The organism is Arthrobacter sp. NPDC058130 (assembly GCF_042884475.1).
Lineage (GTDB): Bacteria > Actinomycetota > Actinomycetes > Actinomycetales > Micrococcaceae > Arthrobacter.
This window is the reverse complement of the sequence record NZ_JBHVTV010000002.1, coordinates 1-57,671: the sequence shown is the minus strand read 5'-3', so window position 1 is coordinate 57,671 and position 57,671 is coordinate 1. Positions and strand designations below refer to the sequence as shown.

47 protein-coding genes and 4 pseudogenes (1 of these 51 running past the window's edge) are annotated in these 57,671 nt (G+C 65.4%); 24 read left to right on the top strand and 27 right to left on the bottom strand.

The genetic code is table 11. The features are described 5' to 3' along the window. Positions 1–251 carry the 5' portion of a hypothetical protein gene (locus tag ACFVTM_RS04350; RefSeq protein ID WP_390202166.1) on the bottom strand. 157 nt of this gene lie to the left of the window's left edge, so the window shows 251 of its 408 coding nt (coding positions 1–251); the start codon lies at positions 249–251; its stop codon lies off the left edge, out of view. Between the two features lie 333 nt (positions 252–584). On the opposite strand from ACFVTM_RS04350, the gene ACFVTM_RS04345 reads away from it, so the two are divergent. Beyond that, positions 585–1,241 carry a hypothetical protein gene (locus ACFVTM_RS04345; RefSeq protein ID WP_390202165.1) on the top strand — a complete coding sequence of 219 codons (657 nt, stop codon included), beginning with the start codon at positions 585–587 and terminating at the stop codon, positions 1,239–1,241. 211 nt (positions 1,242–1,452) lie between these two features. On the opposite strand, the gene ACFVTM_RS04340 is transcribed toward ACFVTM_RS04345, so the two are convergent. Together ACFVTM_RS04340 and ACFVTM_RS04335 are read right to left on the bottom strand one after the other, a co-directional pair. Then, positions 1,453–2,814, bottom strand: a complete 1,362-nt coding sequence (locus ACFVTM_RS04340) for an MFS transporter (RefSeq protein ID WP_390202164.1) — start codon at positions 2,812–2,814, stop codon at positions 1,453–1,455. A 76-nt stretch (positions 2,815–2,890) separates the two neighbouring features. Continuing rightward, a pseudogene (locus ACFVTM_RS04335) lies at positions 2,891–3,004 on the bottom strand (Clp protease N-terminal domain-containing protein); the annotation flags it as partial. Positions 3,005–3,226: 222 nt separating this feature from the next. Here ACFVTM_RS04335 and ACFVTM_RS04330 point away from each other — a divergent pair. Then, positions 3,227–3,474 (top strand): annotated as a pseudogene (locus ACFVTM_RS04330) (LexA family protein); the annotation flags it as partial. Positions 3,475–3,641: 167 nt separating this feature from the next. On the opposite strand, the gene ACFVTM_RS04325 reads toward ACFVTM_RS04330, so the two are convergent. Then, positions 3,642–4,610: a hypothetical protein gene (locus tag ACFVTM_RS04325; RefSeq protein WP_390202163.1), complete on the bottom strand. Its 969-nt coding sequence runs from the start codon at positions 4,608–4,610 to the stop codon at positions 3,642–3,644. 218 nt (positions 4,611–4,828) lie between these two features. Between ACFVTM_RS04325 and ACFVTM_RS04320 the strand changes: the two genes are divergently transcribed. Beyond that, positions 4,829–5,098: a hypothetical protein gene (locus ACFVTM_RS04320; RefSeq protein WP_390202162.1), complete on the top strand. Its 270-nt coding sequence runs from the start codon at positions 4,829–4,831 to the stop codon at positions 5,096–5,098. Positions 5,099–5,241: 143 nt separating this feature from the next. Then, the gene (locus ACFVTM_RS04315) at positions 5,242–5,814 is read left to right on the top strand and encodes a hypothetical protein (RefSeq protein WP_390202161.1); all 573 of its coding nucleotides are present in this window, start codon (positions 5,242–5,244) and stop codon (positions 5,812–5,814) included. Here ACFVTM_RS04315 and ACFVTM_RS04310 read toward each other — a convergent pair. The 3 genes and pseudogenes from ACFVTM_RS04310 to ACFVTM_RS04300 all read right to left on the bottom strand — a co-directional run. Then, on the bottom strand, positions 5,705–6,328 hold the full coding sequence (locus ACFVTM_RS04310) for an NAD(P)-dependent oxidoreductase (protein ID WP_390202796.1): 624 nt from the start codon (positions 6,326–6,328) through the stop codon (positions 5,705–5,707). The genes ACFVTM_RS04315 and ACFVTM_RS04310 overlap by 110 nt on opposite strands. A gap of 89 nt (positions 6,329–6,417) precedes the next feature. Further along, positions 6,418–6,795 (bottom strand): annotated as a pseudogene (locus ACFVTM_RS04305) (C-terminal binding protein); the annotation flags it as partial. A gap of 97 nt (positions 6,796–6,892) precedes the next feature. Then, a pseudogene (locus ACFVTM_RS04300) lies at positions 6,893–7,249 on the bottom strand (sodium:solute symporter); the annotation flags it as partial. A gap of 63 nt (positions 7,250–7,312) precedes the next feature. Between ACFVTM_RS04300 and ACFVTM_RS04295 the strand changes: the two are divergent. The 3 genes from ACFVTM_RS04295 to ACFVTM_RS04285 all read left to right on the top strand — a co-directional run bounded on the left by ACFVTM_RS04295 (position 7,313) and on the right by ACFVTM_RS04285 (position 12,766). Further along, complete coding sequence (locus ACFVTM_RS04295) at positions 7,313–7,870, top strand: putative immunity protein (protein WP_390202160.1); 558 nt, start codon at positions 7,313–7,315, stop codon at positions 7,868–7,870. A gap of 147 nt (positions 7,871–8,017) precedes the next feature. After that, positions 8,018–11,284 (top strand): ATP-binding protein, encoded by a 3,267-nt coding sequence (locus ACFVTM_RS04290; RefSeq protein WP_390202159.1) that lies wholly within the window; start codon positions 8,018–8,020, stop codon positions 11,282–11,284. A gap of 75 nt (positions 11,285–11,359) precedes the next feature. Then, positions 11,360–12,766 (top strand): FAD-binding oxidoreductase, encoded by a 1,407-nt coding sequence (locus ACFVTM_RS04285; RefSeq protein ID WP_390202158.1) that lies wholly within the window; start codon positions 11,360–11,362, stop codon positions 12,764–12,766. A 1,007-nt stretch (positions 12,767–13,773) separates the two neighbouring features. Here ACFVTM_RS04285 and ACFVTM_RS04280 read toward each other — a convergent pair. From ACFVTM_RS04280 to ACFVTM_RS04270, 3 genes are read right to left on the bottom strand one after another with little or no spacing between them, the layout of a single operon-like run. After that, the gene (locus tag ACFVTM_RS04280) at positions 13,774–15,120 is read right to left on the bottom strand and encodes a dipeptidase (protein ID WP_390202157.1); all 1,347 of its coding nucleotides are present in this window, start codon (positions 15,118–15,120) and stop codon (positions 13,774–13,776) included. A 3-nt stretch (positions 15,121–15,123) separates the two neighbouring features. After that, positions 15,124–15,570 carry a hypothetical protein gene (locus ACFVTM_RS04275; RefSeq protein WP_390202156.1) on the bottom strand — a complete coding sequence of 149 codons (447 nt, stop codon included), beginning with the start codon at positions 15,568–15,570 and terminating at the stop codon, positions 15,124–15,126. Beyond that, positions 15,567–17,009, bottom strand: coding sequence for an APC family permease (locus ACFVTM_RS04270; protein WP_390202155.1), 1,443 nt, complete (start codon positions 17,007–17,009; stop codon positions 15,567–15,569). The genes ACFVTM_RS04275 and ACFVTM_RS04270 overlap by 4 nt, the downstream gene beginning before the upstream one ends. 585 nt (positions 17,010–17,594) lie before the next feature. On the opposite strand from ACFVTM_RS04270, the gene ACFVTM_RS04265 reads away from it, so the two are divergent. Beyond that, positions 17,595–18,767: a glutamate--cysteine ligase gene (locus ACFVTM_RS04265; protein WP_390202154.1), complete on the top strand. Its 1,173-nt coding sequence runs from the start codon at positions 17,595–17,597 to the stop codon at positions 18,765–18,767. Between the two features lie 91 nt (positions 18,768–18,858). Here ACFVTM_RS04265 and ACFVTM_RS04260 read toward each other — a convergent pair whose 3' ends face one another. The 6 genes from ACFVTM_RS04260 to ACFVTM_RS04235 all read right to left on the bottom strand — a co-directional run bounded on the left by ACFVTM_RS04260 (position 18,859) and on the right by ACFVTM_RS04235 (position 26,836). Further along, positions 18,859–19,998 (bottom strand): aminopeptidase P family protein, encoded by a 1,140-nt coding sequence (locus ACFVTM_RS04260; protein WP_390202153.1) that lies wholly within the window; start codon positions 19,996–19,998, stop codon positions 18,859–18,861. 47 nt (positions 19,999–20,045) lie between these two features. Continuing rightward, a complete protein-coding gene (locus ACFVTM_RS04255; RefSeq protein WP_390202152.1) occupies positions 20,046–21,584 on the bottom strand; it encodes an APC family permease in 1,539 nt (512 codons plus the stop codon). Positions 21,585–21,613: 29 nt separating this feature from the next. Beyond that, the gene (locus ACFVTM_RS04250; protein ID WP_390202151.1) at positions 21,614–23,287 is read right to left on the bottom strand and encodes an amidohydrolase; all 1,674 of its coding nucleotides are present in this window, start codon (positions 23,285–23,287) and stop codon (positions 21,614–21,616) included. Positions 23,288–23,291: 4 nt separating this feature from the next. Continuing rightward, positions 23,292–24,713, bottom strand: coding sequence for a purine-cytosine permease family protein (locus tag ACFVTM_RS04245; RefSeq protein WP_390202150.1), 1,422 nt, complete (start codon positions 24,711–24,713; stop codon positions 23,292–23,294). A gap of 110 nt (positions 24,714–24,823) precedes the next feature. Continuing rightward, positions 24,824–26,320, bottom strand: coding sequence for an aldehyde dehydrogenase family protein (locus ACFVTM_RS04240; protein ID WP_390202149.1), 1,497 nt, complete (start codon positions 26,318–26,320; stop codon positions 24,824–24,826). A 48-nt stretch (positions 26,321–26,368) separates the two neighbouring features. Further along, entirely contained in the window at positions 26,369–26,836 is a 468-nt protein-coding gene (locus ACFVTM_RS04235; protein ID WP_390202148.1) for a hypothetical protein, read from the bottom strand. 120 nt (positions 26,837–26,956) lie between these two features. On the opposite strand from ACFVTM_RS04235, the gene ACFVTM_RS04230 reads away from it, so the two are divergent. Further along, positions 26,957–28,969: a primary-amine oxidase gene (locus tag ACFVTM_RS04230; RefSeq protein ID WP_390202147.1), complete on the top strand. Its 2,013-nt coding sequence runs from the start codon at positions 26,957–26,959 to the stop codon at positions 28,967–28,969. 82 nt (positions 28,970–29,051) lie between these two features. Further along, positions 29,052–29,687: a TetR/AcrR family transcriptional regulator gene (locus ACFVTM_RS04225; protein ID WP_390202146.1), complete on the top strand. Its 636-nt coding sequence runs from the start codon at positions 29,052–29,054 to the stop codon at positions 29,685–29,687. 69 nt (positions 29,688–29,756) lie between these two features. On the opposite strand, the gene ACFVTM_RS04220 is transcribed toward ACFVTM_RS04225, so the two are convergent. Further along, positions 29,757–31,118: an MFS transporter gene (locus tag ACFVTM_RS04220; protein ID WP_390202145.1), complete on the bottom strand. Its 1,362-nt coding sequence runs from the start codon at positions 31,116–31,118 to the stop codon at positions 29,757–29,759. A gap of 217 nt (positions 31,119–31,335) precedes the next feature. Further along, positions 31,336–32,250, bottom strand: a complete 915-nt coding sequence (locus ACFVTM_RS04215; RefSeq protein WP_390202144.1) for a LysR substrate-binding domain-containing protein — start codon at positions 32,248–32,250, stop codon at positions 31,336–31,338. Between the two features lie 134 nt (positions 32,251–32,384). Here ACFVTM_RS04215 and ACFVTM_RS04210 point away from each other — a divergent pair, with 134 nt between their 5' ends. The 4 genes from ACFVTM_RS04210 to ACFVTM_RS04195 are packed head-to-tail and all read left to right on the top strand — an operon-like array spanning position 32,385 to position 36,079. Next, on the top strand, positions 32,385–32,807 hold the full coding sequence (locus tag ACFVTM_RS04210) for a RidA family protein (protein WP_390202143.1): 423 nt from the start codon (positions 32,385–32,387) through the stop codon (positions 32,805–32,807). Next, positions 32,804–33,475: a DUF1028 domain-containing protein gene (locus ACFVTM_RS04205; protein WP_390202142.1), complete on the top strand. Its 672-nt coding sequence runs from the start codon at positions 32,804–32,806 to the stop codon at positions 33,473–33,475. Before ACFVTM_RS04210 ends, ACFVTM_RS04205 begins: the two co-directional genes overlap by 4 nt. Then, positions 33,465–34,622 carry a M20 family metallopeptidase gene (locus ACFVTM_RS04200; RefSeq protein WP_390202141.1) on the top strand — a complete coding sequence of 386 codons (1,158 nt, stop codon included), beginning with the start codon at positions 33,465–33,467 and terminating at the stop codon, positions 34,620–34,622. The genes ACFVTM_RS04205 and ACFVTM_RS04200 overlap by 11 nt, the downstream gene beginning before the upstream one ends. A 38-nt stretch (positions 34,623–34,660) precedes the next feature. Next, positions 34,661–36,079 carry an aspartate ammonia-lyase gene (locus ACFVTM_RS04195; RefSeq protein ID WP_390202140.1) on the top strand — a complete coding sequence of 473 codons (1,419 nt, stop codon included), beginning with the start codon at positions 34,661–34,663 and terminating at the stop codon, positions 36,077–36,079. Positions 36,080–36,364: 285 nt separating this feature from the next. Here ACFVTM_RS04195 and ACFVTM_RS04190 read toward each other — a convergent pair whose 3' ends face one another. Next, positions 36,365–37,642: a flavin-containing monooxygenase gene (locus ACFVTM_RS04190; protein WP_390202139.1), complete on the bottom strand. Its 1,278-nt coding sequence runs from the start codon at positions 37,640–37,642 to the stop codon at positions 36,365–36,367. 481 nt (positions 37,643–38,123) lie between these two features. Then, complete coding sequence (locus tag ACFVTM_RS04185) at positions 38,124–40,055, bottom strand: glycoside hydrolase family 15 protein (protein WP_390202138.1); 1,932 nt, start codon at positions 40,053–40,055, stop codon at positions 38,124–38,126. Positions 40,056–40,309: 254 nt separating this feature from the next. On the opposite strand from ACFVTM_RS04185, the gene ACFVTM_RS04180 reads away from it, so the two are divergent. Further along, the gene (locus tag ACFVTM_RS04180; RefSeq protein ID WP_390202137.1) at positions 40,310–41,005 is read left to right on the top strand and encodes an alpha/beta fold hydrolase; all 696 of its coding nucleotides are present in this window, start codon (positions 40,310–40,312) and stop codon (positions 41,003–41,005) included. Here ACFVTM_RS04180 and ACFVTM_RS04175 read toward each other — a convergent pair. Beyond that, positions 40,945–42,381 carry a DUF2252 domain-containing protein gene (locus tag ACFVTM_RS04175; protein ID WP_390202136.1) on the bottom strand — a complete coding sequence of 479 codons (1,437 nt, stop codon included), beginning with the start codon at positions 42,379–42,381 and terminating at the stop codon, positions 40,945–40,947. The two genes, ACFVTM_RS04180 and ACFVTM_RS04175, sit on opposite strands and share 61 nt — an antisense overlap. A gap of 276 nt (positions 42,382–42,657) precedes the next feature. Further along, complete coding sequence (locus tag ACFVTM_RS04170; protein WP_390202135.1) at positions 42,658–44,301, bottom strand: MFS transporter; 1,644 nt, start codon at positions 44,299–44,301, stop codon at positions 42,658–42,660. A 225-nt stretch (positions 44,302–44,526) separates the two neighbouring features. Here ACFVTM_RS04170 and ACFVTM_RS04165 point away from each other — a divergent pair, with 225 nt between their 5' ends. Then, positions 44,527–45,009, top strand: coding sequence for a sensor histidine kinase (locus tag ACFVTM_RS04165; protein WP_390202134.1), 483 nt, complete (start codon positions 44,527–44,529; stop codon positions 45,007–45,009). 210 nt (positions 45,010–45,219) lie between these two features. On the opposite strand, the gene ACFVTM_RS04160 is transcribed toward ACFVTM_RS04165, so the two are convergent. Beyond that, on the bottom strand, positions 45,220–46,251 hold the full coding sequence (locus tag ACFVTM_RS04160) for an NADPH:quinone reductase (RefSeq protein WP_390202133.1): 1,032 nt from the start codon (positions 46,249–46,251) through the stop codon (positions 45,220–45,222). Between the two features lie 329 nt (positions 46,252–46,580). Here ACFVTM_RS04160 and ACFVTM_RS04155 point away from each other — a divergent pair, with 329 nt between their 5' ends. The 5 genes from ACFVTM_RS04155 to ACFVTM_RS04135 all read left to right on the top strand — a co-directional run bounded on the left by ACFVTM_RS04155 (position 46,581) and on the right by ACFVTM_RS04135 (position 51,816). Further along, on the top strand, positions 46,581–47,798 hold the full coding sequence (locus tag ACFVTM_RS04155) for a multidrug effflux MFS transporter (RefSeq protein WP_390202132.1): 1,218 nt from the start codon (positions 46,581–46,583) through the stop codon (positions 47,796–47,798). Positions 47,799–47,931: 133 nt separating this feature from the next. Continuing rightward, entirely contained in the window at positions 47,932–48,411 is a 480-nt protein-coding gene (locus tag ACFVTM_RS04150; RefSeq protein ID WP_390202131.1) for a Dps family protein, read from the top strand. A 41-nt stretch (positions 48,412–48,452) separates the two neighbouring features. Next, complete coding sequence (locus ACFVTM_RS04145; RefSeq protein ID WP_390202795.1) at positions 48,453–49,565, top strand: acyl-CoA dehydrogenase family protein; 1,113 nt, start codon at positions 48,453–48,455, stop codon at positions 49,563–49,565. Then, entirely contained in the window at positions 49,559–51,004 is a 1,446-nt protein-coding gene (locus tag ACFVTM_RS04140; RefSeq protein ID WP_390202130.1) for a PIG-L family deacetylase, read from the top strand. The genes ACFVTM_RS04145 and ACFVTM_RS04140 overlap by 7 nt, the downstream gene beginning before the upstream one ends. A gap of 74 nt (positions 51,005–51,078) precedes the next feature. Next, complete coding sequence (locus ACFVTM_RS04135; RefSeq protein WP_390202129.1) at positions 51,079–51,816, top strand: glycosyltransferase; 738 nt, start codon at positions 51,079–51,081, stop codon at positions 51,814–51,816. A gap of 149 nt (positions 51,817–51,965) precedes the next feature. On the opposite strand, the gene ACFVTM_RS04130 is transcribed toward ACFVTM_RS04135, so the two are convergent. The 4 genes from ACFVTM_RS04130 to ACFVTM_RS04115 all read right to left on the bottom strand — a co-directional run bounded on the left by ACFVTM_RS04130 (position 51,966) and on the right by ACFVTM_RS04115 (position 54,947). After that, on the bottom strand, positions 51,966–53,120 hold the full coding sequence (locus tag ACFVTM_RS04130) for a YihY/virulence factor BrkB family protein (protein WP_390202128.1): 1,155 nt from the start codon (positions 53,118–53,120) through the stop codon (positions 51,966–51,968). 82 nt (positions 53,121–53,202) lie between these two features. After that, positions 53,203–53,811 carry a DUF3618 domain-containing protein gene (locus tag ACFVTM_RS04125; RefSeq protein ID WP_390202127.1) on the bottom strand — a complete coding sequence of 203 codons (609 nt, stop codon included), beginning with the start codon at positions 53,809–53,811 and terminating at the stop codon, positions 53,203–53,205. An 18-nt stretch (positions 53,812–53,829) separates the two neighbouring features. After that, positions 53,830–54,231, bottom strand: coding sequence for a phage holin family protein (locus ACFVTM_RS04120; RefSeq protein WP_390202126.1), 402 nt, complete (start codon positions 54,229–54,231; stop codon positions 53,830–53,832). An 8-nt stretch (positions 54,232–54,239) separates the two neighbouring features. Beyond that, positions 54,240–54,947, bottom strand: coding sequence for a hypothetical protein (locus ACFVTM_RS04115; RefSeq protein WP_390202125.1), 708 nt, complete (start codon positions 54,945–54,947; stop codon positions 54,240–54,242). 434 nt (positions 54,948–55,381) lie between these two features. On the opposite strand from ACFVTM_RS04115, the gene ACFVTM_RS04110 reads away from it, so the two are divergent. The 3 genes from ACFVTM_RS04110 to ACFVTM_RS04100 all read left to right on the top strand — a co-directional run bounded on the left by ACFVTM_RS04110 (position 55,382) and on the right by ACFVTM_RS04100 (position 57,387). Then, positions 55,382–55,870, top strand: a complete 489-nt coding sequence (locus ACFVTM_RS04110; RefSeq protein ID WP_390202124.1) for a MarR family winged helix-turn-helix transcriptional regulator — start codon at positions 55,382–55,384, stop codon at positions 55,868–55,870. Between the two features lie 632 nt (positions 55,871–56,502). After that, entirely contained in the window at positions 56,503–56,826 is a 324-nt protein-coding gene (locus ACFVTM_RS04105) for a hypothetical protein (protein WP_390202123.1), read from the top strand. Between the two features lie 414 nt (positions 56,827–57,240). Then, complete coding sequence (locus ACFVTM_RS04100; RefSeq protein WP_390202122.1) at positions 57,241–57,387, top strand: lmo0937 family membrane protein; 147 nt, start codon at positions 57,241–57,243, stop codon at positions 57,385–57,387. The last annotated feature ends 284 nt before the right edge of the window (positions 57,388–57,671 follow it).

The following is a 57,671-nucleotide window of genomic DNA, read 5'->3' as shown; positions in this document are numbered from 1 at the left end:
CTCCCCGGCAGCACCAGCAACAGGGTGACCGCGCCGACGATTCGAACCCGCCGAGTATCAGCCGACCGGATCCCCGCAACGATTTTCTTCTTCGCCCACAGCACGACTTCAAGGACGACCTTCAACAGGATCGCCGTCAAGAGCGCCAACAGGAACGTTTCGGATATGACGTCGGGAAACAGCTGGATGAACACCCCCAGCACCACGAGATAGACCAGCACATCGACGAGATCTATCGGGCGGATCCGCATCCAGCGAGTATATCGCTAGCACCCGGACAGCCCTCAGTCTGCGCAAGCCACGCTGCACCGCGGCTGGACGATCCCGCAGATCAGCTATTAATCAAATCCTTTGAACGAGCCCGCCGGATTTTAACGGAAACGGTCTCATTTAATACATATTTTCAGCCCGGTGTCCCTGCAGCCTTTCGCGGACGCACAAGGCGTCGTAGCTGCTGCCGACGTAGGACACCCGCCGCCTGCCCAGTCCGAACGCGGTTGCCGCGGTAAACGCCGGTTCAACTTTCGACAAGTCTTGGATTTTCCCTGCACCTATCCTTGACGGCGGATTCCTACGGTTAAGCCATGAAAACAAAAACAGCCATCGCACTATCAGTCACCGGCGTCCTCCTGAGCGGAACCGCCGCATTCGCCGCCAACACCACCCAAACCCCGAACTCCCCCACAAGCAACGACGACACGCGGAACGTCATCGTCATCGACGACTCCTCCGCTAAAAGCCCTGTCCCGGCCGTCACGCCGGCCAACCTCACGCCGAAGCCGGGCACCAAGGCCTCTGCCACGACGGGAGACGTTACTAACGCGGACGACAACCCAGCCGTCGCGACCAATAACGCGGTACTCCCCGCCGCAACTGGCGACGACCGGGGAGGTCAGCGGAACGCCCCCGAGGTCGGCGACCACAACGGCCGAGCCACAACAGCACCCGCTCAGACCGCCGTTGGCAACGGCGCCGCCATCTCGGCCGGACCGGGCAAGGACAGGGGAACCACTCGGAGCTCTGCGGAGACCGGCGACGACAAGGGCGGAACCCGCACGGCCCCCGAAGCCGGCGACGACAAGGGCGGAACCCGCACGGCCCCCGAAGCCGGCGACGACAAAGGCGGAACCCGCACGGCCCCCGAAGCCGGCGACGACAAAGGCGGAACCCGCACGGCCCCCGAAGCCGGCGACGACAGCGGTGGCCATGGTGGCCATGGCAGCCACGGGCGCGACGACTAAATCTGGCCGTCCAGGCCCAGATGCAGTTCAACATCCGTACTCTCTAGGCGGTCCTCCTGCTCCGCGGTGCAGGAGGACCGCGCTCGTGTCTAAGGGCAACTGGCCGGAGGCGGGTGGCGGCCGCGGTGATTGCCCGGCGCGATCGGCCTCATCCTGCAGTCGTGGCTTGTCATCGCCTACGCGGTCCTGGGCCCGCTGCCCGCGGGGCTGATCAGACGGTGGCGTCCTGCACGATGCCCTTGGCCGGGATCGGCTCGAGCTTGCCCATGAGGAACACGTAGGAGGCCAGCCCGCCGACCAGGGCGATGCCGCCGATGATGAAGGCGTAGGTGAAACTGCCGGTGAGGTCCACGACCAGCCCGGTCACGATCGGTGCGGCCACGCCGGCGAGCAGGTTCACGCAGTTGACGATTGCGGCCAGCGACCCGGCGCTTCCCGCCGGGGCAATCAGGGCCGGGAGCGAGTTGCTGGTGACGTAGACCAGCGCGATCCCTGCACTGCCGGCAGCGATCCAGATGATGGCCGTAGTCGGGGTGTGGCTGAATGCCGCACCTACCGTCAGCAATGCCACGAGCATGCCGACGATGATGACGCCTTTGCGGACTTTGTCGGCGTTGGCGCCGCTGCCGATCACGTGGTCCACCCACCAGCCGCCGATGGCCAGCTCGGAAACAAACATGGCCAGGGCGGGTATGGCGGCGTAGAGACCGCTTTGCAGGATGCTTTGGTTCATGCTGGTTTGCATGTAGCCCGGCAGCCAGGTCAGCAGCATCCAGAGTACATACCCGGCACCGGCCAGGCCGAGTGAGAGGCCCCAGACTTTGCGTTGACGCAACAGGTAGCCCACCGTGCCCAAATCGCTCTCGGGACGGACGGATTCGGAGGTGGCGCCCCCGTCAACGATGTAGTCGTACTCCTCCTGTGTCATCCGGCCCTTGCGGAGCCGCGACTGAGGTCCGCTGTACTTCCACACGAAGGCCGCCAAGAAGACCAGGGACAGGACTGCCTGCACCCAGAAAGCCTCGCGCCAGCCCCACGTGGCCACCGTGAAGGCGATCAACGGCAGCCCGAGGACGTTCGCCAGTCGGGTGCCGCTGTCGAAGATGGCCGTGCACAGTCCGCGTTCGGTGCGCGGGAACCACAAGCCCGTGGCTTTCATGGCCCCGGGGAAGGCCGGCGCCTCCGCGACACCGAGCAACACGCGCGCCACAATGATGATCCAGGCGCCGGAGGCAACGGCCGTCAGCACCGAGGCGATGAACCACAAGATGGCGCTGGCCCCCCAGATTTTCTTGACCCCGAAGCGGTCCAGCAGCATGCCGGAAGGGATCTGCATGATCGCATACGACCAAAGGAAGGCGGAGGACAGCACACCAAACTCGGTGGATGTCAGGCCGAATTCATGCGAGAGCGGAGCCTGCGTGACCGATATGGACAGCCGGTCTACGTAGTTGATGAGAATGCCGAAGCCCATCAACAGGGCTATGCTCCAGCGGGCCTTTCCGCGTGGCTTGACCACTACCGTTGAACCGGATGCGGTCGTGTTGGAAGGGTGCATTGATTGTTTGGACATGGGATGCTCCCGGAGGTGTTCCTGTAGCCGGTCCGCGGCTCGGGAATCGGTGCCTGGCGTGGCGGAGCGGAATCTGGATAAGGCCGAGGAGTATGTGTTCGGTACCAATGAAATTGTGGTTCAGCATGCGTGCCTCTTCTTGGGCGAGCACAACTACGCGACGGGCATGGTCCGTAGATCGCTCAAACATTTCGCCACACTCGCGGCTGCCCCTACCTTGATGCTACGTCGCCGCAAGCCCGCGTAGGGCGTTCGCCGGAGGCGGATATTTGAGAGCCGGAGTCATCTCACGTCCCCGGGTGAGTGGTGATGATCAGAGGCTTGTCCGTTGTGCCCGTAGAATGCCGACTGCCTCGAGGGCGGATCCAGCGGCGGTCCCAGAATAATGAACCAAAAATTGCCCAGTCCGCCAAGCATGGAAAACGCGGGAATCAGCGACGGCGACGAACTGATCGTCAGCGGCGCTGGAACCCAAGGACGGATCCGTCGTCGCCGTCTTTGACGGCGAGCTGACCATCAAGCGGCTGCGGATCACCGCCGCAGGCGTGGTGCTACAGGCCTGGAAACCCCTGCCCGGACATCCGCATCCCCGCCCTGGCCGACCTCGTCATTTGGGGCGTCGCCGCACGGTCCCCCACAGACTTTAGTGCGCGCTTTTAGATGCGAACTTTGGGGCTTTACTGGACGCTTTATTGCCTCCTTGCGACGTGTCAGCGCCTCCCGGTTACGCCCGCGTCTGCACATCGGTAACTGCCTGTCCCCGGGCGCTGAGCCCCCAGTCTCCCACCGGGCACGGCGCTCGGGCCCCTTCACATGCGGGGATGGCTTCAGATCCAGTCGTCTGAGACGCCCGGGACTGTGCCGTCCCGGTGCACCGCGACCATCTGGGCTGCGCTCATCCCCCTCAGGTACCCCTCGGCTGCCTGCGCGGCGGTGATCCCCGCGTCGACGAGCCTCATCAGGTCGTGCTCGTCCGGCAAGGCTGACAGCCCCGCCGCGCGCGAGACCCCGGCCAAAACCTGCGCCCCAAACAGGATCAGGCGACGCTCGACGTCGAGACCGCGCCTCTCGCCGTCGGCGGCACGCGAGAGGCCGTTGGCAAGCCTCATGGTGCGGGCATCCCGTGGGACCTGCGCGGCGAAGTCGCCGCCGTGCCGTACAGCGAGCCGGTAGACGCCTGTCTTGACCTCGCTCGGCGTCGCCGGGCCGATCCCGAAATACTCGATCCAGCCGCTGATGTCCTCGGCCCGGACTGGCTGGCCTGCACCGGACTTCAGGCTGGCCAGCAGCCCACTCAGGGTACCCTCGTCGTCCTCGGCGTCGAGGAACCGTGAGATGCCGATCTGGAGGATGTCTCGCAGATCGATCCTGCGCTCCTGCACGGCGGCCCAGACCGTCTTGTTCCTCCGGAGCTTGCCGAGCAGGTCTTCCCCCAGCTTCTCCCCGAAGCCCTCCGGGTCCTCATAGAAGGACAGCGGGGAGTGCTGGAAGCGGTCGAGCACCTCCGAAGGCATCGCCGCACAGCGTAGCGCGGCCTCCGCGGCGTCGTGGTTGTCCTCAACGAGATCATCGAGCCCTTGCTCTTCGAGGAAAGCGACGGCCTCGTCCGCCGTCGTGATCCCCGCGTCGAGCAGGGCCACAGTAGTCTCCGGGGACGCCACGCAGAGGACCTCACAGAAGTTGTAGGGAGTGGCCGTGAACTCGAACTCGGCCTTGCGCCCGCCGTGGCTCGTCCGCTTGGCGAGGGCGTCCAGCAGGCTGTTGCCACTCGGGAGGTCGCGAGCGCACGTCTCCACGACGCGGCGGTGCACATCGTACGACGGAGCGTCCGGGAACCTCCTCCCCGGCACGGGATCGCTGCCCATACATCCGAGACTAGACCCTTCCCGCACAGTCAGTGGTCCTCGGGACGGGAACCGCAGATGCCTTGAGAGGCATGGCCGACCGATTTCGTCTCGTCCCGGTGGGCCAACGGCCGATTCTCATTTGGCCTCTCTTGGCTTTAAAATTGGGCATGGTTTACCTTGTCGTTTTCGCCCTCGTCGTGATGGCAGCCGTGCTCTGGCTTATCTTCATCATCGGCCGCGGCATTTTCAGACTCTTATCCTCAGCCATCGACTTCTTAGGAACCGAGTGGCCGAAAAAAGGACGCCCGTCCGCACCAGCCCTCAGCCCCGGGATCTGTGTCCGCTGGACGCCCGCTCGCCGCTATGAGGCGGCCCGCGACTTGGCTGACTGGCAGATCCGTTTCGACGCCACGCTTTCGGGTGTCAGCGCAGCCTGATGTGGCTGCGGTCTTCCCTGCCGACGTCGGACGGCCGGCGGCCGGCGTGCATCTCCGTCCAGGAACAGCTCCCCCACCGTCCGGGAATGGACGACGGCTTACCGGCTGGGCCCGTCCAGCCAGGAGTGGACACCGGTGAAAATGTGGGAACGAAGGACAGGCACCTGCTTACGTTTGCCCTATGCCTGCTGATCCCTCTAATCGGCACTGCGGGGTGCGCCTACGAATACTCCGAATCCGCGCGCACCCCGACAGCTGGCTCCGGACCCGTCTACACACCAACAGCTGACCCGGTGCCGGCAACAGGTGCCCCGAAGCCATACAGCAATCCGCAGGTCCTGGCCCGGGAAGCCAAGAACTACGCTGAGCTGGACCGGCTCCTCGGGGCATTGCCGGAGCAATTCCTCCTTTCCGATGTGGGGCCACTGGACGGCCCTCTCCGGGGCTTTGGCAGTACCGAGAAGGTGTCTGCGGCCGGGCAGTACACCGTCACCGCCGCCTGTGTTGGCGCTTCCGGCGCGAAGGTTGCCGTCGGACAGGAACATCCCGGCGCACCCTTCCGGCCGGCGGAGCTCTCGCTGGATTGCGCCGGGGCCACCTCACAGGTCATCGCACTTCAGCAGGGGTACGTTTTCGCACATCTTTTGCTGCCCGGCCCGGGCGATACGCCCTGGACGGGGGCGGTGGGCGGTGTACGTGTGACCGGGCCAAGCTGAAGCACATCACTCCCGCACGTCGCCAGGCTCCCCGTAGTCCTTGAGCTCGCCGGCGGCGATCCGCGCCGCCGTCCGCCGGCAGGCCGCGGCATCCCTCTTTCGTCCGCCCGTTCGTTTGTGCGGACAGGAACGCGATGTGAGGGGTCAGCATAACCCCGGGGTGTTCCAGCAGGGGGTGGTCCGGGGCCGGTGGTTCATGGTCCAGGACGTCAAGGCCTGCGCTGGCGATGTGGCCGGCATCGAGCGCCTCTTTGAGGGCTTGGCTGTCGATCAGGCCGCCGCGGCTGACGTTAATGATGAATGACCCGGCTTTCATGCTGGCCAGCATCGTGGCATCGAACAACTGCGTGGTGTCTGGTGTCAGAGGTAAGTGCAGGGAGATGAGGTCGCTGCTGAGCACCATTTCTTCCAGGGAACACCGTTCCACGCCGAGTTCGGCAAGGCCGGGGTCCCCATCCGGGATGAAAGTATCGTAGCCGGCAATGCTGCCGAAGACGGGCCGGGCCAATTCGATGAAGTGGCGCCCGATCCTGCCCAGGCCAAGAACCCCCAGACGGGCCTGGCTAAGCCGGATCGGCGATGTTCCACCCAGTAGTCCGTTGTGGCCGCGTGCTGGAAGAAGTTGATGTTCCGTACGGTCGCCAGTGCCAAAGTCAGGGCGTGGGTGGCGACTTCCTCGGTTGCCACAGATGGGAGATTGCTGACCCAGATCCCTGCCCGGGTGGCTGCCCCAACGTCAACATGGTCCGAGCCGGCGGAGAGCAGGGAGATGAGCTGCAGGCGTGGCAGCGCGGCTATGGTCGCGGCATCCACCGGAGCATAGCCGACGAGCAGCACATCGGCGTCGGCCGCCTGTTCCCTGATGCTCACAGGATCGACGATGTCCAGGAACCGGACTTCGAAGCCTGCTTCTTGGAGGGAACGGATACCGGGTTGGGGGTCCAGGTCGTCTGCGTCCGTATACACGGCAATCGGGCGCATGGGGCTCCTTGGGTAGTGACGTTGATGGGTTGCTGGTTGGGGTGACGCCCCGCCATGCTGTCGTGGCCAGCGGGAGGTCACCGGGTCAAGGCTTCTGCTAGAGGTGCGTGGCAGGGGTGCGGGTGGGTACGGAGGCCGGGTATTCGTCGCTTCCGGCGAGCCGGCGTTCCCAGGTGCGCATCACGGTTGGGTCGGTGCGCGGGGTGGCGAGTGAGACGGCGATGTAGGCCTCGGCGGCGGCGATGAGTCCGCAGTAGATCGGTTCGTTGGCGTAAATGCCGTCCAGCGGTACGGCGGCGTTCGCTTCGAGGCAGATCATGGTGCCCAGCGTGACGACGGTGCCCACGGCCATGGATGCTGCCGCGCCCAGTCCTGTTCCGCGTTTCCAGAGGAGGCCGCCCAGTATGGCCACAAGCAGGCCGCCGACGAGGATGTCGTAGGCAATGGTCAGGGATGTGTCCGAGAGTGCTGCCGCCCGATAGGTGATCGGTCTGCGAGCCGTGTGTACGGTACTGGTATGGCTTCTCCGCAGACGCTAAGCGAGGCCGAGCGCCGTGTCGTCGCGGCTTGGGCCGCGGACTGCGCTGAGCGGGTGGTGGCCTTATTTGAGGCCGAGGCGCCAGCAGATGGTGGCCCCCGCGACGCCATCGCCCGGGCCCGGGCCTTCGCTCGCGGTGAGCTCAGTGCCGCCGAAGAGATCCGCCGGCGGTTTGTGGCCGGCCGTGCCGCACGTGAGGTCTACGGCCCTGCTGCCGTGGCGGCCGCCCGGTCCGCCGCGCAGGCCGCAGCCGTCGCCCACATGGGAGCGCACGCCTTGGGGGCAGCCGCGTATGCCGCGAATTCGGCCGGGCTCGCGGCGCCCGATCGGCCCCGGGCGGTCGACGAGGAGGTCCGCTGGCAACTTGAGCACATGAGCGCCCAAGCCCGGTCCGCGCTCCGGCACCTGCCACCGCTGGGTGCGAATTCCGCCGGTCCGCTGGGGCCAGGACTTCTCGCGTCCGGAATCCTCGCCTCGATCATCCGCGCGATCCAGACCGACCTGGCCCGCCCCGACCAGACTGCATCCTCCAGCTGAATCGAGCCGGATGGGGGCGATCAGCTGCTGTGGTTCTGCTGGTTTGCTTGCTAGTGATGGGCCGCTCACAGAGTGCGCCAAGGCAGCGAGCGTGTGGGAAATTTCGTTGTTCGACAACGCCGGTTGGCGAGCGGATACTGAAGAACCATGAAGCCTACCCAAAGCGGGTTGCGCATCCAGCTTCTCGGCTCGTTCATCGTGTACGTCAACGGGAACGCCGTCGAGAACAGCCGCTGGCGGCTGCAGAAGGCAAAGGCCGTGGTGGCGATGCTGGCGTTGGCGCATGGTCAGCGTGGCCGTCGCGAGCAGGTACTGGACCGCCTGTGGCCTGACATGGAGCCGGTCGCCGCCGCACGGAATCTGCATCAGACCCTGTATGTCGCTCGCCGTACGCTCGCTGGCGCTGGAGCCGGCAGCGACGGGCTGCTCGCCATCCGCGGTGAAGTGCTCGTGCTGGATGACACCGGCCCGGTCGACGTCGATGCCCTGCAGTTCGAGCGTTCGGCCGTGGCAGCGTTGGCTGCAGGTGTCGAGGCAAGCCTGCGCGATGCGGCCGACTTGTACAGTGGTGATCTTCTGCCGGAGCTGCCGGATGCGGATTGGCTAACGACACGCCGCGATGAGCTCCGGGAAATCCATCGCGAAGTACTGGTGAAACTGGCGTCCATGGTGGCGCAGCGCGCACCGGAGGAAGCGTTGGTCATCCTCACCCATGCGCTCGAATCCGATCCCGTCCACGAGGGAGCCGTGCGCGCGCAGATGGAGGTGCTGGCTGGAATGGGCCGGCGGTCTGAAGCATTGGCACGATATGAGCGGCTGGTCGACGACCTCCTCGACGCGTTCGGGACCGACCCGGACACCCGGACGATGGGGCTGTTTCGCGAGTTGTTGACCGGTTCGCCGCCCGAGGAGCGCCTCCACCAGCCCGCCGGCGTGACCGGCAAAGACGATGCCATCGGTTATCTGCCATCCCCGTTGACAAGCTTCATCGGGCGCGAGCGTGAGCTCGTTGACGTCGAGCGGCTGATGGGCCATGCTCGCCTGCTCACCCTCACCGGGGCTGGCGGCAGCGGCAAGACCAGACTGGCATTGGAGGCCGCGAAGACAGTTCGTCCTGAGTACGTGGACGGAGTCTGGTTCGTCGACCTCGCGGCCGTCGGGGAGTCGCTGCTGGTGGCCGATGCCGTAGCCGAGGTCCTCGGGTTGGATTCCGGCGCGGCACCCAGCCGCGTGCAAGCGCTGGTCGACCAACTGCGGCGACGCTCGCTGCTCCTCGTGCTGGACAACTGCGAACACCTGCTCGCGGCCTGTGCACAACTCGTCGTCGCGCTACTTGACGGATCCCCTGGGGTTAAAGTGCTGGCCACCAGCCGGGAGCCACTCCATGCCGACGGGGAGTACACCTACCGGGTGCCGTCATTGCCCCTGCCCCCGCCCCTGCGGACCGACGCTCTCGACCTGACCGTGCTGGGCCGTCTGCCCTCCGTCCGGCTTTTCGTTGAGCGGGCAGCGCAGGTCCGGCCAGGTTTCGCGCTCGACGCAGACAATGCGCAGGGGGTGACAGAGTTGTGCCGACGGCTCGACGGGATGCCGCTGGCCCTGGAATTGGCCGCGGCCAGAACCGCCGTACTCGAACCCGCCGAGATCGTCCAGAGATTGGGCGATGCTTTGTCCATGCTCGGCGGCGGAACCAGCGGCGTCACGCGGCACCAGACGCTGCGTGGCACCTTGGAATGGAGCCACGAACTGCTCACCAAACCGGAGCAGGTTCTGCTGCGCCGGCTGTCTGTGTTCGCGGGTGGTTTCACCCTCGACGCCGTGGTAGCAGTCTGCGCTGACGCGCCGCTCCAGCAGATCGAACTGCTGGACCTGTTGGCCAAGCTGGTGGACAAGTCTTTGGTGGTCACCGAAAGGAGGGGCGCCGGGACCCGATACCGGCAATTGGAGACAGTCCGCCAGTTTGGCCACGAGAATCTCGATCATGCAGGTGAGGCGGCTCAACTCGCGGCTGCGCATTGCGCCCACTTCCTTGCCGTCGCCGAAACCCACAATCCCGAACGGGCCACCGGGGTGGTCATCGAACAGCCCAAGTTGCTCGACCGCGAGCACGACAACCTGCGCGCTGCGCTGCGCTGGTCGTGCGCCCACGAGCCCCAGACCGCCCTCCGGCTCGCCGCCAGCCTGTGGCGGTTCTGGTTCGTCCGCGGTCACGCGGTCGAGGGAGCACGTTGGGTCGAGCGTGCCTTGGCGGTGGCTCCCGACTCGACCCGTTCTCGCGCGGCCGCTCTGATCGGCCTGACCGGGCTGGACAGCCGGCAGGGCCGCAGCGATCGGCATCGGGCGCTCGGCGCGGAGGCCCTGGCAATCATGCGGGAGATCGGCAACCCCGACGAAGTGGCGATGGCCCGGATCATTGAGACCTCGCTCGCCTGGAGCACTTTCGACTTGGACGAGGCCGAACAGCTGGCAGCCGACGTGCACACCGAAGCGGCCGAGGGTGGCAGACCCGAACACTGCGCTGCCAGCAGTTGGCTGCTCGGCCAGTGCGCATTGTCCCGGGAGGACGGGCCGCTCGCCGCCCGTCACCTAAACACCTGCCTGAGCGAACTCGCACAGTCTGAGACCCGCACTCCACCCTTCCTGCCGGTGATCACGCCCAGCCTGCAACTGGTCCCGATCGCCGGACGGTTGGTCCCCTGCGTCGAGGAGACCCTGCTGTTGGGCCGGCGGGTTGGCGTCATCCAAGCCAAAGGCTACGTGCTGTCCGCGATCGGCTACGCGGCCAGGCTTTCGATGGACACGCAGTCTGCGATATCCGTCATCACGGATGCAGCCGAACATTTCGCCGAGTTAGGGGATGACCTGGCTAGGGCGCAAACACTTCACCAACTTGGCTGCATTCTCCGCGACTGTGGCAACCACAGCGCGGCCGATGAGGCCCTGTCCTTGGCGCGTGAGCTTCGGCTCGGCCTGGGCGACCGGCGCGGCGAGCTGCTGACCGAGATTAATATCGCTCTGCTCCGCGCCATGGGTGGTGATGTCGACCGCGGCCTGACAGACGCTCGGCGTTGCCTTTCAGGGTTCGAGTCCGCGGGAGATCAGGTGGGGATGGGCGCCACGCTGACCATTCTCGGTGCCGCCGAACTGATCTCCGGGGAGGTCCGGGCAGCGCGGGAAATGTACAGGCAGGCAGCGGAAAGGGTTGCCCCATGGCGGCGGCACACTGGCTGGCAACGGTTGATGGTGGCAGAACTATCCAACGAGCTCGGCGACCCGCATCGGGCGGCCCGCGAAATTGACAGGGTTGGGGCGATTTTCGACCGAACAAGATGCGTCGTCGCCGGGCGGCGCCTGGCCGCACTGCGCAGGCGGGACTCCGATGATGATGTTGAGACGGCGTTGAGTGCTCGTTGAGGACGGTTCACTAGCGTTACTCCTGGATCTGACAAATGGATCTGACAAACAAACAGCAATCAGGAGGAACGCATCGTGACAACGACGCAGACTGGGCCGACCCGCACTGGCGAGGCCACTATCGCCGAGTTCGCCGCGGGCTTGCGCGGCACGGTCGTCCGGCCAGGGGACGCTGACTACGACCACGAACGCAGCATCTGGAACGGGGCCCACGACCGCCGTCCGACGCTCATCGCACGCTGTGCGGGGGTGGCGGATGTGATCCGCACGGTCGATTTCGCGCGCAGCGAGGGGTTGCCGTTGTCGGTTCGCGGCGGTGGCCATTCGATCCCCGGGTTTTCCACCGTCGACGACGGTATCGTGCTGGACCTTTCGCTGATGAAGGGGGTCCAGGTGGACCCTGCCCGCCGCCGTGTGGCGGCACAGGCAGGGTGTACCTGGAAGGACCTGGATGCAGAGACCCAGCAATTCGGGCTAGCGGTGACCGGTGGCCTGGTGTCCTCGACAGGCATCGCCGGCTTCACCACCGGCGGCGGCATCGGCTGGCTCGTGCGCAAGCACGGGCTGGCAAGCGACAACCTGGTCGGGGCCGACGTCGTCACCGCTGACGGGCAGTTTGTTCACGCCAGTGCCGACGAGCACCCCGATTTGTTTTGGGGACTGCGCGGCGGCGGCGGCAATTTCGGTGTGGTGACGTCCTTCGAGTATCAATTGCACGAAGTGGGGCCCATCGTCCTTTCCGGCCTGGTTTTCTACCCCGCAGAAGAGGCGGAGCAGGTGTTGCGCGGCTATCGGGCGGCCTGCGCGGCGGCCCCCGATGAGCTGACCACGCTGGTCAACATGACCACGGCGCCGCCGGTCCCGTTCCTGCCAGAATCAGTTCACGGGAAGCCGGTCATCGCTGTGGGAGGGTGCTGGGCCGGCGATCTCGATGCCGGCGAGGCCGCCACCGCCCCCTTCCGGTCATTGGGCACGGTCATCGCCGATGTGTTCGCGGCCAACCCGTACGCGGGGTGGCAGCAGGCGCTCGATCCGCTGTACCCGCGGGGCGTGCACAACTATTTCCGCTCGGCATTTCTGCGGGCCGACGACGACGCGTCCGTCCGCGTGCTGCTGGATTCGTTTGCGGCATTGCCCAACACCATGACGGAGATTCACCTGCACCACCTTGGCGGCGCGGTCGGCCGGGTTCCGGCCGAAGCAACGGCGTTCGCACTCCGCGACCAAGAATTCATCGTCAATGTTATTGCGCGCACGCCGACGGCGGAAGGCTTCGCGGATGTCGTCGAATGGGCCCGGGGCGTGACGTCCGCGCTCGGTCCGGAGGCGGCGGCCTACGTGAATTTCACAGGTGAAGCGAATACGGCGCTCGTCCGGGCGTCGTACCCGGCGGATACATACCGGCGGCTCGTGGAACTGAAGAACGAATACGACCCCACCAATCTATTCCGGTTGAACCAGAACATCGCCCCCACGGTGTGACAGCACTGCCTGTGTGAGTTGAGGCAGGGAGATCCCGGGTTTCCGGAGATCTCCCTGCCTGTCTCGTGTCAAGCAGGCAAGGAGCGAGCCACAAAGCAGCAATGGCAGGAAACTCACTCCGGTGTGGACACCGTACACTCTTGAACAGTCACTGAAGCGGCTGGTGAGTCGAGCGGCTGGTCGGGAGGACCTGATTCGGGAGTTCCGATGAGCCTCAGGCTTCCGGCAGTCGGGCTTCCGATTTCTATCAGGACCGGGCCGAAGGCGAGCCCGGCGGGGTGGTTGTGGAGGGTTCGCCCTGGACTGGCCGGACCTCCGGCGCGGTCGCTTCCGCACGATCCGGCGCCGACGCGGCCGTGTGTAGCACACGCCATACGGTTATCCCGGTGAGCACGGCCGCAAGGGCGGCGCCCACGATTAGCCACGGTTTCCCTGTCCATCGTCTTTGGGCATTGCCGGCTACCGGCGTTCCTACCTCGGGAATGATCCGCGCAATGCGCTCGTGGACCCGCGGGGTCACCGCTTCCACTCCCCCGGCCAGTTCGTCGGCAATGGCCCTCAACGTGGCTTGGAGCCGGGGCGACGCTACGTCGATGCCGGCATCAACTTGTCCCAGCGCACGGCGGAGGGCTGATTCGACACCGGGTGTAGCCCATTCCCTGCCCTTTGCCAGACTGGCGATAAGGTTCTCTTGGAGATTCCGGGCTTGAGCCGCCCGGTCAGTTTTTTCGGACCCACGCATAACGGCCTCCACAGGGTAATAAGTGTGAAGCCTAGCCTAGGGTTTGATCCACGTTATGAACAGCTTTGATTTTCAACCTCGTCTGCACCTTCCGTGCAGGATCTCCGGCATGCGCCGCGCGTCTGAGCGGTGACAGACAAGGCGCCTCCCCTCTCCCGTCCGCTCCTCAACGCAACATCCGAAGCCTGCCGTCCTGGCGAACACCGGCTTTCGTCCGGGAGCACCCGTCATTCACGGAGGCCGCGGCGTGGGTGGCCGGACGCGACTAACTGCGCAGCGTGGAGTACCGCTGGAAGAACAGGGCCAACGACTCGGCCAGGGCACTGATCTCGCCCGGGTCGACGCTCTCGTTCGGTGCATGGATGAGCGCGAGCGGTTCCTCGACGCCCAACAGAATGATTTCCGCGTCCGGATACGTGTCGGCGAACACGTTACAGAGTGGGATCGATCCCCCTTGCCCTAAGGTTGTCATCGGCCTTCCGTAAGCCTCGGACATTGCGGCGCTCATAGCGTCGAAGGCCGGGCCGCCCACTGCTGCCTGGAAGGGGGACCCGATGGCCTCCAGGTCCACCGCGACATGGACTCCCCAGGGTGCGGCGGCCTTGAGATGGCCGACCAAGGCCGTGTTGGCGTCGGCGGCGGCCATGCCTGGCGGGACGCGCAGGTTCAGTCGCGCGGAAGCCCGCGGCACGATCGCCGCCGTCGAGCCCGTCACCGGCGGGCAGTCAATTCCGAGCACTGTGAGAGCGGGGCGGGCCCAAAGCATGTCCGAGACACTGCCGTCTCCCAACAGCGAGACGCCATCGAGCACGCCGGCGTCGCCGCGGAACTGTTCAGGTGGATAGGGTGCGCCCGTCCAGGCCTGGGTGTTGTCCAGGCCGGTGACAGTGGTGTTGCCTTGCTGGTCCCGGAGGGATGACAACATGGAGATCAGCGCGGCCAGGGCGTCCGGGGCTGCACCGCCGAACATGCCCGAGTGGAGTTCAGACGTCAAGGACTCCACTCTCACCACAACATTGACCATCCCGCGCAGGGTCACGGTCGCCGCGGGGTGTCCCACGGCGGCGTTGCCGGTGTCGCAGACCAGGATGGTGTCGGCACCTAGCAGCCTTGGATGGCTCGCCACAAACGCCTCCAGCCCGCCGGTGCCCTGTTCCTCCGAGCCTTCGACCACCAGCTTCAAGTTCACCGGCACGTCGTTGCCGAGCGCCCTCAGTGCCAGCAACTGGGCCAGAATGTTGCCCTTGCAGTCGGCGGCGCCGCGTCCGTACCAGCGGCCGTCTACTTCAGTGAGTTCGAAGGGCGGGGTGCGCCATGCGGCATCATCGAGGGGTGGCTGCACGTCATAGTGCGCGTAGAGGAGCACGGTGGGAGCATCCGGATCGGGGCCCGGCCTCGAGCCAACCACAGCGTCCGAGCCGTCCGGCGTCCTCTCGAGGTGGGCATTCGCAAATCCGAGCTCGGCGAATTTGTCCAGGACCCACTGCGCCGCCCTTGCGCACTCCTCGGGGGGAAACTGCCGCGGGTCCGCCACCGAGTGGATGGCCACGAACCCGGCGAGCTCGCCCTGAGCCGGACGCATCAGATCGGCAATGCGGGAGCGGAGGTCCACGGCTCATCCACCGCCCGAGTTGTAGGTATTGAGGCCCTCGATGAACTGCTGGAAATCTGCCAGTTTGTCCGGGCAGTAGATCTTGATAATCGCGAGCTCGCCCTTGGCGACGCGGTCGTTCGCGATCACCGGCCTGCTTCCGGGCCCGGTCGCACCGTTCGTCAGCTGGCTGTGGAAGGTGGCCCGGCTCAGCGCGTCGTTCGGGTTCGCGCAGACCGCGCCGCCGTCGTCGCCAAGCACCCGGGCTATCTGTTCGCGGGAGGGGGCCGTCCCTCCGGACGCATTGATCTCCGCGATCAGCTGGTCGGCCTTCGCCAGGGACTGCTGCGTCTCCCTCGCATGCCGGAACATCACCAGGGCAGTCACGGCGAACAACACGAGCAAGACCATGGAGACGATGTAAATGACCGAGCGGCCCCGCTTGGTTGAGGACTCCATGTGCGTGCTCATGACTCTGGCACCTCCGTCTGCGCCTCTTGTTCAGGCAGCTTCCAGGACGGCTTGCGCAACTTGTAGAAGAGGAACGGAACGAGCAGGCCGAGGCCCAGCGCGCCGCCGGCGACGATCAGGAAATAGACGAGCGGATCGCCGCTGCCGAATTGCGACGGCGGGACGAACCCGACGAGAAGGGCGGCCAGGGAGGCTGCGAATCCGACTCCGCACAGCCCGATCAGCATCGGTGCCCGGTAGCCACGCGGGTGGTCGGGGTCGTTGCGGCGCAGCCGGACCGCGGCGATGAACATCAGCAGGTACATGATGAGGTAGACCTGCGTGGTGATCACCGAGAAGATCCAGTACGTGCTCGAGACATCCGGAATCAGCGCGTAGCCGAGCGCGATCACGGTGGTGACGAGCCCCTGGACGACCAGGAGGTTCTGCTGGACGCCGTTCTTGTTCAGCTTTTGCAGGAACGGCGGGAGGTAGCCTTCCTCACGCGAGATCAGCAGCAGGCCCTTGGACGGACCGGCCAGCCACGTCAGCATGCCGCCGAGTGAGGCAGCGACCAGCATGATACCGAGGATCGGCGTGAGGCCCTGCATGTTGAAGGACGCCAGCACCGCGTCGAAGGCCTGCATGACACCCGCTGTGAGGGAGAGCTGATCGGCCGGGACGATCCAGCTGATCGCCAGCGCCGGCAGGATGAAGATCAGCAGTACGAGTCCCATGGCCAGGAACATCGACTTCGGATATTCCTTAGGCGGGTCCTTTAGCGAGGACACGTGCACCGCGTTCATCTCCATGCCGCTGTACGACAGGAAGTTGTTCACGATCAGCACCAGGCTGGCCAGCCCGGCCCACTCGGGGAAGAAGTTTGCCGCGGTCATCGGAGCGGCGGACGGATTGCCCTGGCCCAGGAAGACCACACCCAGGATGACGAGCAGGGCGCCCGGGATCAGGGTGCCGATGATCAGGCCACCGCCGGCCAGGCCTGCCACACCCTTCGTGCCGCGGGATGAGACATACACGCCGGCCCAATAGAACACCACAATCACCAAGGCCGTCCACACGCCGCTGCTGGCCAGCGCCGGGTTGAAGACGTAGGCGAGCGTGCTCGCGACGAATCCCAGCAGGGTCGGATAGTAGAAAATCGTCATCGCGAACTGGCACCACACCGCCAGGAAGCCCATCGGTTTGGAGATTCCGGACGATACCCAGTTGTAAATGCCACCCTTCCAGCCGGACGCCAGCTCGGCGGACACGAGGGAGGTGGGCAGAAGGAAGACAATCGCGGGAACCACGTAGAGGAAGACTGAAGCGAGGCCGTAGACGGCCATGGTCGGGGCCGCACGGAGACTGGCCACCGAACTGGTGGTCATCAGTGCCAGGGCCACCCAGGAGATCCACACGACCGGAGGAGCCTTCGGCCGGGTCACTGCCTGCTCGCTCACGTAAGCCACGTCCTTGGGCGCCCCATGGTCTGCGCCACGGGCCAAGCGGAACTAAACCGCTTGGGGCGAGTAGTAGACGGTTTGCACATGCCACTGCCCCCTATCACACAAAGTGCTCGGTGCCTACAGCATGGACCTAGGAATTAGCCGGGAATAGTCCCCAACTCCCCTATACGCCAGGTCGCCGGAGTGCTAATTCGGGCGGCTCCGGGTGCGCTTCCAGAGCAGGCCGTTGGTCAGGGCCTAGGAAGAACGACCTCCAGCGCGGCGTCGTGGCCGGTTCATTGACGAGTGCCGACGCGGAGCAAGCGCCGAGGACGATCGGGCGGCGCCGGGCTCTCTTGGACGCTGCGCGTCGTTTCGATGGAGCTTATGAGCCCGTGGTTTGAAAGGTCCATGACAACGTCCTCACCTCACGTCGGTAGCCACCTTCCGGCGTGCTTTTATCCGGGATATTCTGGGGAAATCAGCAGCGCGAGCGGGCCTGATCGTGGCTCGTGGAGGAGGCTGCATAGCTTCATTGGCAGCCGCCCTGCAGCAGCAGGGCTGGAGGCCTTCCTGTTAGGAGCTGCCTTGAATTCTTCAATGACGAGACCACCCAGCCGGTCTGGCGGCGTTCAAAGGACGTTCGGCGTCGAGGAGGAATTCCTGCTCGTCGATGCCACGACAGGGCAGCCCGTACCCGCCGCGGAAGCGTGCTTGGCCAAGGCCCCGCAGCGCCCTGAAACCAGTGCCGGCCCATTCTTGGCTTTGGAGGTCCAGCAAGAGCAACTGGAGGCCGTTGGCCCTGTCTGTTCCACGCTGCAGGAGGTGATTGCGGGCATCCGGGAGGGCCGGCGGCTTGCCGACGAGGCGGCCCGTTCGGTGGGTGCACGAGCGGTCGCCGTGGCCACCAGTCCCGTCCCGGCCACTCCTACTCTCGTACCGCAGCCCCGATTCCTGAACATGGCAGCCCGGTTCGGGTTAACGCTCCGGGAGCAACTCACCTGCGGCTTCCATATTCATGTCGGTATCACCGACGGTGAGGAAGGGGTGGCAGTCCTGGACCGAATCCGGGTCTGGTTGCCCGTGCTGCTGGCGCTGAGCGCGAACTCCCCTTTCTGGCAGGGTGCCGACACCGGATACTCAAGCTTCCGCTACCAGGCTTGGAACCGCTGGCCGACCGCCGGGCCCAGCGAAAGGTTCGGATCAGAGCGGGAATACCACCGGTATGTGCAATCCCTGCTGACGACGGGCGTACTCCTCGACGAAGGCATGGTGTACTTCGACGCGCGGCTCTCCCGGAACCACCCGACGGTTGAGGTGCGCATTGCCGACGTCTGCATGGAGGCATCACACGCGGCCGCGATTGCCGCGATGGTGCGGGGACTCGTTGAACGGGCTGCCCAGGAATGGCGCGCCGGGATTTCTGTGCCCCGGCTGTCCGCCGGGCAACTGCGCATGGCGGCGTGGAAGGCGAGTCAATCAGGAGTCGACGACACCCTCCTGCACCCCCTGCTGAACATTCCATGCCCCGCCGGAGAAGCGGTCCAGGTCCTCCTCTCCCATATCCGGCCGGCCCTGGCCGACAGCGGGGACGAGGAGCAAGTGACCTTGGACGCGGCAAGGATCCTGGCCTCCGGCACGGGTGCCCGCCGGCAGCGCGAGATCATGATGAGCACCCAGAGCCTGCCCGCCGTGGTGCTCGAGGCCATCGGACACACCCACGGGACCGCCCCGGCCCCGCATCGCCGGTCACGGCGCCTGCAATCCAGCTGACTGACACAACAGGACACGAAACGAGATCGCTCCTGAAGCCAGGAGCGATCTCGTTCCGGGTCCACGTCAGATCGTGGACCACGTCGGCTGACTAGTGGACGATTCTCATCTCGTGCGAGGTCTGGTTGAGTCGCCGTCCGCCGTCAGGAACGACCGTCACAATGTCCTCGATCCGCACGCCGAACCTGCCCGGCAGGTAAATTCCGGGTTCGATCGAGAAGCACATGCCGGGGTGGAGGACCTGGGTTTCGCCCTCGACCATGTAAGGCGGCTCATGAGTCGTAAGTCCGATTCCGTGCCCGACGCGGTGAATGAAGTAGTCGCCGTAGCCAGCTTCAGTGATCACCGCCCGGGCTACGCGATCGATCTCCTGGCACTCGACGCCTGGCCGCACGGCCTCGAACCCGGCCTGCTGTGCGTGTCTTACGACGTCGTGAACCTCGCGCTCCTCGGCGGTGGGTTCGCCGACGTGCACGGTCCGCGTCGTATCTGATCCGTAGCCGTGTTTGAGGCCGCCGAAGTCAAGCACCACCATGTCGCCGTCCTCGATGATCCGCGGGCCGATCTCGTGGTGAGGGTTGGCGCCGTTCGGACCCGAACCGACGACGGTGAAGTCCACCTGCGAATGACCGAATTGGCGAAGCAGGGCCGCGAGATCAGAGCCAACGTCGGTCTCGCTGCGCCCAGCGAACCGCACCGTGACGATCTCCTCGTACGCCTGGTCTGCGGCCGCGCCGGCAGCCGCCAGCCGCTCGATCTCGTCGTCATCCTTGATCGCCCGAAGCATCGGCAGGGCGGTCGTCATCGAGACGTAAGACGACTTGGGCAGTCGATCCTGCAGGCCCAAGAGGTGCATGGCCCAGGCCGAGTCAGAGACGGCATAACGTCCGGTGCTGGCCATCAGCGTCGCAGATTCCGCGTAGGGGTCGCTCCCGTCGGTCCAGTCCGTGATCCTCAGAATCGAGGCGCCAGCGGCCGCTTCCGCGTCGGGCCTCTCGAGCCTCGGAACGATCATGGCGGGCTCCGCGTCGACGGGGATCACGAGCATGGTGATGCGTTCAGTGATGGCCACGGGTGCATACCCCGTGAGGTACAGGAGGTCCGGTCCGGGAGTGACCAGGATGCCGTCGAGCCGGGCATCCTCGGCGGCGTGGGCTGCTCGCCGCAACCGCTCGGCGAAGTCATCAGCGGTGAACGGAGCCGGCTCGGAAACGCTGCGATGATCACTCATGGTTCGCATTTTCGTGCGCGGGGCATCACTGGTCAACCCATACGGGATCAGCTTCGGGGAAGGAGCGCGCCATTGTCGTCGGAGCCCGCATGGTGGGCGGCATCGCTGATGGGCGCGACGGCGTCCCGGACCCTCTTGCCGCGGGCATAACCAACGAGTCCCAACGCCAGGATGCACCCAAGTGTGCCGAGCGCGAAGGCCTCGAAGGTGAACTGAGAGACACCCCAGGTTGCCTCGAAGTCGTACTCCAGGCCGAAGAGGACCTCAAGTGTTCCCGGGAAGATCGCCACCCACGACCCGATTAGGATCCAGACGAAGCAGATGGCGCCCAGGATGCGGAAACCGGTGTTCGAGACGGGAACCTTGAACGGCCGATCGGCCAGGGGGTACTTGCTCCGAAGCCTGACCACGGCCGGTATCGCCAGAAGGTAGCTGAGGAGGAACGTTGAGATGGCGATGGTCAGGACCACGCCGAACAGTGCGCTGCTGGTCCCGCTGAGCTGCATGGCCGCGAGCATGAACAGCGTAGCCACCACCCCGGAGAGCGTGTTGACCCGGATCGGCGTGCCCAGCTTGGGGTGGAAGCGGCCGAAGAAGCCTCCGAAGAACGAGCCGTCGGCGGCCGCCATGGCCTGCATGCGGTCGCTGATGATCATCCATGCGGCGCCTTGCGACACAAGGACGAAGCAGAAAATCACCGCTGAAATGGCCAACATAACCTCAGCCGCCGGGCCGAACACCGTGTAGACGGTGGCAACTGCGCCGAACAGTCCGCCGATGCCCGTGATCTGGTCGAGCGGCACCACCAGCAGGATCGCCAGGATCGGCAGGAGGTAGCTTGCGGCGGCAATCATCGAAGAGCGGGCGACCGAGATGGGAACATCCTTGGCTGGGTCCTTCATCTCCCCAGCGGCGCTGTTCCCGGACTCGAAGCCAAGGAACGAGAACAGCAGCAGCGGGGTAACGCCAAGGAAGCCAGCCAAGGTGGGTGAGAAGAAGCCCAGTTCGAGTCCGTTGAAACCGTGCTGCAGGCCATAGATCAGGGTGACAATGATGAAGAACGTCAGGAACACGACCTTGAGAATGGCGCCGAGTGAGGGCAGCCATTTACCGTGCTTCAAACTGACGATGGCCGAGGTCACCGTGATCCAGATGAAGGCCAGCTTGAAGATGTAGTCGCTTACGCTGCCGGCCTCCACATGGCCCACGTATTCGGACCACGTTTCCACCGCCACGAACGCCATGGCGCCGCCTACCCAGACCGGCTGTGTCACCCAGGTGAAGAGGGACGTGATGGCTGCGACCACTCGGCCGAATGCCATCTTGGTCCAGACGTACACGCCGCCTTCTTCGGTGAACGCACCGCCTGTCTCGGCGAAAATGAGACCGTAGGGCACCAGGAACGTGACGGCCAGGATGAGTGTCCAGGTGAACGTCTCCCCGCCGAACCCGGAGACCTGGCCCAGGACCTCCACGGAGATGACGGCCGCGACCACCAGCAACAGGATGTCGAAGCGGCCCAGGGATTTCTGCAGATGCTGGCTTTGCTCTTGGGCAAGGCGCGTTGAGGCTATTGGCTGATCCATGATCGGTCCTTTGCTACTGCTTAAGTTTGCTACTGCGCAAGAAGGGTGGGAAGGGCGCCGTCGCGGCTGCGGCTGTAGACAGCGCGGCCTTCGGCGAGTGTGAGTTCGACGCCGATTCCGCCTAGGGCGGGGGCCTCGACGGCATGCGGATCGGCATCGAGCACCACAAGATCGGCGGCCATGCCGACCCGAATGGCTCCCCTCTCGGCGTCGAGCCGGTTGGCGCGCGCGGCTCCGGTGGTGTGGGCGGCGAGCGCCGTCCCGAGGGTGATGGCCTCTGCGGGAAGCAGCGGTTCGTGTTGCGATCGGGCGTCGCGGGCGTGGGGGTCAGCGGGTGGGGCGGTGCGGTTCACGGCAGTGTGGATACCCCACAGCGGGTCAGGACTGGACACCGGCCAGTCGCTGCCTATGGCCAGTTCGACGCCGGCGCTTCGCAAAGTCTCGAAGGCGAAATGCACCCTCTGGTGTGCTTCGTCCAGGTACGGCAGCTTTGTTTCCACAAGCACTGGATCCTGCCGCGCCCAGAGCGGTTGGATGTTGGCGATGGCACCGCTGGCGGCGAATCGGGCGACGTCGGCGGGGTCCACCAGGTCCAGGTGCGCTATTTGATGGCGTGGATCCCAGCCCTTGCGACGGGGAAGGTCCATCGCGTTGATGCAGTCCCGGACTGCTTGGTCGCCTACCGCGTGCAGGTGCAGGTCGAAGCCTGCTGCGTCCACTGCGCGGGTGATCCGTGCCAGCTCGTCCGGTTCGATCAGGCTCATGCCCAGTTCGTGGGGATGCCCCTTGTAGGGCCTGGTCATGGCTGCGGTGAGGTTTTCGCAGACGCCGTCCACCATGATCTTGACGGCCGTGGCCCGGAAGCGTCCGCCTGCCCGTGCCCGGCGTTCCCTGAACAGCTCCACCTGCTCGAGGCCGAGGTCCCGACGCCACCACAGCGCCCCGGTCACGGTGGCAGTCAGCAGGCCATCGGACTCCAGCGCCAGGTAGTGCTCGAATGAATCGGGCATGCCCAGGGCTTGCCCGACGGCGGCGTCCTGCCAGGCGGTCACGCCCAGTGAGTGCAGATAGGCCTGGGCGGTGATGAGCGCCCGGCGGATGTGCTGTGTGTCCGGGTCCGGGATCAGTGCGGAGACGAGGTCGGCGGCGTGTTCAATGAGCATGCCCGTAGCCGCTCCGACCCCGTCGCGGGCGATGATGCCGCCGTCCGGGTTGGGAGCCGTGTCAGTAATTCCGGCAAGCTCGAGCGCGCGTGAATTCACCCAGGCACCGTGTCCGTCATGGCTGATCAGGAACACGGGCCGGTCCGGGACGAGCTCGTCCAAGAGCGCGCGGTGCGGGAAGCCGCCGTCGAAAACGTCTCCATACCAGCCCGCTCCCTGTACCCACTCAGCGTGGGGATTGGCGCGGGCGAAGTCCGCGATCAGGGTGCGGTACTCGCGCAGGGAATGGACGCCGGAGAGATCGCAGCCGAGCAGCTGCAGTCCGCCCGCCAGGGGGTGTACGTGCGCGTCCTGGAATCCGGGGAGCAGGGCTTTCCCTGCCAGGTCAATGTGCTCGGTGGCAGGTCCGCGCCAGGATGCGGCGTCGGCACCGAGGGCCACGATTTTGCCGTCAGCCACAGCAACGGCGCCAGCGCGGGGATGGTCACGGTCCATGGTGTGGACGGGACCGTTGGAGAAGATCCAATCTGCGTGGGTCATGATGCTACTTTCCTACGACTTGGGTTTCAGCGGAATCGGTATGGAGGCGCACCAGAACCGGCGCGGTGCGGGCGATCAGGATGTAGGCAAGGGAACTGACACTGAGTCCCACGAGCCAGGCGATGTCGATTCCACCCATGGCCTCGGCAACTGCGCCCGTGTAGAAGGGAGTGGCCATGAACGGGATCTGGGCGAGAACTCCGATGACAAAGACGATCAGGGAACCGGCGTTCCAGCGACCATAGCGGCCGCCGTCTGCCGCATAGAACTCGTTTACCGCGTAGGAGCCGTGCCGGATGACGTAGTAGTCCACCAGGTTGACGGCGGACCACGGGATGAGCACGTAGAGCAGAACGCTGAGGAAGCTGAAGTAGGAGGACGCAAAACTCGTGGCCGCGGCCAAGGCCAGTGTCACGCCGAGCGCGTGCAGCACCAGGGACGTCACCACGCGGGCTTTGGCGCCGGGGCGCCAGCCGCTGGCAAAGGTCTCCACGAGGGTCAGTGCGCACAGGGCGCTGCAGTAGGCGTTCACGGAGTTTCCGGCGGCGGCCACCAGGGCGAACCCCACGAGGACTGCGGCACCGAGTACGGGACCGAGGATGCCGTTGAGCCCGGTCATCGTGTCCGCGCCGTCTACTGCAATGCCGACGCCGGCACCGAGAACCATCAACATGGCGCTGGAAACTACGCAGCCGAGGTAGGTGCCCCAGAAGGCGCCTCGAGTGCCGGATTTGGCTGGCATGTAGCGCGAGTAGTCAGAAACATACGGCGCGTAGGTCAACTGCCAGACGATGCCGATGGCCAGCATGGCCAGGAAGCCCGTCCAGGTGAATTCGCCGTGGTTCATCCGGGCCCAGAAGTCGCCGCCCGCGAGCAGTGCCGCGAATGAAACCAGCACCAGGGCTCCCACGATGTAGGCGCCCAGGGCTGTCACCTTCCGGACCAGGTTGTAGCCGAAGGCCGCGATGACGAAGCTGAGGACGGCACAGCCGATGATCATGGCGGTTCCGCTGGCTTCCGGCATGAGGGCGGTGATCGAGTCCGAGGAGACGATCAGGTTCGAGGAGAAGTACCCCACGAACATCAGGATCGCCACGAGCACGATCAGGCTGGCGCCCCGTGAACCGAACTGGCCGCGGGCCTGCAGCATCTGTGGGACACCGAGTTGCGGTCCCTGCGCTGCGTGCAATGCCATGCCGATTCCGCCGAGTGCGTGCCCCAGCAGGATTGCGATGATGGAGCTGAGCATGGGCAGGCCAAGGAGTGTGGTGGCCGTCGCGCCGGTGACAACTGTCAGCGGGGTCATGTTCATGCCGAACCAGATGGTGAAGAGTTCCCGGGAGCGGCCGTGCCGCGCTTCGGCTGGGATGGGGGCGATGGACTCTTGTTCGATTTCGAAAAGCCCTGAACGGAGCATCGATTTCATGGATGGTGTCCTTATGACGGTGGAGGGATGCTTGCAGAGTAGGCTCGTGAGCTGAATCACGTAAACAATGGAATCGCGATGAAATTCATCTGTTTTTCAGATGCTCATCCTCAGCCGAACTGGATCCACGTGGTCTTTGGTGCGGTGTAGTTATCGAAGGCATGGAGGGACAGATCGCGGCCGAATCCGGACTGTTTGAAGCCCCCGAAGGGCGTGGTGTTGCCCAGCGCGTCCACGGTGTTCACGGATACAGTTCCGGCCAACAACTCCCCCGCCACCCGGTGGGCCCGGGACAGGTTCGAGGTCCAGACGGACGCCGCCAGTCCGTAGTCCGTGGCGTTCGCCAGCCGCACCGCCTCGCCCTCCGTGTCGAAGGCGTGCAGAACGGCCACGGGCCCGAAGATCTCCTCGCGGTGAACGTCATGCTCGGCCCCAAGGCCACCCAAGAGCGTGGGCTCCAGATAGGCATTAGAGCCCCGGATCTCGCGCCGCTCACCGCCGAAAAGCACCTCACCTTCGGTGCGGCCGCGCACGATCCAGCCTTCGACGTCGTCAGTATGGGCACTGCTGATCAGCGCACCGTTTCCTGCCAGGCCGGCGAGCGGGTCTTCCGGCCGATAGGCGGCCGCGGCGTCGGCCAGCAACGCAGCGAACTCGTCATGGACATCCCGCTGGACCAGGATGCGCGAATTGGCGGAGCAGACCTGGCCCTGGTTGTAGAAGGCGCCGAAGGCCGCCTTCGCTGCCGCTGCGGGGAGGTCGGCCGTGTCCGCAAAGACGATGTTGGAACTCTTGCCGCCGGCTTCGAGGCTGAGCCTCTTGAGGTTGCTGCGGCCCGAGGCCTCGAGCAGGGTCCGCGAGACGGCGGTCGAGCCGGTGAACGCCAGGGTGTCGACGTCCATATGGAGCGCCAGCGCCGCGCCCACTTGCCTGCCGGTGCCGGTGACGATGTTCAAGACTCCATCCGGCAGCCCGGCTTCAGCGGCCAAGTCGGCGAGGCGCAACACGCTCAGGGACGTCTGCTCGGCCGGCTTGAGCACCAGTGTGTTTCCGGCGGCGAGCGCCGGAGCCAGCTTCCAGACCGCGATTTCGAGCGGGAAGTTCCACGGCACAATGGCGGCCACGACGCCCAACGGCTCGCGCGTTACCAGCGCGGCGGCCCCGGGCGGGACGGCGGGCAGTTCCCCGCTTTGCTTGTCTGCCGCCTCCGCGTACCAGCGCAGCGTGGAGATGGCACCAGGCACATCCACGGTAGTGGTTTGCAGGATTGGCTTGCCGCTGTCCAATGTCTCAAGGAGCGCCAATTCGTCGGCATGCTGCTCCATCAGGGCGGCCAGGGCCAGCAGCACGCCCTTCCTCTTTTCAGCTCCCAGACGCGACCACGACGGGAACGCACGCCGCGCGGCGGCCACCGCGCGATCAACGTCGGCGGGACCGCCCGCAGCCAACTCAGCAAGGACGCGGCCATCAACGGGGCTGGTGGTGGGCCGGGAATGTTGTTCGCTCGCGGATGCGCGGCTGCCGTCAATGAAGGCCCTGCCGTCGATGGCCAGAGCGTTCGCCCGGGCGTGCCAGTCAAGGGAAAGAGCGGCGGAAGTGCTGTTCATAGTGGCTCCTGGGGGTTGGGTTTTCGGGGGCGGTTCAGTACGCGGTTGTTAATGTTCGACGGCGGCACGGGCTGCGGCGCCGCTGGTTCCGGACGTCTGGCGTCGGGTCAGGCGAAGGGCCGCTGAAGCGCTCATGAGGCACAGCAGTTCAACGGCGATGAGGGTGAGCATGGCGTGCGCATGGCCCGGCAATGATGCGGTGCCCTCAGTGCGGTGATGGCCCGCGGTGCCTGGCGCCATCAGCAAGACCAGATGGATGAGGACCATGGCGGCACTCATTGCCAACAGGTGCCCGGCCGTACGCCCGGCGCAGCGCCGCCCACTCACCATCGGTGCGGCGCAGGCCAGGCAGGCGACCCCCATGGCTGCCATCCACCACGCCATCGCTCCCGCCGGACCGCTAACGGCCGCCACCAGGTGTGCGGTGGCACTGCCCGCAGCGGCGGTACTGACAATGCCCGCTGGAACCAGGGCGCGGGGGAAGCGCCCAAGGCGCGGGCGGGTTCGCTGGTCCATGGTTCTCCTGGCTGCACGGCGTGGTGTGGGTCAAGGACTTTACGCCGGGCTTGTGAGGTGGGTAACATCAAAGCGTTGGTTGAACAGTTGTACCATCAAAATTCGACTTCAGGAAGTGCCATGACCCTTCAGACCACCCCCTTGGCCCCGCTGGTGCAGGCCACGTTGGCGCAACACCCGCTTGAGCAGCTCTCGGTCGGGGAAATCCACGACGCCCGCCGGATTTTGGCAGAGGCCGGCCTCGTGTCCGACACCACTCGCTTCGCATACCTCGGCCTGATTGAACCGCCGAAGAGTGCCCTCCAAGGCGATGCCATCGATGCCGTCCGCCTGGTCCGGGCGATGCTCTGGGACGCGTCACAATCCCGTTCCCTCGACGTACGCCTCTCCCTGACCACCGGCCTCGTCCTTGACCAGCGCGAGCTGAACCCGGAAATCGACGGTCAACTGCCCGTCCTCCTGGAGGAGTTCGGGATCATCGAGGACATCCTGGCCGAGGACCCGCAGTGGAACGCAGCCCTTGCAGCCCGGGGCCTGACCCCGGCGCAGGTCCGCGTCGCTCCCCTGTCAGCCGGCGTCTTCGAGTATGGAAACGAGGAAGGCAAGCGGCTGCTGCGAGGTTTGGGGTTCCGCCAGGACCACCCGGCAGACCACCCGTGGGCACACCCCATCGACGGCCTGGTGGCCTTCGTGGATGTAGAAAACCGCCGGGTCAACCACCTGATCGACGACGGCCCGGTCCCGGTCCCGGAGGTCAACGGCAATTACACGGACCCCGCGATCCACGGCGAGCTCCGCACGGACCTGAGGCCAATCGAGATCACACAGCCCGAGGGCCCCAGTTTCACTCTGGAAGGCAACCACCTTTCCTGGGCCGGCTGGGACCTGCGGATCGGCTTCGACGCCCGCGAAGGGTTGGTGCTCCACCAACTCCACCACGCGCACAAGGGACGGAGGCGCCCGGTGGTCCATCGCGCGTCGATCTCCGAAATGGTGGTCCCGTATGGCGACCCCTCCCCCTACAGGAGCTGGCAGAACTATTTCGACTCCGGCGAATACCTCGTGGGCCGCGATGCGAACTCACTCAAGCTCGGCTGCGACTGCCTGGGCGACATCACCTACATTTCCCCCGTGGTGGCCGATGACTTCGGTAATCCGCGCACCATCGAGAACGGCATATGCATCCACGAGGAAGACGCAGGAATCCTCTGGAAACACACGGATGAGTGGGCCGGCTCCAACGAGGTGCGCAGGAACCGCCGCCTGGTGGTCTCCTTCTTCACCACCGTAGGCAACTACGACTACGGCTTCTACTGGTACCTCTACCTGGATGGCACCATCGAGTTCGAAGCGAAGGCAACCGGCATCGTGTTCACGGCAGCGCTCCCGGACAAGAATTACGCCTACGCGTCGGAGATTGCCCCGGGCCTTGGCGCTCCGTACCACCAGCACCTCTTCAGCGCCCGGCTGGACATGATGATCGACGGCGCCGCGAACCGTATTGAGGAACTGGACCTCGTGCGCCTGCCGAAGGGCCCTGGCAACCCGCACGGCAATGCGTTCACACAGAAGCGCACCCTGCTGGCCCGCGAATCTGAAGCTGTGCGCGACGCCGATGGCGCCAAAGGCCGTGTGTGGCACATCAGCAACCCGGACTCGCTGAACCATCTCGGCCACCCGGTGGGCTACACGCTCTACCCGGAAGGCAACCCCACTCTGGCCATGGCGGATGATTCCTCGATCGCATCCAGGGCTGCATTCGCCCGACACCACCTCTGGGTCACACGGCACGCGGAGGAGGAGCTTTACGCGGCAGGCGACTTCGTCAACCAGCACCCGGGCGGCGCCGGGCTTCCCGCCTACGTGGCACAGGACCGCGACATCGACGGGCAGAACCTGGTGGTGTGGCACTCCTTCGGATTGACCCACTTCCCGCGCCCGGAGGACTGGCCCATCATGCCTGTGGATACCACCGGCTTCACACTGAAACCGCACGGCTTCTTCGATGAGAACCCAACACTGAACGTGCCGCCGTCGGCTGCCGGCCACTGCGGCACCGGAAACGACGGCGCGAATACCGCCCCGGGAGGCACCGCCGTCGGGCATTCCGGTCCCGGCCACTGCGCGCACTGAACCTGCGGGCACTGTCCGCGGTCACTACCGCGGGGGCGCGCAGACGCGTCCCCGCGGTGGTAGGGTGCTCACGGTCCCAGCCATGAACCGCCGCGAACGAAGGAGCAGCATGCCCCGCTTGGTCGATCACCAGGAACGGCGCCGTTCCATCATCGAGACCACGTGGCGGTTGATCGCGGGGCAGGGCATCGAGCATGCCAGCATGCGGGACATTGCACGGGAATGCGGCTACGCGGCACCGGGCGTGCTGGCCCATTATTTCCCCAATAAGGACGCCCTGCTGCTGGCCTCGTACGAACTGATCTGCGAGCGAACCAACGAACGGATCGCAGCGGGAACTGCCGGTCGCCGGGGTCTTTCGGCGCTGCGCAGCCTTTGCCTGGAAATCATTCCGGCGGATCCCCTCACCGTGGTCGAAGCCCGGGTGGCGGTCTCCTTCTGGCAGCGCGCGCAAACGGAGGACGCGCTGCGCGCCGTCGGGCGGGATGCACTGCTGCACTGGCGTGGCCTGGTGATGGACTTCCTCGCCCAGGCAGAGCACGACGGCGAAAGCGAACCTTTAGCCGATCCGGACGCGGTTGCCGATGAGCTGCTGAACATCATGATGGGCCTGCACGTTACCGCCATGCTGGATCCGGATGCCGTCACGGGTTCGCGGCAGCGTCATCTAATAGAGCGGGCGTTGGCGCGGCTCGCCTCCGGACAGCCTGACTCATAAGGCCCCCGGACACCCCCGTAGCCCGGGTTCAGACTCTGAGCCCGGGCTACGGATTGCTTGTTGGTTGTGTCAGTGACCGATGGGCGCGTTGGCGACCGGGACGGTTTGGCGGGGTGCCGGTTGGTTGTCTTCTTCTCCGAAAAGGTCCTTGCCTTTGCTTTCCTTCATGCTCAGCACGGCAGCCAACCCAACCAGGCCAACGAGAATGAGGTAGAACGCGGGCATCATTTCGTTGCCGGTCTGGGCGATGAGCCAGGTCAGGACGAACGGCACGGTGCCTGCAAAGATGGCCGCGGTGACGCTGTAGGCAACCGAGAGGCCGGTCTGCCGCGTCCGGGTTGGGAAGAGTTCCGCTGCCGCTGCCGCATGGACGCCGAGGATCAGGGCCAGAATAGTGCCCAGGCCGATCGTGCTGACGATCCCCGCCCACGGCGCGCCGGAGTGCATGATCAGGAACAGCGGATAGGCCAGCACCACCAGGGATATGGCCGCGGCGATCAGTAGCGGCCTCCGGCCGATTCTGTCAGAAAGCGCGCCCACCAGCGGTACGAGAATGAGCCCGGCGACGGATGCGGCGGTGGAGAGCAGGGCTGCCGTGCCGCCGTCGAATCCCAAGACCTTTTCCTGGTAGGTCAAAAGGTAAACGAGAACCACGTAGAAGGTCACGTGCATCATGATTTCCAGGCCGCTCATCTGCAGGAGCTGCTTCCAGTGCCGGGTGAACACTTCCTTGACCGGGCTCTGCGGGACGTTGTCCAGTTGCTCGAGCGAGCGGAATTCGGGAGTGTCTTCGATCTTTGAACGGATGTAGAAGCCGATGATGCCCATCGGGACGGCGATCAGGAACGGAATCCGCCAGCCGCCCTCGGCAATGGTTTGGGCGTCCATGACGCTGGTCAGGACGAAGACCACCAGCGACGCTGCCAGGAAGCCCAGGAGACTGCCGAACTCGAGCCAGCTGACACCGAAACCGCGGTGCTTCCTCGGCGAGTACTCTGCGAGGAACGCCGCGGCGCTGCCGAATTCGCCGCCCGCGGCGAGCCCCTGCACCACACGGGCTGCGACGAGGAGGACCGGTGCCCACAGGCCGATGGCGTCGTAGGTGGGCAGGAGTCCGACCACCAGTGTCGCCGCGCTCATCGAGAGGATGACGATGGAGAGCGTCTTCTTGCGGCCAATCTTGTCGCCCAGTGTTCCGAAGACGAGGGCGCCCAAGGGACGGACGCCGAAGCTGATGGCGAAGACCGCGAAGACGGACAGCAGGGCTGCCGTGCTGTCCTGCTGGGGGAAGAAGACGACGGCGATGGTGGAGGCGAGATAGGCGTAGATGGCCCACTCAAACCAGTGGACAAAAACGCCGATGGAACCGGCAGCAACGCTGGTGCGCAAGCCCTTCCGGCTGATCTGCCCCTCAATATTATTGGTGTTCACAGTTCCTCCTGGAGGAAAAGATCTGATGCTGGGATGGGGAGAGCGAGCCCACGGTGGTCGACGTTGATCGACCTGCAGAACTGCGCCACCAGAACACGTGACTTCGGTCACGCCCGATTGCTGGCATGACCATTTTCGAACGGTGTTGCTCAATCTGTCGAATAGATTTTTAACACGAACCGCATCTGCTGATCAGATGTAGGTGGTCGCCGGGATCTTATGAGCGCACGGATCCTGCCGCAACGATTTGATGCCTCACCGCCTGGGCTACCGCCCGGACCCTGGCGGTGGGACGTTGGGATTTCAGGTGGGCCAGGACGGTCTTAAGTTCAGGCACTTCGTCGCGGATTTCAACGGTGGCCAGCTGGCCGCCGTCGTACGTCAATTGGTGCTGGGGCCGCTGGTGAAGGATGGAATAGCCCAGTCCCCGGGCCACGAATGTACGCACGGTTTCATAGCTGGCCGAGCGGAACCTGATATGCGGCTCCTGGCCGCCCAATCGGGCGATTGAAAGCATGAGGTCACGCGTGTGGGGCAGGTCCAGCAGCACGAAGGACTCCCCGCTCAGCGCCGACAGCGGCACACTCTCCGCCCCCGCAAGCTTGTGGTCCTGCGGAAGCGCCACGTAGGGCCGGACCGTATCCACCACGGATCTGGCGATGACGTCCGGCAGGTCAAGGTCGTAGCACAATGCCAGATCTGCCTGACCGCTGAGCAACGCATTGATGCACCCCGCGGTGTCGGTCTCGAGCACTTCCGTTTCAAGGGCAGGGTGGTCTTCCCGCAGCTTGGTAAGGACACCGGGGAGCAGGAACGGCGCAAGGGTGCTGAAACACGCGATACGGATGCGGCCGGCAACGCTCTGGTGCTCTCCGCGGGCGTGATCAATGCTTTCTTCAACCTGCGCGAGGATCGCTTGGGCGTCGCGAACGAAGAGCTCTCCGGCCGGAGTCAGCACCAGGCCCTTGGAGCGCTGCCTGATGAAGAACTGCGTTCCAACATGGCGCTCCAGCTGGGCAATCGCGGCCGATACAGCGGACTGCGCCACGTTGAGCCGTACCGCCGCGCCCGTCATGGACAGCTGCGCCGCCGCTTCCACAAAATAGCGCAATTGGGTGAGTGTCACGTCCATTGGACGAGGATACACCTTTCATCGCAATTACCGATGCAATCGTTCTAAAAGAACTGTTGGACAGATATAGAGCCTCACGGGAAGCTGAGGGATACGAGCATCCGCCAGAAACAGGACTGAAAGGCAGCAGCCAAGTGAAGCACCAGCGCATCCGGACGTTTAACACGAAAGACACCTACCCCGAGCAGAACCTGGACAATGACCTCTGCCAGGCTGTGGTGGCCAACGGCGTAGTCTACCTTCGGGGCCAGATCGGACAGGATCTGGACACTCGGGCGTCGGTTGGTATCGGCGACGTCGAAACCCAGACGGACAAGGCCATGGCCAACATCGATATGTTGCTCAAGGAGGCCGGCAGCAGCCTCGAAGACATCGTCAAGCTGACCGTCTACCTCGTCGATCCGCGCTACCGGGAAACCGTCTACCGGACCATGGGCCGCTGGCTCAAGGGTGTGTTCCCGGTATCAACCGGGATCGTCGTGCAGGCGCTGGCACGGCCCGAATGGCTGGTGGAAATTGACGCCACAGCAGTGCTCTCCACGGAGGGGCAGGCGTGACCTTCAGCATCGCTGCCACGGACGGGCAGGGCAGGTTCGGCATTGCCGTATCCTCGTCCTCACCCGCAGTCGCCGCACGCTGCGCGCACCTGCGCGACGGCGTCGGCGCAGTCAGCTCCCAGAACATCACTGATCCCCGGCTGGGCTACGCACTCCTCGACCGGCTCCAAGCGGGCTATTCCGCGCAAGAGGCGATTGACGCCGTCGTGCGTGAATCACCCGCGGTGGACTACCGGCAACTGGTAGTGCTGGACGCCAAAGGCGGGTCCGCGGTGTTCAGCGGAGCTCATACCCTGGGCGTGTCCGGGGAGGGCCGTGGTCCAAACAGCGTGGCCGCCGGCAACATGCTCACCCATCCCGGTGTCGCCCAGGCCCTTTGCGACGCATTTGAAGCCACATCAGGAGAACTGGAACTGCGACTCCTGGCTGCCCTTCGCGCGGCCGAGGCGGCTGGCGGCGAGGCTGGGCCCGTTCGCTCGGCCGGTATCTCGGTGGTCTCCGGCCATGGCTGGAGGGACACCGACCTGCGCGTGGACTGGCATGAGGACCCGATCGCGGAACTCGGGCAACTCCTGCAGGTCTGGCTTCCACAGCGGCAGGACTATGTGATTCGCGGGCTCGACCCCACATCTTCTGTTGGTTTCGGGGTGCCCGGCGATGAGCGCTAGGCAAGCAACCGCGACTAGTCCGGCTGTGCAGCGTGCGCGAGTGATGGAGGCCGTGACCACCCAGCAGCCTTCCCTGATTCGACTCTCGGAGACCCTCCACGCCAACCCGGAGCTTGGCTGGCAGGAACACCGCGCCGCCGGCTGGACCGCTGACTACTTGGCGGAGCATGGCTTCGAAGTGGAAAAGGAGTATTTGGACTACCCCACCGCCATTCGGGCCGTCTTCGGAACGGGCACGCGGCGCATTGGGCTCATGGCCGAGTACGACGCACTTCCCGGCCTCGGGCATGCGTGCGGCCACAACATCATCACGGCCACCTCGTGCGGCGCTGCTGTTGCCCTCGCGCAATTTGCTGCCGAGCGGGACCTGACCGTGGAACTTTACGGAACGCCCGCGGAGGAAGGCGGCGGAGGAAAGATCGAGCTGCTCAAGAAGGGCGCGTTCCACGGGTTGGATCTGGCCATGATGGCGCACCCCAGCCCTGTCGACTCAGCCGAGGCCCGTCCCTACGCCGTGGCGCACAACCACGTGGAGTACCGGGGTAAATCAGCTCACGCCGCGGCTTATCCGGACCAGGGCGTGAATGCCAACGACGCCTTCATTGTTGCCCAAGTCGCCCTGGGTCTCCTCCGCCAACAACTGCCTCCCGGTACGCGCGTCCATGGCATTCAAACGCGCGGCGGTGAAGCCCCCAACGCAATCCCTGAAAAGACCGAGGGCCGCTGGTACGTCCGTGCAGAATCACTCGCCCAGCTGGGCAAGCTCCAAGAGCGGGTTCAGCGCTGCTTCGAAGCTGGGGCGCTGGCGTCCGGCTGCGAGTTATCAGTTACCCCGGAATCGGAACCCTATTCGGAGTTCCGTACGGACCTGCGGGCGCTGGAGCTGTACGTCGGGCATGCAGAATCCCTTGGCAGGGACTTCAATGCGCCACCGGAGCAGGCCACCATGAACCGGGCCTCCACTGACATGGGCAATGTTTCCCAAGTGGTTCCGGCCATCCACCCCTACATAGGGCTCGGCTGCTACCCCGCGGCCAATCACCAACCGGAGTTCGCGGCCCATTGCGTCGGCGTGGCAGCCAATCTTGCTATCCATGACGGCGCCGCGGCTCTGGCGCTCACTGCGTTGGACTTCTTGGCGGAGTAGCCGTCTTTGTATTTTGTGGACTTCTACGGAACAGGACCATGACAGATCAAATTCCCACTCCCGTGGCGGGATCGCGGCGGGAGCACGACAGTCTCGGGGACGCTGATGTCCCCACGGATGCCTACTGGGGCGTCAGTACCCTGCGGGCGGTAGACAACTTCCCCGTCAGCGGACGAACCATCGGCACCTTGCGCTCCCTGATGTGGGGCCTCGGTGCTGTGAAGTATGCAGCAGCCCGTGCCAACGAAAACCTGGGCCTCCTGGAGCCCCGCAAGTCGGATGCCATCCAAAGGGCTTCCCGTGAGGTCATGGATGGGCTCTTGGACGACCAGTTCGTCGTCGACACCATCCAGGGCGGCGCGGGGACAAGCACCAACATGAACGCCAATGAGGTGATTGCGAACCGCGCCCTGGAAATAATGGGCCACTACAAGGGCGACTACGCTGCGCTGCACCCCATTGATGACGTCAACCGCAGCCAGTCGACCAACGACGTCTATCCGACGGCCATCAAGATCGCACTGCAACGGGAAATCTCGGAGTTCTGCGCCGAGCACAGCAGGCTGATCGACGCCTTCGACGCCAAAGCAGCGGAGTTCGCCGGCATCATCAAGGTCGGCCGCACCCAACTCCAGGATGCAGTACCCATGTCCATGGGCCAGGAGTTCGGGGCATTTGCCGAAACCCTGCGCGAGGACGGGCACAGGCTCCTCGAGCTCCTTCCGCATCTGCGGGAATCCAACCTTGGGGCCACAGCCATAGGTACCGGCATCACCGCTCCCCCGGGATACCGGGACGCCGTCATCAGTGAACTGAATTCGGTCACAGGCCTGCAGCTGACCTCCGCGACCAACCTTGTGGAAGCCACCAGCGACACCGGCGTCTTTTTGCTCGTGTCCGGTGTGCTCAAAAGGGCGGCCGTGAAGCTCTCCAAGATCTGCAACGACCTTCGATTGCTTTCCTCCGGTCCGCAGACGGGCTTCGCGGAGATCTTCCTCCCCGCCGTGCAAGCGGGGTCGTCCATTATGCCCGGCAAGGTCAACCCGGTGATCCCCGAGATGGTCAACCAGGTTGCCTTCCGCGTCATCGGCGCCGACGCCACCGTGACCATGGCTGTGGAGGCTGGCCAGCTCCAGCTCAACGCCTTCGAGCCAGTCATCGCTGACTCCCTGCTTGAGTCGATCTCCTGGCTGACCGTCGCCTGCCGCCAGCTTCGGACCCACTGCGTGGACGGCATCACGGCTAACACGCAAATGCTGCAGCAGCGCATGCTTGATTCGATCAGCGTCGTCACCGGCTTGGCTCCCTTGATCGGCTATGCCGCCGCGGCCGAGCTGGCCAAGGAGGCTCTTGCTTCACATCGGGGCATTGCGGACCTCGTGACGGAGCGTGGACTGCTGGACCGGCAGAGGATGGAGGATGCTCTTTCGGCCAGGTCGTTGGCCGGGTTGGGCTAACGTCGGGCGGCACCTTATAAGGGCCCGTTGTGTGGAATTGTTTCCACCCAACGGGCCCTTTTCTGTGTTGCTTCCTGCCGGACTCCCCCTATGCCGGGGTCCCTTAACCCGGCCGGCATCCCCGCACGGAGCAAGCAGCAACAGCAACAGCAACAGCAACAGCAACAGCAACAGCAACAGCGACAGCGACAGCGACAGCGACAGCGACAGCGAAAGGGGACCATGCCACCGTGGCATGGTCCCCTTTCGCTGTTCGTTGGGCTGGATCCCCCTATGCCGGCGGCATCACAACGCGCCGCTGGTCACCAGGGCGTCCTGCTCGTTATGGGCCAGATAGCTCCGTTGGACGGCGATCTGGTCAGCAACGTACTTGGCGTCGTGCCACACGCCCCAGATGAAGCTGGATCCGCGGCGTGACTGCCACGGCAGCCCGAGGAAGTAGACGCCAGGCTCGGTAGAGACTCCGCGTTGCTGCCGCGGCTTGCCCTTCTCGTCGAAGGCGTCCACTTGCAGCCAGCTGTAGTCGACGGCGAAGCCGGTGGCCCAGACGATCGAGGCAACTCCGGCACCGGCGAGGTCGAGCTCCAGGATGGGGTCAGTGACGCTCTCCGGATCGGGCCCCAGGGTGCGGGCACCAGATTCCTCGGGGAGATCAAGGCCGTTGCGCTCGATGTACGCGTCAGCTTCGTCGAGGAGCTCCAGGTAGTGAGCGTCGCCGTTCGCGATGTTGGTACGGAGATCCTCGGCGAAGCGCATGGTTCCGTCCTGGAACGCTTCGGTCCGGCCCACGAGCTTGATGCCGCTCTCGGCGAGGGTCCGGAAGTCGACGGTGTGGCCGCCGTCTGCACCGCTCACCGCGATGGTGACGTGCTCCGCACCTGCCGCGGGCGTGGAAGCGTCCCACATGCCGAGCACCCCGAGCCACCAGCAAAAGTCGCGTCCGCGATAGCTCCGCGGGGGCCGGTCGTGCGGACCGACCGAGAGGAAGACCTGCCGACCCGAGCGCTGGATTTCGGCGGCAATCTGCACACCAGAGGACCCGGCACCGACGACAAGAACGGCGCCTTCCGGAAGCTGGGCCGGGTTCCGGTAGGAGCTCGAGTGGATTTGCACGAGGTCGGCAGCTTCGGGAACGACGGCGGGAATCACCGGCCGCTGGAACGGCCCCGTTGCTGCCACGACGTACCGTGCGTCGAAGTTCCCGTCCGATGTCTGCACGTGGAATCCGGGTGCACCGACTTTCCTGCGCACGGATGTCACCTCCACACCGCAGCGGATCGGTGCACCAATCTTCTCTGCATAGGCAACGAAGTAGTCCGCCACCTGCTCCTTCGACGGAAACGCCCCCGGCTCAACGTCGCTGAATTCCAAGCCCGGAAAGCGGTCATGCCACGCCGGCCCGTTCGCAACCAGGGAGTCCCACCGCATGGTGCGCCAGCGCTCGGCGATACGGTGCCGTTCCAGGACCAGATGCGATATCCCGCGTCCGCTCAGATGCTCGCTCATCGCAACCCCTGCTTGACCTGCGCCTACGACGAGGACCTCAACCTCTTGGCTAATCATGTCGATCTCCTAAATTCAGCAAAATGCCACAGCGCTCCTCCGCGCGCACGACCATTGAAAGTCATGCGCACAGCCGATCCCTTCTTTGGGAATTCCTGCTGGCATCGCGGCTGCTGTGGTCCTCATAAGTGACGGATGATCCATTTTCACTTGAGGCAAGTGCATCTGCATAGCTCATAAAACAGGAGAATCACATCTGAAATTTTGATGCTCTCGTCTGGGTCATGGATACCGGTCAGGAGGCGGGCGCTTCTCGGCGAGGCGGGCTTGCCGGCGTCTTAGTCGAATAGCGGCGGAGGGCTTCCAGGGCTTCTGCTCACCCCTCGGTGTTCTCGTCGAGTGTTCTCGGGTCCTCACAGTCGCCGTCAGGCTCGGCAATTGCACCCGCCCCCGCAGATCATTGGTTGCGCTTCCCACCTAGACTGGCGTCAAGGCCGCTAAAACCCCAAGGTTCCCCGCGAACCGAAACCGGGCTCTGCTGTCAGGTATTGCGGTGGGCCGGGGCGAACTGCGCCGCGCGGTTGGTTTCTTCGGCGCGGATGAGGTGCACCAGCGCGTTGATGAGGGCCAGGTGGGTGAACGCCTGTGGGTAGTTGCCAAGGTGCCGGCCGCTCACCGGATCCAGCTCCTCGGCGTAGAGGCCCAAGGGACTGGCGAGGGACAGCAGCCGTTCGCACAGTGCCTTGGCGCGCACCAGTTCTCCGATCTCGACAAGGGCCGAAACGAGCCAGAACGAACAGGTTGTGAACGTCCCTTCCTCCCCGGCGAGTCCGTCGTCGGTCTGCTCCGGCCGATACCGCAGGACGAGCCCGTCCCGGGTGAGCTCATCGGCGATGGCCAGGACGGTCGCGCGCACGCGGGGATCGTTGGCGGGCAGGAACCGGACGAGCGGGACAAGCAGAAGCGAGGCATCGAGGTTCGTCGTGCCGTAGGACTGGACGAACACACCCCGGTCGTCGACGCCATTGCGGCAGATGTCCTCATGGATTTCTTCGGCGATGGTGTCCCACTTCCGGGCGTAATCAGCCTGACCGTGCAGGCGTGCCAGCCGGGCCCCACGATCCAGGGCCACCCAGCACATGAGCTTTGATGAGGTGAAGTGCTTCGGTTCGCCACGGACTTCCCAGATGCCGTGGTCGGCGTCCCGCCAGTGGGCGGCGGCCTGCTCGACCTGGCGCAGCAGGACCGGCCAGAGTGGCTCGGGGAGCTGGTCGCGGGATTTGGCGTGCAGGTAGACAGAGTCCAGCATGGTGCCCCAGACATCGAGCTGCCGCTGGCGGGCGGCGGCGTTGCCGATCCGGACGGGGTGGGCGCCGTCGTAGCCGCCGAGCCCCTCGACAGTGACCTCGGGAAGGTCCCTTTCGCCGTCGATGCCGTACATGATCTGCAGGTCATCCTCGGCGGCGACGTCTCGGATGAACGCGAAGAAGTCGTCCGCTTCCCGGTCCAGGCCGAGCGTGTACAGGGCCCACAGCGCGAACGTGGAATCGCGCACCCACGTATACCGGTAGTCCCAGTTCCGCTCTCCCCCGGGCGCCTCCGGCAGCGACGTGGTAGGCGCCGCGACCAGAGCCCCGGTCGGAGCGTACGTGAGGCCCTTCAACGTCAGTGCGCTGCGCTGCAGCGCCTCCCGCCACGGGTGGTCAGGGAACTCGCCGCCGGTGATCCATTGCCTCCAGAACTCGGTGGTCTGCCACTGCTTGCCCGTGGCTTCCTCCCATGTCCGCGGCGGGGGCAGCGACCCCCAGGAGAGCGCGATGAACGCCTGCTCGCCCTCGGTCATCCGGCTGCGGATGACCGCGATGGAGTCCTCGATGCCCAGCCGGCGGTCGGTGGTCAGCCGCAGCACCGGATCCCCCTCATCGCCGCCGACGGTCACGACCTCCCCGTATCCGGGACCGGAGAACTCCCACCGTGCCCGGCGCTGGCCGTAGCCGAAGACCGGCTCGCACAGCACGGACAGCTCTACTGCACCGTTGACGCACCGGACGGTGCGCAGCAGGCAATGCTCGGCCTCGTAGTTCGTCGGCGGGCGGCGGTATCGGCCGGCTCTCTCTTCGGTGTGGTGCCACGGACCCATCACCAGGGCATCCCTCACGATCAGCCATCCAGTCCTGGTCTGCCAGGTGGTCTCCAGGATCAGACTGCCGGGGAGATAGCGGCGCGCAGTGGGCTCCCGGACGCCGTACGGCGCCACCTTGAAGCCACCCGCGGCGCGGTCCAGCATAGTGGAGAACACGCTCGGAGAGTCGTGACGCGGCACGCACATCCACTCCACCTGACCGCTCGAGGCGATCAAGCAGGTGGCCTCACAGTCAGACAAAAACCCATAGTCGGCGATCGGCGGGTACGGACTCGTGCCTGCCCCGGGCCGCCGCCTCCCCTGAGTCCCTGATCCGGCATCGATCCTCACTACCCCAGTATGCTCCCCCTGGCAGGAAGCGGGAATGCTGAATGCCGCGCCCAGAGCAACGACAAACCCATGGGTCAACGCAGCCTTGTGAGCGGTGGGTCTAGAACTGCGAGAGCGATCGCTCCATGCAGCGTGGCGGGACAGATCAGGTGGGCGATCCGGCCGATAGCGGATTCAACGAACGGAGTTCTCAGATGGCTGCCGGCGCGGGTTCGACGATCAGCACGTACTACCGAGTCTGTGACGGGGTCCGGGTGAGCTTCGCGGACAACAGGGCAGATTCGGACACCACCATGCTGCTGCTGGCGCCGCGGCCGGAAAGCCTTTGGGCCTTCCGCCGCATCTGGATCCGCGTGGCGGCAATTCGGGGGGGTGGTGCCATCGACATGCCGGGATTCGGCCACTCAGATGGCCGCCCGGAGTTGATCGCCCCGGACGGCTCCGGAGCTTTCCTGGCCCGGCTGATCGATGAATGGGGACTGGGTGTTCCGCACGTCGTCGGCCCGGACGTTGGCACGGCCGCGGCACTTTTCCTTGCTGCGAAGGCCCCGGAACGGGTCACGAGCCTGACCATCGGCGGCGGCGCGGTCCGCTTTCCCATCGACGCTGGAGGCGCGCTGAAGGAGATCATCGAGGCGCCGACCCTGGATGACGTGCGCGCCCTCGACGCCAGAACGAATATCGGCCACGCGGTCGAGCTGCCCGCCCCGAGCGCCAGCGAGCCGGGGGTCCACGAGGACTACGTGAGCGCCTACGACCTCGGGCGCTTCGCCGAGTCGGCGCGGTTTGTGCGGACCTGCCCCAAGCAGAATCCGGTGCTGCGCGATCTGCTGCCATCCATCACCACAACAGCGGAGCGGAGTAACTATCTACCCGGCGTCATCCGGAATCAGAGGCCCTCTGTTGCTGTCAGGCGACCTGTCCCAACCGCGTCGGCGAAGGCCTGGTAGTCCTTGTCGTTCTGGTCCGCGTAACGCCCGGAGAAATCAGTGATGGAACGGTCGAACTTGTCGCTCTTGCCGAGATAGGCGGCGATCGCAACCGAGTCACCCGACCGGGCGTGCGCCCGCGCCAGCGTCCAGCCGCAGGTGCCGGCATAGAAGTTCATGGCGGGTGGCTGCATCGCTTCCACAATGGCTGAGCCCTTCATGTCACGCAGTTGCCGCCAGTACAGGTAGCGGTTGTCCTGCACGCCTTTGGTCCACCCCAGGAAGATGTCGCTTGCGGCCTGCATCATCCGCTGCCCCTGCACCACGCGCTCGCCCGGCTGCTCGAACTTGCTCTTCGGCAAGTGGTCCTCAAGCACTGACGTCGTGGCCTCCTTGACCTGGAGGAACAGTGGATCCTGTTGATCGCGTCCCTGAAGCAGGGCGATGGCCGCCCGTGTGCCGACGCTGCCGACGCCCACGACCTTGCGGGCGACGTCGATGACCTCGAATTGTTCGAGCAGGTGTCGCCTGTCATCCGGCAGGGTGGCCAGGTAGGACCGGAGCTGTTCACGAACCGCGTTCTGAACCTCATCGCCAGACATACCGTACATATTTCCCATTTCCCGGACGGGAATGACGATTGGTGGTTGACTGACAATCCGGTACTTCCCGTCGACGCGCTCGGCGAGCTTGGACAGTGCTTGCAGGCTGTCCCGGGTGTGGGCCTTCGCGACGTTCTGGCGGGCCGTCTTTGCCATGCGTCGGGCTGCCTTCTTCCGCGCCTTGCCCTTCTGTGTTCCCGCGGCGATGTCGATGGCTGCAACAAACTGTTCTTCGGCCAGCCGGGCGTACCAAATGTCCAGGGTGCGCATTTGTGCGAACTGGGCCATCGCTTCGCGGTAGGCCCGAACGGCGGTGAGTGTCGCGTCGCGTGTTTCGTCCTTGGTGAATCCGTTGTTCCGTGCCGCGATCGTGAAGCTGGCGGCCATCCGTTTGACGTCATACTCGAACGGCCCCGGGAGTGTCTCGTCGAAGTCGTTCAGGTCGAACAGCAGGTTTCGCTCTGGCGAGGCGAAGACCCCGAAGTTGGACAGGTGGGCGTCGCCACACAATTGGACAATCAGTCCGGCCCGCGGCGTGTCCTTCAGGTCGGCCGCCATGATTTTGGCGGCACCTCGGTAGAACGTGAACGGGGAGACCAGCATCCGGCCGTGGCGCACCGGCACGAGATCCTGTTCCCGCGTGAGGTTCTGTTCCTCGAGGAGCGCGACCGGATCGGGGCGGCCGGGAGCCGGGATCCAACCGGTGTGGCTGGAGAGGGGCGTCTTCTTCCGGTGGGCCTTGCCCTCCGCGACACGTTCCTCGACGCTTCGGTGCTTGTCTCTGGTCTCGGCCATGATCGGGATCTCCCCTCTGAAACCTGGAACGGGCACTGGCATCAGGTGCGGCGTCGTTCCCTGCTGCGATTCTGGCCCCCGGCGGCGCCAATCGTCAACGCGCTGCTGAAGGGTCCGGCTCCCGCTCAGGCGCCGCCTGGGGGTTGCCTGAGGGCCGACGATACCGCCCGGCGAAGGCGCGCACAGCTTCCTTTTCGGATCGGTTGGCTCACTCACGGCGCCCCCCGTGGAACCGCGCATGCGGAAACAACGATCGTCCCGGTGGGGCAGCGAAGCCTAACCGGGCTCGGCGGGCTGCCCACCGTTCGTGGAGTCGTCGGGCGCTCCGACGGCCTTTTCGGGGAGGCGTCCGGTGAGGAACAGTGCGGCGATCGTAAGCAGTGCGGTCAGGGCAAGTGCAGCCCGTAGGGCATCGGAGCGGGAGCTGGCGTTGACGGACATGATGGCATCGGCCGTCGCCTGACCGACTCCGGCGTTGTCCAGCGCGGCTTGGAGCTGTGTGTCGGAAATGAATGGGACACCGCTGGCCAGTTGGACCGAGGCCTGCGCCTGGACGGAGCTTGGAACGGCGGGATTGTCCTGGATGCCGGCCATAACCGAAGTGCTCAAGGTCGCGATGAGAACTGAACCGATCAGGGCCGTTCCAAGGGAGGCCCCGAGGTTGGTGGCCGTGTTCTGCAGTCCGCCGACCTCCGCGCTCTGAGAGTCCGGCACTGCGGAGACCGTGATGGCGCCCAGCTGCGAGGACAGCGCCCCCATTCCGAACCCCATCAACAGCATCGGGATGGCGACAATGGCCGCATTCGCACCCGGGGCCATTCCTGCCACCAGGATGAGGATACCGACGATCATCAGTATCAGCCCCAACCGGACTACGCGGCGCGGGTTGGCGCGCGGCCAGGCTTTGGGAATTCCGGCAGCGGCCAGTATCAGCGCCACGGACAGCGGAAAGATCCGTATCCCGGTCTCCAGCGCGCTCAACTCCAACACCACCGACAGGAAGAGCGGGATGGTGAAGAACACCCCGGCCTGCACGAGGAATTGAGCGAAGAAGACGCTGAGGCCGCCGGTGAGGCGCGGGTTCTGGAGCAGTCCGGGATCGATCAGCGGATCACCGCCAACTGAGGCCAAATGCGAGGTCCGCCGCAGGAAGGCATAGAGGACAAGCAGCCCGCCGACCAGCAGCCAGATAACGGGGGACAGGCCCACAACGGTCGGCGCACCGGGCTTGGACTGCACCCAGCCCCACTCGCCCGAGCGCAAAACACCGTACACAAACATGCCGAGTCCCAGTATCGACAGGGCGGACCCCAGCAGGTCCAGCCGGACCTTGGACGGTGGAACGTCTTCGACCTTCCGCGAGACCAGCAGGATGACCACGACAATGACGGCCTCACCGACGAAGACATACCGCCAGGATGCAAAGGTGGTCACTGCGCCGCCGATGAGCGGGCCCGCAGCGATCGCCATGGCTCCTGCCGCGGCCACCAGCCCGTAAGCTGCGGCCCGGCGCTCGGGCGGGAAGTTGGCCGCAACCAGCGCGACGATCGCCGGCATGATCAGGGCTGCGCCGGTGCCCTCTAAGAGGGACCAGCCCAGAAGCAAGACCCCAAGGTTGGGCGCCAGCGCCGTGGTCAGCGAACCGGCGCCATAGATGATCAGGCCGAGGGCGAACGCGCGTCGCCGGCCCATGATGGTTCCGACCTTGCCGCCAGTGATCATCAGGGACGCCATGACGAGTGTGTAAAGGGTGATGGCCGTTTGGATGCCGGTAATCGACGTGCCCAGGTCCGCGGCCACCGTGGCCATCGAAACGTTCATCACCGAGCTGTCGAGCGTCATCAGGAACTGGCCGGACGCCAGCACGGCCAGGACAAGTCCGGATCCAGTCCGTGCCGCTGTCGGCGCCCCGGCACTCATGGTTCCGGGTTCTTTAGCGTGCCTTTGGTCGTTGCGCGCATGACCGTCATGGTCCGCCCACCGTGATGGACTGTCAAGCGCGCTCGGTGGTCCTCAATCAGGTTGACATACTCACCGGCACTGAAAATGGGGAATCCGAGGTGCCGGCCTGGAATACCGAATCAAGGTTCAATGGCCTCGGCGCGGCACAAGAAAATGCCAACCACACAAGCGCACTGTAAGAGTATGAAATCACTGCTAAGCGACGAAGTCGTCGCCGTACGTGGCGTCTTCACCGATACACACCCAGTCGACTTCCATGCCCTTGGCGTGACCGGTGCAATTGACCGCTTGACGCTTCCCCTCCGCGAGAGCGGAACTGTGGTGCATCTGGAGACTCCGCACCACAGGATGGAAGTAGACCGGCAAACCGCGACGCTTCTGTACCGAGCGGCGCAGGAGCTCCTCAGCAACGTCTACAAGTTCGCCCAGGCATCAGCTGTGACGGTCCGGCTGGGCTGTGTCACTCGTGGCATGAGCCACGGCGTACAGCTCAAAGTGGTCGACGACGGCCGTGGTTTCGACGTGCCGGCCGCCATGGTTGGTCGGCACACTGGCATGGGACTGCGCCTCATGCAAGTGGCCGTCGTCCTCGCTGGCGGCGAGATGATCATCAATTCGTCCGCCGCCGCGGGAACCTGCGTGACGATAACACTGCCTCTGGACTAACGGTCCGCTGCACCGCTCTCTCTCCAAGCTCAGCTGGAACACGACAATGTGGCCTGCATTCCTCGGCGGCTTCAGCGGCTTGGTCTCATGTGCGTGGTGACCGGCGGCCGGGCGCGGCACAGGAAGCTTCGAACGCCCCGACCCGGCGGAAGCTTGTTCATTTTGCTGCCCGGCGTGATGATCCCCACGGGGCTCCCGAAGCGCTATCGTCTAGCCCGCTGACACATCGATCAGCACTTTGCCGACGATGCTTTCTTCCACTGCCGCGTGGGCCGCAGCCGTTTCAGCCAGGTCAAAGCGATGCAGCGGCAGGCCTGCGGCCTCTCCCACCGGAAGGGCGCCGTCGTTGATGGCCGCATTGATGTCCTCGGCGGCGGCGTGCACCGCCGCCATGCCAACGGTGTAGAGCAGCACGAACTGGTAGCGGACGTTGAGGCTGAAGTGCCTGCGCACGTCCAGGCTCACCTGATCGCCGCCGTTGTTGGCATAGACCGCGATGGAGCCGCGGTTGCGGATCACTGCCAGGTCGAGTTCCGCGTTTTGCGCGGGTGCCAGCTCCACGATTTGGTCGACGCCATCGGGGGCGATCCGGCGGATCTCCGCTGCCGCGTGGGTTTCCCGGTAATTGATGACGTGATCGGCACCGGCGGCCGCGGCCAGCGCAGCCTTCGCCGGTCCGCTCACGGTCGTGATCACAACGGCGCCGGCCCACTTGGCGAGCTGGATCGCCGCATGGCCCACGGCGCCTGCCCCTCCAGCGACGAGAACCACCTTGCCGTCCAAGGCTCCCGGGTGCAGCCGCCGCGGGCCGTCCTCGGCGATGGTCAGGGCCCGGTGGGCGGTGATCGCGGGAACGCCCAGGCTTGCGCCGAGGTCGAACCCGGCGTTCTCCGGCAACGGAAAGACCCGCTCGGCCGGCAGGACGGCGAACTCCTGCGCCGTCCCGCCGTCGGCGCGCTGGTAGGCGGCCAAGGCCAGCCAGACCCGATCACCGACGTGGAGGTGCTCGACGCCGGGTCCGACGGCGTCCACCACTCCGGCGCCGTCTTGGTTCGGCACGACCTCCGCGAAGGGCAAAGGCGCGCCCGGTTTGGCGCCGCGGCGCGACTTCCAGTCGGTGGGGTTCACCGCGGATACCGTGATCCGTATGCGCGCCTCCCCGCGCCCCGGCTCGCGGATCTCGCGGTCGACGAGCTCGAGAACAGACGGATCGCCGGTGGCACGGTACACGATTGCTTTCATACCCAGACCTAACGCCGGCCGGGACCGAAAATTCCCGCCGGACACGGGAGCAGATGCGGGCCGTCGCGTAATCCAGAGGATTTGCGATGCTGATCCGGGCATTCGCGCTCCCAGTGCCTCGGAGGCATGAACAGGGATCCGATGCCAGCCTCGTTGAGCGGATGGCGCAGGAGACTGCTGAACTGGTCGGCGGATGTCGGGTGGGAGTCCCTCCCGGAAGGGGTACCAGCAGGGACTCCCACAGCGCTGGAAAACGCTGGTTAGGTGGAAACACATCCCATTTCCGCCGTCGAACTGGCGGGAGCCCGTACCCCTTGAACGGAGGCAGCGTGACTGCGACCGACGCCCCGGTGACCACGCGAGAACAGGCAGTCGGACGGCCGCTGGCAATTGTCCTTGGCCTGCTGACCATCTTTGGTCCGATTTCCATGGACCTGTATTTGCCAGTACTGCCTGCCCTGACGGTGGAGCTTGGAAGCTCCACGTCGACGGCGCAGCTGACCATCACAGCGTGCCTGCTCGGCCTGGCCATCGGCCAGGTCATTGCCGGTCCCCTGTCAGACCGCTTCGGCCGCCGGCTTCCCCTGCTGATCGGCGTCGGCGCCTATACAGCCACATCCGTTCTCTGTGCCGTGAGCCCCACAGTCGAAACGCTGATCGCCGCCAGGTTCGTCCAGGGCCTGGCCGGCGCGGTGGGCATCGTGATTGCGCAGGCAGCCGGGCGGGACGTGTACGAAGGAGCGAAACTCCTCCGCTTCTACGGCCGCCTGACGGTGCTCGGCGGACTGGCCGCCATCGTTGGTCCGGTCATTGGCGGCCAGCTGGCCGCCGTCACCGACTGGCGCGGCGTCTTTCTCTTTCTGGCGGGCGTCGGCGTGGCAATTCTGGTGGCCTGCCTGATGATCTTCAAGGAGACACTTCCGGTTCGGGAGCGGACGGCAGGCGGGATTGCCCACACCCTGCAGGACTTCCGTCGCCTGCTGGCGGACCGCGTGTTCGTAGGCGCGGTGCTGATCACCGGCTTTACATACTCTGCGATCTTCGCCTACCTCAGCGGTGCCACGTTCGTTCTCCAAGGCATCTACGGGCTCTCCCCGCAGGGCTACTCCTTCGCTTTCGGCCTGAACTCCCTGGGCTTCGTGATCTTTGGTTTCCTGGGCGGCCGGCTGGCCGAACGGTGGTCCGAGCGGGCAATGCTGGTCATCGGGCTGGCGATGGCGATGGCCGGTTCCCTTGGCCTGCTCATCACCGCGCTCCTGCACCTGCCCCTTGCTGCGCTCATCGTGTCACTCTTCACGATGGTTAGCGGTGTTGCGGCGGCGAGCCCGTCCGCGACCTCGCTGGCTCTGCGGGGCTATCCGGACATCGCCGGAACCGCGTCGTCGCTGCTCGGCCTGGCCAGGTTCTCCTTCGGCGGCGTGGCCGCACCGCTGGTGGGCATCGCCGGGGCAGACAACGCGCTCCCCTTCGGCATTGTCACGGCAGTGTCCATCACGGCGGCAGCGGCCTGCCTTCCGCTCATAAGGGCGCGCACGACGGCGGCGTGAACCGACACCTACCCATGGGGTGCGCCAACTATCCAAGTGTCTTCCCTTGGACCCAGACTCGCCATGATGCTAAGTGTGCTTAGAATGAAACCGCCGGACGTTCCCGTCCGGTTTGTCTGCACTGGAGGAAGTAATGAAAGCTTCACCGACCCTTGCCCGAAATCTCCAGAGGGTCCTTACTGACCTGATCGAACTGCATCTCCAGGGCAAGCAGGCGCACTGGAACATCGTGGGTACCAACTTCCGCGATCTCCACCTGCAGTTGGACGAAATTGTCACCAGCGTCAGGCTGTTCGCGGACGAGACCGCCGAGCGTATGCGTGCGCTGCACGCGCTCCCGGATGGCCGGAGCGCCGCGCTCTCCGCGGAGACCAGGCTGGAGCAGTTCCCCGACGGGCTCATCTCCACCAAGGACGCGGTCAAGCTGATTACTGCGCGCTTGGAGCGCACCGTTAAGACAATGCGTGACGTCCACGACGAGGTCGACGAAGAGGATCCCACCAGCGCTGACCTGCTCCACGCCGGCATCTCGCGGCTGGAACAGCTGACCTGGATGGTGAACGCCGAAACCATGACCGCGTCAGCCCCTGTCACCGCGCCCGAGCACGGCTGACGGACAGAACGGCAGAGGGAGTGGAGCCCCGACCGCGCCCGGTGCGGATCAGTTCGGCGCCCGGCCGGCTTGAAGCAACAGTCCCGCTACTTGAATCGGTGCGCGACGCCGTAGGAGATATCCCGGCGCTGCTGGCACTGGCGCAGAGTATCGGGCAGGAAGCTCCGCGGCCCGGCGCCGGCGACACCGCCCACTTGTGGGAACTGCTGGCATCCGTGACAGCCGTGGATGTTGCGGCCGGACGGGTGCTCGAACCGCACTTTGACGCCGTCGCCATCCTCACGCAGGCGCGTTCAGGCGCCGGAACCGGGGCCCGGTCCGGCTCCTGGTCGGAGGTGCTTGGCCCGGCCCCCGACGCGGCGAACGGAGCCTGGGGTGTGTTCGCCGCCGAAGGGGCCGGGCTGCAACTCAACGCGGCGGCGGACGGCGCCGGCCGTTACGTCCTGAACGGATCCAAGCCGTGGTGTTCGCTTGCTGCGCAACTCGACGGAGCTGTCCTGACTGCACGTCTTGGACGGGGAAACTCCGGGGATCCGGGGACAGGCGCCCGCGCGGCCTTCGCCGTCAATCTCCATGACCCGGGGGTCGCCTGCGAAACGCCGCGGTGGTCCAGCCGCGGCCTGCGGGAAATCCCCAGCGGGACCGTGCACTTTGAGGGTGTCCGTGCCGTGCCGGTGGGAGGTCCGGGCTGGTACGTCGAACGGCCGGGCTTCGCGTGGGGCGGCATGGGCGTGGCTGCCTGTTGGCTGGGCGGGGCCGTTGCCGTGGCACGTGACTTTAGCTTCGCACTGGAAAAGGCCGCTGAGGGCGGGCGCGAACCGGATCAGATTGCCTTGGCCCACCTTGGCGAAACGGACCGGATCATCGCATCCCTGACGGGATACTTCGCGCGGACAGCGGAGCGGATTGACGGCGGGGAGCTGTCCGGCGCCGGTGCGTGGAGCGAGGCGCTCCGCGTGCGCGGCGCCGTTGCCGCCGCCGTCGAACGCATCCAGACCATGGTGGCCCAGAACCTGGGGCCCGGCCCCCTGGCTTTCAACGAACCATACGGAAAACGGATGGCGGACCTGTCGCTCTACGTCCGCCAGCACCACGCCATGCGGGACGACGCCCAGCTTGGCGCCCTGACCCTGAACGGGGACCGCTCATGGTGACCTTCTCGCACGCGGATACCGGCACTGCCGAGACCGAATGGGAGGCCAGCGGGCTGCCCCTCCTCCCGGAGCTTCCCCTCAGTACGGCCGAGCTGGCAGCCATGACGTTCATAGTGCTGGCGGCACATCCGGATGATGAAACCCTGGGCGCCGGAGGATTGCTCTCCATGTTGCACGCCGCGGGGGCCGGCATTGAGGTGCTGCTCTGTACCGCTGGGGAAGCATCCCACCCGGAATCCAGGACCACGACGCCGGAACAGCTGGCCGCCGTGCGGCTCGGCGAATTCGATGCCGCAATACATGAGCTGGCACCCGGCTCCCCCTGGCGGTTCCTGCACCTGCCGGACGGCCGGCTGGCCGGGCGACGTGACAGCATCGTTGCAGCGGTCCGGGACTCGATTGCGGCCTCAGGCCGCCCGGCCAACCACGTGGTCATCGTGGCACCGTACCGCTCCGACGGGCACACAGACCACGACGCCCTGGGTTCGGTGGCGGCCGAGGCTGCCGCAGCCGGCGGTCACGGGCTGCTCGAATACCCCGTCTGGTACTGGCTGTGGGCCGTGCCCGAAGACACCGCCTGGCGGTCATGGGTTCGCGTGCCGCTGACACCCGAGCAGCAGGGCGCCAAGGCCTCGGCGATGCGGGCCCATGGCTCGCAGACGGCAGCGCTGTCAGCGCAGCCCGGCGACGAAGTGCTGCTGGCCGGGAGTTTCCTCGAGCACTTTTCCCGCCCGTGGGAAACGTTCGCATGGCACGCGCCCGCCAGCGGGACCAATGGCGCCGATGACGCCGAGCGGATCTTCGACGCCGTCCACAACCGGAACGAGGACCCGTGGGGCTATGCCACGAGCTGGTACGAAATACGCAAACGGGCACTGACACTGGCCATCCTGCCGGCGGAAAACTACGGCTCCGGGCTGGAAGTTGGGTGTTCCACCGGGACGCTCAGCGCGGACCTTGCCCAGCGCTGCGGGCAATTCCTGGCAGTCGATGCCAGCAGCACCGCGCTCGACCAGGCGACGAAACGATTGTCCGGCCACGCCGCCGCGCAAACGCGGCATCTCACCGTTCCGCACGACTGGCCCGAAGGAACTTTCGACCTCGTCGCAGTCTCCGAGATGGGCTATTACCTGACTCCCGGCGAACTGGCCGGGCTGTTCACACGCGTGCAAGCGTCCATGAAACCCGGCGGGACCCTGCTCCTCTGCCACTGGCGGCATCCGGTGGAAGGCTGGGAACTCGACGGGGACACGGTCCATGAACTTGCCCGCGGGCAACTCCGCTGGCCCACAGCGGCACTCCACCGCGAGAAAGACTTCGTCCTTGAAGTATTGATGGCCCCGGAACAGGCCCCGCCTGCAGACCGACGACCCGCAGAAATCCGCGAGCAGGCGTGGGTCCGGGAAACGGACCGTGGACCCGGAAGCCCGACAGCATGACCGAACCCGCGCCGAACCGCTCGCCAGGAGATGCCCTTCCCTCGCGGCCAAGAGTCGGTCGGGTAGCGGTGGTCATGCCGGCCCACAACGAGGACCAGCACCTCCACCGTGCGCTGGCCGCCCTACGCGCGGCCGCCGACGCGTTGGAGCGGAGTCATCCTGACGTGACGACCTCCGTCACGGTGGTGCTGGACAGCTGCACCGATGGGTCGGCAGGAATCACGGCCGCGCATGTGTCTGCCGACCCACGGTTGTCGGCGGTAGATGTCCGGCTGCGCAGCATCGGCGCCAGCCGGGCGGTCGGGGCCAGGGCCGCCCTGACCTCGACCGCTTCCAACCCTGCTTCCAACCTCACCACCGGCCGCATCTGGCTGGCCAATACCGATGCCGACTCCGCCGTTCCGGTGCACTGGCTGGTGCGCCAGGTTGAACTGGCCGACGCCGGGACCGACGTCATTCTGGGGTCCGTGGAACCGGACCCCGCTGGAATGGACCCGCTGATCCTGCGCCGCTGGCTGGCGCTGCACCCGTTCCGCGAGGACCACCCGCACATTTACGGCGCCAATTTTGGCGTCAGGGCGTCCGCCTACCTCGCCGTCGGGGGGTTTCCACGGCTCCATGCGCACGAGGACCGGACCCTCGCGGAACGCCTTCGCCGGCACAACTTTGCCGTGGTAGCTACGGACTCTGTCCGGGTCGTGACGTCCGGGCGCACGCACGCCCGCGCACCACAAGGGTTCGGAGCATACCTCCGAGCCCTCGGAAGGGAACTGCCCGCCGCAGCAGGCCTGCTGAACGCCAAAGACCTTTGACCAGCTCGACCCCGTTGCCTTCAGCTGTGCCCCGTTATCCGCAGGCGCGGGCCCGCCATCCCACGGCAGGTCGGCACGCACTCCTTGTCGGGGCTGCGACTTGCCGTCAGAGGCATGACCCGGGACCGCGGCGCGGCCAGCGTCACACGTTACGCGCCGCCACCTCGGCCGGCTTCTCTGTGGTTGATGTGTTCCTGCGCGTCACGCTGATTCCCTTGCTGTTCGCGCAGGTCGCGTCCGCGGCGGATGTCCGCTTCTTCGCGGGCCTGGAGCTTGTCGCTCTGTTTCGTGTCCCGCGGTGGCAACTGGATGGTCTCTTCAGCCTCGATGCCGGCCTGGAGTTGGCGGCCGCGTTCCATTTCGGCGTCGAACTCCGCGCCGAACAGCAGTGACATGTTCAGGATCCAGAGCCACAGCAGTGAGATGATGACGCCGCCGATTGCACCATAGGTCTTTTCGTAGCTGTTGAAATTGGCCACGTAGAAGGCGAAGGCCAAGGACGCAAGCAGGAAGATCCCCAAGGCAATTGCGGAACCCAGGCTCATCCAACGGAACTTGGGCTGCTTTACGTTCGGGGTGGCGTAGTAGAGGATCGCGATCGCAAGGATCACGAGCAACAGGATCACCGGCCACTTGAGAATGTTCCACGCCGTCAGAACGGCCCCGCCCAGGCCGATGGCGCTGCCAACAGCCTCGGCCACCGGCCCGCTCAGGACGAGCATGGCTGAAAGCACGAGAACGATCAGCACAGTGGCAATGGTGACCACCAGCATGGTGCCCCGAAGTTTAATAAACGGCCGGCCCTCATCGATTTCGTAGACCCTGTTCATGGCCCGGCCGAACGCCCCGACATAACCCGAAGCTGACCAGAGGGCGGTGAGAATGCCGATCACCAATGTAAACCCGGCAGCCGGGGAGCTACTGAGCTGCTCGACCGGCTGGCGGATGGCGTTCACAGTATCGGGAGGCGCGAAACCGTGGAGGATCTCCAGAAGCGCGGATGTGCTTTTCCCGGCCTGTCCGAATATGCCCAGCAATGACACGATGGCCAACAGCGCCGGGAAAATGGAGAGCACAGAATAGTAGGTCAGGGCTGCAGCGAGATCCGGGCATTGGTCCTTCGTGAATTCACGCAGGGTCTTCCTGACGATGTACTTCCAGGAGGGCCTGGTGACGTCGGTGGGGCTGTCCGGTTTGCGGGAGTCCTCCGGGGCGGGCGCCGTCCGGGCTTTGGCGGTGCTGCTCTCATCCGTTTCAGCGTCCGTCATGGGGTCATTCTCTGCCTTGGCAGGGTTCTTGGCCATGAAAAATCCTTCTTGGGGTTAAGGCACGAGGCCGGCCGCCCAACACATCAGCGAGGGCAGCCGGCCGTGTTAAGATGCGGCCTCAGGCCTGCTGAACGTTGTCCTTGGCCTCGGCGGTCCGATCCTTGACGTCCTCCACCGCGACCTGGCCTTCAGCCTTCACATGGTCAGTGGCATCAGCGGCGGTGGCCTTGACATTCTCCAGGGCCTCTTGGGCGGGTGCCTTGAGCCCCTCAGCCACGTGCTTTGCGGCCTCGGTCAGCTCCGTGGTGACCGGCTCGGCGGCCGTCTTGAGCGCATCAGCGGCTTCCCGCTCCCTCTGACTGGCCGGGATAAGGGAGGACACCAACAGGCCCGCGCCGAACGCGATCAGCCCGGCAGCCAATGGGTTTCCCTGGGTCTTGGTCTTCAGCCGCGCCGGTGCGGCCCCGACGGCGGCACCTGCGTCACCCACGTGCGCGCCCGCGCTGCCGGTGGCGTGGTGGACGTTTTCCGCAGTGTCCTCGGCGACTCCCATCACTTTCTCCTTCACTCCGAACACGGCGTCCTTGACGTTCTCTTTGACCTTGTCAGTCTGCCGCTGAACTACGTGCGACGGCGTGACCTTGTCAGCGACGGCGTCCACATTAGTGCCCAGTCGGGCGCGGGTTGCTTCAATATCTGCTCGGATGACATCCGGGTTTTCACTCATCGTGTTTCCTCGCTGGATTTAGGAGTTGGGTTTAAGTGTTGGCGGGATTTCCTGCAGGGTCTCTGCGGTCTGCGGCATGCCCTTGATCGCGTTGAGTTCCTTACGGCCCAAGGTTGCCAGGACAGCGGCGACAATTGCCCAGATAATGGCAACAACAACGCCGGACCAGGCCAGCCCCATAAGGGCCCCCAGCCCCCACCAGAGCGCTACAGATAGGAACAGAAGCACGAAGTGGCCCGCGACGCCGGCGCCGGCCAGCATGCCGCCGCCCTTTCCGGCGCGGGTGGCGGACTGCTTGAGTTCGGCCTTGGCCAGTTCCACCTCCTGACGCATCAGGGTGGACATGTCCCGCGTGACCTCACCCAGAAGGTCACCCAGGGAGGAGGTTTCGGCCTTCGCATGGGCAGCATTGGGAGGCATTTCGCTACTCATCGACGGCCACCGCCAAACGGGTCGTCGCGCAGCGGATCAACCGGCTCCTGCGGCTCGCTCGTCGCCGGCGCGGCCCGGCGGCCTGCCCCGGAGTCCTGGAGCGGATCAGTCGCGCCCAACTCGGAGTCCAGCGGATTCGGAGGGTAGGTTTTCGCGAAGCCGGCCCTCGTCGTGTCCGGAGCCGGCATCTGTACCGGCGGCGGTGGTACCGCTATCCCGGTGTCGGGGATTCGGTTGACAGCGGGCGTACTGGTAGCCGTGGCGCCGGCAGTGTCGGGGGCTCCGGCGCTCAGGCTGCGGCTGAGCCGTCCGGCCAGCACGCCGGCCCCGGCCGCAAGCAGCAGGAACGTTCCCGGACGCTGGCGGGCGAAGGATTTCACCTCGGACAGCAGCGAACCCGGGTCCCGTTGATCGAGCCAGGACGCTACAGCGGAGGATCGCTCGGCGGCTTGACGCACCAAGTCTGTGGCCACGCCGGGCTGATCGGAGGCAGAGGCCATGGAATGCAACTCGCTCGCAACGGAGCGCAGGCCCTCGGCGACCTTCTGCTGCTGGGTTCCCGCCTGCTCGGTGAGATCAGACTTGGCCTGATAGAGCAGGTCCCGGGCATTGGTCTTGACCTCGGCCGCTACGTTGCCCGCCTCCGTCTTGGCCGTCTCCGCAACGTCTTGAGCCGCGTCAGTAGCCTGGCGCTTTACCTCCACCGCCTCATCCTTCGCTGCCTCCTGCTTCGAGGAAGAGCCTTCCACACGCGCTGGGGGGACCGCCCCGACGCCAGCGTATTCGTCCGTTGCGACTCGGGGTGTTGCCTGGCTCCATGGGTTCTCTGTCATCGTTGCTCTCTTTCAGAAAGGGCCCGCTTCGGATAATGGGTCAGCGGTACCGGATGAAATTAGTAAGCACGGTTACTAATTAGATAGTAAGCACGCTTCCTGTTTGTTTTGCAAGGGTTTGCCGAAAGAAGGCCGACTCAATGCCGGAGGGCGCCGGCGACCCGGCGGCGTGCCTCTGCAAAATTACTAAGCATGCTTGCCAAAGTACTGTGCGGCATGCGTAGGGTGTGGGAACAGCGTCGGCCATCTCAGCACCGCCCGTGTCCGCGCGATCTTCGTTGCCCCCAAGCAGGAAGGCGTTCTTCGTGATCAGCGCCCGCGAGCCCGATGCCCGGGAAGGCTACCGCCTTCTGACCGCCGCGGCCCGTATAGTCCAGCGTCTTCAGGACAATGCGCTGGCACCGCTGGGACTGACGCGCGCCGCCGTCATCGCCCTCGAAGCGGTGGCACCGCACCCCATGAACCAGGAACAGCTCGCGGCCAAGGTCCATGTTCAAAGCCAGACTTTGGGTCGCGTCCTCGCCCGGCTGGAAGACGGGGGGCTTGTCACCCGGACACGGAACCCGGCTGACCGGCGGCAGTTTCACGTGCGTATTACCGAGGCCGGAAATGCCGCCCTCCAGGCGGCCCGCCATGCGGAGACTGCGGTCGTGCCAGCGGACTTCGACGGGTGGGAGACCCTGTCGGAACAGCTCGCCCGGTTTGTGGATTTCTTCCAGCTTCCGCAACAGCGGTCTCCAGGCTCCAACTCCGCTCCCGTGCTCAAGCCCGACCGTGCACCACCCAAGACTTAGGCCTCCCGGGTCGGGGACCCGCACCATCGAGCGCCCGGCAGGGGCGCCCGGAACCTTCGCCAGGGCGGCCCTCCCCGGCCGGGCAGGGACCTGCGCCCGGCAGGATGCTCAGTTTCTCGCGCGTACTTCCAGCAGATGCAGGCCGAGGTTTTCTCCGGTTTCACGGCGACGCTGGCCGATGATGTGGAGCTGTTCTGTGGTCAGATTTCCCTGCAGCTCCCAGCGGTACAGGCCGCCACGCCACGTAACCGGCGGCACCCTGCTCTGGAGCGCACCGACCGGCGCCCTTGCCAATTCTTGAACACTCTTGCCCTCGTACGCTCTATCGAACTTATCGCCTAGATCAGCCTCAATGCAGCCCCTGAGAAGTTGAGTCAGACCCTCGACACGTGCCGGGGAGGCGTCCGCCCACGGACCAGCAAAGCACCTAAGGAACCACGCGACGGGTGGCCCGGCACCTGACGGCCATGCTGAGCGGCATTTGCCCTGAGGTGCCTAGCCGGACAGGCCCACCTTCCGGGGCGGCGCCAGCCCCAGACTCGACCTCGGTGTTGCGCAGATCACACTATATGTTTACTCTTGGTGAGGCCGCAGCGTCGCGGCCTCCGCCTCGTGAAGGGCAGTTAAGAGTCGTGACTGACAAATTCAGCATTCTTGTCCGCGTTGATGTGGAGGACGCCTGCGCCCAGGTCTCGGCCCAGGGCCATGTGACGGCGGAAAACATCCGGGCCCTCTACATGGTTCTAAACCGGGCCAACAATCTGCGTACCGGCTTGGATCTGGAAATAGACATCCGACGCGCCCGTGTCGACCCCGAGGCCCTCGAGCAGCTTCTGGGCTGCGCCCTGACCCACCACCTGCCCCTCAGCATCGATCCATCACAGGCCGACTGCAGGCTCAGCATCCTGCCACCGATCACCGCTGCGTCCACCGGCCCCCTGGAGCTGGCAGCCTGACACCCCTCCCGCCGGCTTCGGGCCGCGGCGCCGGCGGCCGCAAAAGCCCGCGCACACATCGACTTCGAATAACCCGACAAGAACCGCCGCTAAACCGTAGAACGAGCAACTGCCCGGGGCAGGCCCAGTCGCCCTCCTCCGGCGCCCGTGCAGGTCTAGGCGCCCACGCCCTGGCGCCGGATCAGGCCCGCTGGAACCGGATCTGTACTACCTCCGCCGTGGACCGACATCGCGACGGGGTAAGTGATGCGGCACCCGGGCTGATGAGAGTGGGCACGACGAGAATTCTTGCCGGCACCGGCCTGCAGCAGCGCCTCTGACGGCCGTGTCATCCTCTGCCGTGCGCCACAAATAGCAGAGCGGCCGGGGCGTAAGATCAGCCTTACCATCGGCAGACAAACAAGGGAGACTCTCATGTTGCTTTGGATAGCCATCATCATCGCTGTTCTCTGGCTCCTCGGCTTGCTCGGCGGCATCGGCGGCGGACTCATTCACCTGCTGTTGGTTATTGCCGTGGTCGTCCTGATCTTCCACTTCATCCGCGGCAGGTCCCGCGCGTAAGCACGAACTGCATTGCGCCGCCGCGTCTGCCGAGCTCGTCGGGCCGGTGCCTTCTGTGCTCCCTTCCCGATCCCGATTGTTCCTGGCCAAAACCACAACGGCGACCGCGACGGCGGCCAGGCATGGGCCATACGGGTTTTACCGATCTGGGTCCACAGGTGCAGGCCTACCGGGCGTGTTCCTTCGATTCGAGGGCCTGCCAGGCGCTTCCCCGCTGCGTCCGGCGAGGATTTCTGCCGCCCTTGACTTTCGTCCCGGGTGAGGCCACTGTGGGGTCCCGAGGG

What these genes read in the sequence shown, in the direction of transcription:
- ACFVTM_RS04345 (WP_390202165.1), top strand. Translation starts at nt 585, where the DNA reads ATGAAAACAAAAACAGCCATCGCACTATCAGTCACCGGCGTCCTCCTG.
- ACFVTM_RS04340 (WP_390202164.1), bottom strand. Translation starts at nt 2,814, where the DNA reads ATGTCCAAACAATCAATGCACCCTTCCAACACGACCGCATCCGGTTCA.
- ACFVTM_RS04320 (WP_390202162.1), top strand. Translation starts at nt 4,829, where the DNA reads ATGGTTTACCTTGTCGTTTTCGCCCTCGTCGTGATGGCAGCCGTGCTC.
- ACFVTM_RS04295 (WP_390202160.1), top strand. Translation starts at nt 7,313, where the DNA reads ATGGCTTCTCCGCAGACGCTAAGCGAGGCCGAGCGCCGTGTCGTCGCG.
- ACFVTM_RS04290 (WP_390202159.1), top strand. Translation starts at nt 8,018, where the DNA reads ATGAAGCCTACCCAAAGCGGGTTGCGCATCCAGCTTCTCGGCTCGTTC.
- ACFVTM_RS04275 (WP_390202156.1), bottom strand. Translation starts at nt 15,570, where the DNA reads ATGAGCACGCACATGGAGTCCTCAACCAAGCGGGGCCGCTCGGTCATT.
- ACFVTM_RS04265 (WP_390202154.1), top strand. Translation starts at nt 17,595, where the DNA reads ATGACGAGACCACCCAGCCGGTCTGGCGGCGTTCAAAGGACGTTCGGC.
- ACFVTM_RS04260 (WP_390202153.1), bottom strand. Translation starts at nt 19,998, where the DNA reads ATGAGTGATCATCGCAGCGTTTCCGAGCCGGCTCCGTTCACCGCTGAT.
- ACFVTM_RS04255 (WP_390202152.1), bottom strand. Translation starts at nt 21,584, where the DNA reads ATGGATCAGCCAATAGCCTCAACGCGCCTTGCCCAAGAGCAAAGCCAG.
- ACFVTM_RS04250 (WP_390202151.1), bottom strand. Translation starts at nt 23,287, where the DNA reads ATGACCCACGCAGATTGGATCTTCTCCAACGGTCCCGTCCACACCATG.
- ACFVTM_RS04245 (WP_390202150.1), bottom strand. Translation starts at nt 24,713, where the DNA reads ATGAAATCGATGCTCCGTTCAGGGCTTTTCGAAATCGAACAAGAGTCC.
- ACFVTM_RS04240 (WP_390202149.1), bottom strand. Translation starts at nt 26,320, where the DNA reads ATGAACAGCACTTCCGCCGCTCTTTCCCTTGACTGGCACGCCCGGGCG.
- ACFVTM_RS04235 (WP_390202148.1), bottom strand. Translation starts at nt 26,836, where the DNA reads ATGGACCAGCGAACCCGCCCGCGCCTTGGGCGCTTCCCCCGCGCCCTG.
- ACFVTM_RS04230 (WP_390202147.1), top strand. Translation starts at nt 26,957, where the DNA reads ATGACCCTTCAGACCACCCCCTTGGCCCCGCTGGTGCAGGCCACGTTG.
- ACFVTM_RS04225 (WP_390202146.1), top strand. Translation starts at nt 29,052, where the DNA reads ATGAACCGCCGCGAACGAAGGAGCAGCATGCCCCGCTTGGTCGATCAC.
- ACFVTM_RS04215 (WP_390202144.1), bottom strand. Translation starts at nt 32,250, where the DNA reads ATGGACGTGACACTCACCCAATTGCGCTATTTTGTGGAAGCGGCGGCG.
- ACFVTM_RS04200 (WP_390202141.1), top strand. Translation starts at nt 33,465, where the DNA reads ATGAGCGCTAGGCAAGCAACCGCGACTAGTCCGGCTGTGCAGCGTGCG.
- ACFVTM_RS04195 (WP_390202140.1), top strand. Translation starts at nt 34,661, where the DNA reads ATGACAGATCAAATTCCCACTCCCGTGGCGGGATCGCGGCGGGAGCAC.
- ACFVTM_RS04190 (WP_390202139.1), bottom strand. Translation starts at nt 37,642, where the DNA reads ATGATTAGCCAAGAGGTTGAGGTCCTCGTCGTAGGCGCAGGTCAAGCA.
- ACFVTM_RS04175 (WP_390202136.1), bottom strand. Translation starts at nt 42,381, where the DNA reads ATGGCCGAGACCAGAGACAAGCACCGAAGCGTCGAGGAACGTGTCGCG.
- ACFVTM_RS04170 (WP_390202135.1), bottom strand. Translation starts at nt 44,301, where the DNA reads ATGAGTGCCGGGGCGCCGACAGCGGCACGGACTGGATCCGGACTTGTC.
- ACFVTM_RS04165 (WP_390202134.1), top strand. Translation starts at nt 44,527, where the DNA reads ATGAAATCACTGCTAAGCGACGAAGTCGTCGCCGTACGTGGCGTCTTC.
- ACFVTM_RS04160 (WP_390202133.1), bottom strand. Translation starts at nt 46,251, where the DNA reads ATGAAAGCAATCGTGTACCGTGCCACCGGCGATCCGTCTGTTCTCGAG.
- ACFVTM_RS04150 (WP_390202131.1), top strand. Translation starts at nt 47,932, where the DNA reads ATGAAAGCTTCACCGACCCTTGCCCGAAATCTCCAGAGGGTCCTTACT.
- ACFVTM_RS04140 (WP_390202130.1), top strand. Translation starts at nt 49,559, where the DNA reads ATGGTGACCTTCTCGCACGCGGATACCGGCACTGCCGAGACCGAATGG.
- ACFVTM_RS04135 (WP_390202129.1), top strand. Translation starts at nt 51,079, where the DNA reads ATGCCGGCCCACAACGAGGACCAGCACCTCCACCGTGCGCTGGCCGCC.
- ACFVTM_RS04130 (WP_390202128.1), bottom strand. Translation starts at nt 53,120, where the DNA reads ATGGCCAAGAACCCTGCCAAGGCAGAGAATGACCCCATGACGGACGCT.
- ACFVTM_RS04125 (WP_390202127.1), bottom strand. Translation starts at nt 53,811, where the DNA reads ATGAGTGAAAACCCGGATGTCATCCGAGCAGATATTGAAGCAACCCGC.
- ACFVTM_RS04120 (WP_390202126.1), bottom strand. Translation starts at nt 54,231, where the DNA reads ATGCCTCCCAATGCTGCCCATGCGAAGGCCGAAACCTCCTCCCTGGGT.
- ACFVTM_RS04100 (WP_390202122.1), top strand. Translation starts at nt 57,241, where the DNA reads ATGTTGCTTTGGATAGCCATCATCATCGCTGTTCTCTGGCTCCTCGGC.